The 55,540-nt window shown below is 69.5% G+C and carries 54 protein-coding genes (2 of these 54 running past the window's edge); 29 read left to right on the top strand and 25 right to left on the bottom strand.

The features are described 5' to 3' along the window. Together HWX14_RS34105 and HWX14_RS34100 are read right to left on the bottom strand one after the other, a co-directional pair. Window positions 1-768: the 5' portion of a 2-dehydropantoate 2-reductase gene (locus tag HWX14_RS34105; RefSeq protein WP_175886504.1), read on the bottom strand. The gene continues 288 nt to the left of window position 1, outside the view; only the first 768 of its 1,056 coding nucleotides appear in the window; it begins with the start codon at window positions 766-768; the stop codon falls past the left edge of the window. After that, window positions 761-1,285, bottom strand: coding sequence for an Mpo1-like protein (locus tag HWX14_RS34100; protein ID WP_175886503.1), 525 nt, complete (start codon window positions 1,283-1,285; stop codon window positions 761-763). The genes HWX14_RS34105 and HWX14_RS34100 overlap by 8 nt, the downstream gene beginning before the upstream one ends. Window positions 1,286-1,366: 81 nt before the next feature. Between HWX14_RS34100 and HWX14_RS34095 the strand changes: the two genes are divergently transcribed. Both HWX14_RS34095 and chrA read left to right on the top strand, forming a co-directional pair. Further along, entirely contained in the window at window positions 1,367-2,074 is a 708-nt protein-coding gene (locus HWX14_RS34095) for a Crp/Fnr family transcriptional regulator (RefSeq protein WP_175886502.1), read from the top strand. Between the two features lie 105 nt (window positions 2,075-2,179). Beyond that, on the top strand, window positions 2,180-3,391 hold the full coding sequence (gene chrA / locus HWX14_RS34090) for a chromate efflux transporter (protein ID WP_175886501.1): 1,212 nt from the start codon (window positions 2,180-2,182) through the stop codon (window positions 3,389-3,391). 102 nt (window positions 3,392-3,493) lie between these two features. Here the strand turns inward: chrA and sodB are convergent, their stop codons facing one another. Both sodB and xseA read right to left on the bottom strand, forming a co-directional pair. Next, window positions 3,494-4,072 (bottom strand): superoxide dismutase [Fe], encoded by a 579-nt coding sequence (sodB, locus tag HWX14_RS34085; RefSeq protein ID WP_011546040.1) that lies wholly within the window; start codon window positions 4,070-4,072, stop codon window positions 3,494-3,496. A 227-nt stretch (window positions 4,073-4,299) separates the two neighbouring features. Continuing rightward, on the bottom strand, window positions 4,300-5,682 hold the full coding sequence (gene xseA, locus HWX14_RS34080) for an exodeoxyribonuclease VII large subunit (RefSeq protein WP_175886500.1): 1,383 nt from the start codon (window positions 5,680-5,682) through the stop codon (window positions 4,300-4,302). 449 nt (window positions 5,683-6,131) lie between these two features. On the opposite strand from xseA, the gene lpxK reads away from it, so the two are divergent. The 4 genes from lpxK (at window position 6,132) to adk (ending at window position 9,121) form a co-directional block, all read left to right on the top strand. Then, a complete protein-coding gene (gene lpxK, locus HWX14_RS34075; protein ID WP_027812762.1) occupies window positions 6,132-7,160 on the top strand; it encodes a tetraacyldisaccharide 4'-kinase in 1,029 nt (342 codons plus the stop codon). Then, entirely contained in the window at window positions 7,141-7,335 is a 195-nt protein-coding gene (locus HWX14_RS34070) for a Trm112 family protein (RefSeq protein ID WP_006482216.1), read from the top strand. Before lpxK ends, HWX14_RS34070 begins: the two co-directional genes overlap by 20 nt. 124 nt (window positions 7,336-7,459) lie before the next feature. Next, window positions 7,460-8,251: a 3-deoxy-manno-octulosonate cytidylyltransferase gene (gene kdsB / locus HWX14_RS34065; RefSeq protein WP_006482208.1), complete on the top strand. Its 792-nt coding sequence runs from the start codon at window positions 7,460-7,462 to the stop codon at window positions 8,249-8,251. A 207-nt stretch (window positions 8,252-8,458) separates the two neighbouring features. Beyond that, window positions 8,459-9,121 carry an adenylate kinase gene (gene adk / locus HWX14_RS34060; RefSeq protein ID WP_050017061.1) on the top strand — a complete coding sequence of 221 codons (663 nt, stop codon included), beginning with the start codon at window positions 8,459-8,461 and terminating at the stop codon, window positions 9,119-9,121. Between the two features lie 146 nt (window positions 9,122-9,267). Here adk and HWX14_RS34055 read toward each other — a convergent pair whose 3' ends face one another. Both HWX14_RS34055 and murJ read right to left on the bottom strand, forming a co-directional pair. Beyond that, entirely contained in the window at window positions 9,268-10,110 is an 843-nt protein-coding gene (locus HWX14_RS34055; RefSeq protein WP_175886499.1) for a SirB1 family protein, read from the bottom strand. A gap of 8 nt (window positions 10,111-10,118) precedes the next feature. After that, entirely contained in the window at window positions 10,119-11,669 is a 1,551-nt protein-coding gene (gene murJ, locus HWX14_RS34050; protein WP_175886498.1) for a murein biosynthesis integral membrane protein MurJ, read from the bottom strand. A 305-nt stretch (window positions 11,670-11,974) separates the two neighbouring features. On the opposite strand from murJ, the gene rpsT reads away from it, so the two are divergent. Next, complete coding sequence (gene rpsT, locus HWX14_RS34045) at window positions 11,975-12,247, top strand: 30S ribosomal protein S20 (protein WP_006482211.1); 273 nt, start codon at window positions 11,975-11,977, stop codon at window positions 12,245-12,247. 155 nt (window positions 12,248-12,402) lie between these two features. Here rpsT and HWX14_RS34040 read toward each other — a convergent pair whose 3' ends face one another. Continuing rightward, window positions 12,403-12,723, bottom strand: coding sequence for a DUF3579 domain-containing protein (locus HWX14_RS34040; protein ID WP_011546046.1), 321 nt, complete (start codon window positions 12,721-12,723; stop codon window positions 12,403-12,405). A gap of 412 nt (window positions 12,724-13,135) precedes the next feature. On the opposite strand from HWX14_RS34040, the gene argF reads away from it, so the two are divergent. Beyond that, window positions 13,136-14,065, top strand: a complete 930-nt coding sequence (gene argF, locus HWX14_RS34035; RefSeq protein ID WP_175886497.1) for an ornithine carbamoyltransferase — start codon at window positions 13,136-13,138, stop codon at window positions 14,063-14,065. 88 nt (window positions 14,066-14,153) lie between these two features. Here the strand turns inward: argF and murB are convergent, their stop codons facing one another. Then, window positions 14,154-15,203: a UDP-N-acetylmuramate dehydrogenase gene (gene murB, locus HWX14_RS34030; protein ID WP_175886496.1), complete on the bottom strand. Its 1,050-nt coding sequence runs from the start codon at window positions 15,201-15,203 to the stop codon at window positions 14,154-14,156. A 136-nt stretch (window positions 15,204-15,339) separates the two neighbouring features. On the opposite strand from murB, the gene HWX14_RS34025 reads away from it, so the two are divergent. Further along, window positions 15,340-15,825, top strand: coding sequence for a YajQ family cyclic di-GMP-binding protein (locus tag HWX14_RS34025; RefSeq protein ID WP_021162564.1), 486 nt, complete (start codon window positions 15,340-15,342; stop codon window positions 15,823-15,825). A 79-nt stretch (window positions 15,826-15,904) separates the two neighbouring features. On the opposite strand, the gene plsY is transcribed toward HWX14_RS34025, so the two are convergent. Both plsY and ybaK read right to left on the bottom strand, forming a co-directional pair. Further along, window positions 15,905-16,546, bottom strand: a complete 642-nt coding sequence (plsY, locus tag HWX14_RS34020; RefSeq protein ID WP_126363029.1) for a glycerol-3-phosphate 1-O-acyltransferase PlsY — start codon at window positions 16,544-16,546, stop codon at window positions 15,905-15,907. Between the two features lie 116 nt (window positions 16,547-16,662). Then, window positions 16,663-17,154, bottom strand: coding sequence for a Cys-tRNA(Pro) deacylase (gene ybaK / locus HWX14_RS34015; RefSeq protein ID WP_047898865.1), 492 nt, complete (start codon window positions 17,152-17,154; stop codon window positions 16,663-16,665). Window positions 17,155-17,401: 247 nt separating this feature from the next. Here ybaK and HWX14_RS34010 point away from each other — a divergent pair, with 247 nt between their 5' ends. Beyond that, window positions 17,402-18,964 carry an AMP-binding protein gene (locus tag HWX14_RS34010; protein WP_175886495.1) on the top strand — a complete coding sequence of 521 codons (1,563 nt, stop codon included), beginning with the start codon at window positions 17,402-17,404 and terminating at the stop codon, window positions 18,962-18,964. A 70-nt stretch (window positions 18,965-19,034) separates the two neighbouring features. Here the strand turns inward: HWX14_RS34010 and xerD are convergent, their stop codons facing one another. The 3 genes from xerD to queG form a co-directional block, all read right to left on the bottom strand. Continuing rightward, window positions 19,035-19,991, bottom strand: a complete 957-nt coding sequence (gene xerD, locus HWX14_RS34005) for a site-specific tyrosine recombinase XerD (RefSeq protein ID WP_175886494.1) — start codon at window positions 19,989-19,991, stop codon at window positions 19,035-19,037. Beyond that, window positions 19,988-20,458: a methylated-DNA--[protein]-cysteine S-methyltransferase gene (locus HWX14_RS34000; RefSeq protein ID WP_175886493.1), complete on the bottom strand. Its 471-nt coding sequence runs from the start codon at window positions 20,456-20,458 to the stop codon at window positions 19,988-19,990. The genes xerD and HWX14_RS34000 overlap by 4 nt, the downstream gene beginning before the upstream one ends. A 63-nt stretch (window positions 20,459-20,521) precedes the next feature. Further along, window positions 20,522-21,757 (bottom strand): tRNA epoxyqueuosine(34) reductase QueG, encoded by a 1,236-nt coding sequence (queG, locus tag HWX14_RS33995; protein WP_175886492.1) that lies wholly within the window; start codon window positions 21,755-21,757, stop codon window positions 20,522-20,524. 17 nt (window positions 21,758-21,774) lie between these two features. On the opposite strand from queG, the gene tsaE reads away from it, so the two are divergent. Together tsaE and HWX14_RS33985 are read left to right on the top strand one after the other, a co-directional pair. Further along, window positions 21,775-22,326: a tRNA (adenosine(37)-N6)-threonylcarbamoyltransferase complex ATPase subunit type 1 TsaE gene (gene tsaE, locus HWX14_RS33990; protein ID WP_175886491.1), complete on the top strand. Its 552-nt coding sequence runs from the start codon at window positions 21,775-21,777 to the stop codon at window positions 22,324-22,326. Further along, window positions 22,308-23,846, top strand: a complete 1,539-nt coding sequence (locus HWX14_RS33985; RefSeq protein WP_175886490.1) for an N-acetylmuramoyl-L-alanine amidase — start codon at window positions 22,308-22,310, stop codon at window positions 23,844-23,846. Before tsaE ends, HWX14_RS33985 begins: the two co-directional genes overlap by 19 nt. 45 nt (window positions 23,847-23,891) lie before the next feature. Here the strand turns inward: HWX14_RS33985 and HWX14_RS33980 are convergent, their stop codons facing one another. Beyond that, entirely contained in the window at window positions 23,892-24,770 is an 879-nt protein-coding gene (locus HWX14_RS33980) for an EamA family transporter (RefSeq protein WP_175886515.1), read from the bottom strand. A 295-nt stretch (window positions 24,771-25,065) separates the two neighbouring features. Here HWX14_RS33980 and HWX14_RS33975 point away from each other — a divergent pair, with 295 nt between their 5' ends. Next, on the top strand, window positions 25,066-25,947 hold the full coding sequence (locus HWX14_RS33975; RefSeq protein ID WP_175886489.1) for a pirin family protein: 882 nt from the start codon (window positions 25,066-25,068) through the stop codon (window positions 25,945-25,947). A gap of 52 nt (window positions 25,948-25,999) precedes the next feature. Next, the gene (gene trxA, locus HWX14_RS33970) at window positions 26,000-26,848 is read left to right on the top strand and encodes a thioredoxin (protein ID WP_175886488.1); all 849 of its coding nucleotides are present in this window, start codon (window positions 26,000-26,002) and stop codon (window positions 26,846-26,848) included. Window positions 26,849-26,981: 133 nt separating this feature from the next. Here trxA and HWX14_RS33965 read toward each other — a convergent pair whose 3' ends face one another. Beyond that, window positions 26,982-27,839 carry a tRNA threonylcarbamoyladenosine dehydratase gene (locus HWX14_RS33965; protein WP_175886487.1) on the bottom strand — a complete coding sequence of 286 codons (858 nt, stop codon included), beginning with the start codon at window positions 27,837-27,839 and terminating at the stop codon, window positions 26,982-26,984. A gap of 129 nt (window positions 27,840-27,968) precedes the next feature. On the opposite strand from HWX14_RS33965, the gene pdxH reads away from it, so the two are divergent. From pdxH to HWX14_RS33950, 3 genes are all read left to right on the top strand, one after another. Continuing rightward, the gene (pdxH, locus tag HWX14_RS33960) at window positions 27,969-28,613 is read left to right on the top strand and encodes a pyridoxamine 5'-phosphate oxidase (RefSeq protein ID WP_175886486.1); all 645 of its coding nucleotides are present in this window, start codon (window positions 27,969-27,971) and stop codon (window positions 28,611-28,613) included. Between the two features lie 121 nt (window positions 28,614-28,734). Continuing rightward, window positions 28,735-29,955, top strand: a complete 1,221-nt coding sequence (locus HWX14_RS33955) for a cyclopropane-fatty-acyl-phospholipid synthase family protein (protein WP_175886485.1) — start codon at window positions 28,735-28,737, stop codon at window positions 29,953-29,955. 23 nt (window positions 29,956-29,978) lie between these two features. Further along, the gene (locus HWX14_RS33950; RefSeq protein WP_175886484.1) at window positions 29,979-31,280 is read left to right on the top strand and encodes a DUF72 domain-containing protein; all 1,302 of its coding nucleotides are present in this window, start codon (window positions 29,979-29,981) and stop codon (window positions 31,278-31,280) included. A 22-nt stretch (window positions 31,281-31,302) separates the two neighbouring features. On the opposite strand, the gene msrA is transcribed toward HWX14_RS33950, so the two are convergent. After that, window positions 31,303-31,863 (bottom strand): peptide-methionine (S)-S-oxide reductase MsrA, encoded by a 561-nt coding sequence (msrA, locus tag HWX14_RS33945; RefSeq protein ID WP_126363060.1) that lies wholly within the window; start codon window positions 31,861-31,863, stop codon window positions 31,303-31,305. 358 nt (window positions 31,864-32,221) lie between these two features. Between msrA and HWX14_RS36825 the strand changes: the two genes are divergently transcribed. The 4 genes from HWX14_RS36825 (at window position 32,222) to HWX14_RS33930 (ending at window position 35,314) form a co-directional block, all read left to right on the top strand. Next, window positions 32,222-32,353 (top strand): hypothetical protein, encoded by a 132-nt coding sequence (locus HWX14_RS36825; RefSeq protein WP_279611858.1) that lies wholly within the window; start codon window positions 32,222-32,224, stop codon window positions 32,351-32,353. An 85-nt stretch (window positions 32,354-32,438) separates the two neighbouring features. Continuing rightward, window positions 32,439-33,845 carry a selenium-binding family protein gene (locus tag HWX14_RS33940; RefSeq protein ID WP_175886483.1) on the top strand — a complete coding sequence of 469 codons (1,407 nt, stop codon included), beginning with the start codon at window positions 32,439-32,441 and terminating at the stop codon, window positions 33,843-33,845. After that, on the top strand, window positions 33,842-34,507 hold the full coding sequence (locus tag HWX14_RS33935) for a hypothetical protein (RefSeq protein WP_175886482.1): 666 nt from the start codon (window positions 33,842-33,844) through the stop codon (window positions 34,505-34,507). The genes HWX14_RS33940 and HWX14_RS33935 overlap by 4 nt, the downstream gene beginning before the upstream one ends. A gap of 297 nt (window positions 34,508-34,804) precedes the next feature. Then, window positions 34,805-35,314, top strand: a complete 510-nt coding sequence (locus HWX14_RS33930; protein ID WP_175886481.1) for a flavin reductase family protein — start codon at window positions 34,805-34,807, stop codon at window positions 35,312-35,314. Here the strand turns inward: HWX14_RS33930 and HWX14_RS33925 are convergent. After that, window positions 35,301-35,801, bottom strand: coding sequence for an Lrp/AsnC family transcriptional regulator (locus tag HWX14_RS33925; protein ID WP_006477992.1), 501 nt, complete (start codon window positions 35,799-35,801; stop codon window positions 35,301-35,303). The genes HWX14_RS33930 and HWX14_RS33925 overlap by 14 nt on opposite strands. Before the next feature lie 129 nt (window positions 35,802-35,930). Between HWX14_RS33925 and kynB the strand changes: the two genes are divergently transcribed. From kynB to kynA, 3 genes are all read left to right on the top strand, one after another. Continuing rightward, a complete protein-coding gene (gene kynB / locus HWX14_RS33920) occupies window positions 35,931-36,572 on the top strand; it encodes an arylformamidase (protein ID WP_175886480.1) in 642 nt (213 codons plus the stop codon). A gap of 31 nt (window positions 36,573-36,603) precedes the next feature. Then, window positions 36,604-37,854, top strand: a complete 1,251-nt coding sequence (gene kynU, locus HWX14_RS33915) for a kynureninase (protein WP_175886514.1) — start codon at window positions 36,604-36,606, stop codon at window positions 37,852-37,854. A gap of 88 nt (window positions 37,855-37,942) precedes the next feature. Continuing rightward, the gene (gene kynA / locus HWX14_RS33910) at window positions 37,943-38,887 is read left to right on the top strand and encodes a tryptophan 2,3-dioxygenase (RefSeq protein ID WP_175886513.1); all 945 of its coding nucleotides are present in this window, start codon (window positions 37,943-37,945) and stop codon (window positions 38,885-38,887) included. A gap of 20 nt (window positions 38,888-38,907) precedes the next feature. Here the strand turns inward: kynA and HWX14_RS33905 are convergent, their stop codons facing one another. From HWX14_RS33905 to mdlC, 4 genes are all read right to left on the bottom strand, one after another. Next, window positions 38,908-40,314 carry an MFS transporter gene (locus HWX14_RS33905; protein WP_175886479.1) on the bottom strand — a complete coding sequence of 469 codons (1,407 nt, stop codon included), beginning with the start codon at window positions 40,312-40,314 and terminating at the stop codon, window positions 38,908-38,910. A 263-nt stretch (window positions 40,315-40,577) separates the two neighbouring features. After that, window positions 40,578-41,522 (bottom strand): 2-dehydropantoate 2-reductase, encoded by a 945-nt coding sequence (locus tag HWX14_RS33900; RefSeq protein WP_175886478.1) that lies wholly within the window; start codon window positions 41,520-41,522, stop codon window positions 40,578-40,580. Between the two features lie 14 nt (window positions 41,523-41,536). Beyond that, window positions 41,537-42,988, bottom strand: coding sequence for an aldehyde dehydrogenase family protein (locus HWX14_RS33895; protein ID WP_175886477.1), 1,452 nt, complete (start codon window positions 42,986-42,988; stop codon window positions 41,537-41,539). A gap of 29 nt (window positions 42,989-43,017) precedes the next feature. Further along, window positions 43,018-44,625: a benzoylformate decarboxylase gene (mdlC, locus tag HWX14_RS33890; RefSeq protein ID WP_175886476.1), complete on the bottom strand. Its 1,608-nt coding sequence runs from the start codon at window positions 44,623-44,625 to the stop codon at window positions 43,018-43,020. A gap of 99 nt (window positions 44,626-44,724) precedes the next feature. Between mdlC and HWX14_RS33885 the strand changes: the two genes are divergently transcribed. Further along, window positions 44,725-45,636 carry a LysR family transcriptional regulator gene (locus HWX14_RS33885; RefSeq protein WP_175886475.1) on the top strand — a complete coding sequence of 304 codons (912 nt, stop codon included), beginning with the start codon at window positions 44,725-44,727 and terminating at the stop codon, window positions 45,634-45,636. Window positions 45,637-45,827: 191 nt separating this feature from the next. On the opposite strand, the gene HWX14_RS33880 is transcribed toward HWX14_RS33885, so the two are convergent. Beyond that, window positions 45,828-46,880 carry an RNA-guided endonuclease TnpB family protein gene (locus HWX14_RS33880; RefSeq protein ID WP_175886474.1) on the bottom strand — a complete coding sequence of 351 codons (1,053 nt, stop codon included), beginning with the start codon at window positions 46,878-46,880 and terminating at the stop codon, window positions 45,828-45,830. Window positions 46,881-46,999: 119 nt separating this feature from the next. Here HWX14_RS33880 and dalD point away from each other — a divergent pair, with 119 nt between their 5' ends. The 3 genes from dalD (at window position 47,000) to HWX14_RS33865 (ending at window position 51,059) form a co-directional block, all read left to right on the top strand. After that, entirely contained in the window at window positions 47,000-48,394 is a 1,395-nt protein-coding gene (gene dalD, locus HWX14_RS33875; RefSeq protein WP_175886473.1) for a D-arabinitol 4-dehydrogenase, read from the top strand. A 105-nt stretch (window positions 48,395-48,499) separates the two neighbouring features. Further along, the gene (gene xylB, locus HWX14_RS33870; protein ID WP_175886472.1) at window positions 48,500-49,981 is read left to right on the top strand and encodes a xylulokinase; all 1,482 of its coding nucleotides are present in this window, start codon (window positions 48,500-48,502) and stop codon (window positions 49,979-49,981) included. Between the two features lie 64 nt (window positions 49,982-50,045). Then, entirely contained in the window at window positions 50,046-51,059 is a 1,014-nt protein-coding gene (locus tag HWX14_RS33865; protein ID WP_011546075.1) for a sugar-binding transcriptional regulator, read from the top strand. 31 nt (window positions 51,060-51,090) lie between these two features. Here the strand turns inward: HWX14_RS33865 and HWX14_RS33860 are convergent, their stop codons facing one another. Then, the gene (locus tag HWX14_RS33860; protein ID WP_175886471.1) at window positions 51,091-52,350 is read right to left on the bottom strand and encodes an MFS transporter; all 1,260 of its coding nucleotides are present in this window, start codon (window positions 52,348-52,350) and stop codon (window positions 51,091-51,093) included. Continuing rightward, window positions 52,347-53,543 carry a serine hydrolase domain-containing protein gene (locus HWX14_RS33855; protein WP_175886470.1) on the bottom strand — a complete coding sequence of 399 codons (1,197 nt, stop codon included), beginning with the start codon at window positions 53,541-53,543 and terminating at the stop codon, window positions 52,347-52,349. The genes HWX14_RS33860 and HWX14_RS33855 overlap by 4 nt, the downstream gene beginning before the upstream one ends. Window positions 53,544-53,656: 113 nt before the next feature. On the opposite strand from HWX14_RS33855, the gene HWX14_RS33850 reads away from it, so the two are divergent. Beyond that, entirely contained in the window at window positions 53,657-54,541 is an 885-nt protein-coding gene (locus HWX14_RS33850; RefSeq protein ID WP_175886469.1) for a LysR family transcriptional regulator, read from the top strand. A gap of 25 nt (window positions 54,542-54,566) precedes the next feature. Here HWX14_RS33850 and ugpC read toward each other — a convergent pair whose 3' ends face one another. After that, window positions 54,567-55,540, bottom strand: the 3' portion of a protein-coding gene (ugpC, locus tag HWX14_RS33845) for a sn-glycerol-3-phosphate ABC transporter ATP-binding protein UgpC (RefSeq protein ID WP_175886468.1). The gene runs 136 nt beyond the window's last position; the window shows 974 of its 1,110 coding nt (coding positions 137-1,110); its start codon lies beyond the right edge, outside the window; the stop codon is at window positions 54,567-54,569.

Below are 55,540 nucleotides of genomic sequence, written 5' to 3'. Positions count from 1 at the left end.
ATCGGGCAGCTCGAGCACGGCCGGGATCCACGCGGCCGGCAGCGGCGTCAGCCGCGCCGGCCGGATCGCGGCGCGCGCGAGCCAGTGCAGCGCCTCGCGCTGGGCCAATGCGACGCAGCGCCGGTACGTGCGTTGGGCGAGTTCGTCGCGCAACGGCAGGTTCGCGAGCGCATTGACCGCGTTGTTCAGGTTGAGCAGCAACTTCGCCCACTGCACGGCGCGCATGTCGCGATGCAGCATGAGCGGCAATCCGGCACGGGCGAACAGGCCGATGAACGGCTGCAGCGCGGGCGACGCGTCGGCCGCGAGCGTGCCGGCCGACCCCTGGTGAAACGCACCGGGCCCGCGCTCGATCACGTTGAACGGCACCATGCCGGCCAGTACGGTCGCTTGCGGTAGCGCATCGCGCAGCGTGTCGGCGTTGTGCAGGCCGTTCTGGAAGCTGATCACGATCGTGCCGGGCCGCAGCACGCCGGCCAGTTGCGCGGCGGCCTCCCGCGTGGCGGCCGACTTCACCGCGACGAGCACGAGCCGCGCGTCGGCCGCGGCGGCCGGATCGGTTGCGAATCCGATGTCGGCCGGCGCCAGCGCCGCACGATAGCCGCGTTGATCGGTCAGCGTGAGCCCGTGCAGACGAATCGCGTCGCCGATGCGCGCGCGGCCGACGAGCATCACGTGCGCGCCGCCCGCCGCGAGGCGGCCGCCGAGATAGCAGCCCACCGCGCCCGCGCCGAACACGCAGACCGGCCCGGCCGGCCCATCAGACATGCGAATGCGCGCCGCCATGCACGGGGCCCGCGCGCCGCTCGACTTCGCGGCGCACGTCGCCGCGCAGCCCCGCGAAGAACGCGACCTCGGCGACGACGAACAGCGGCCCGACCATCAGGCCGACCAGATCGTCGACGAACGCGGGCTTGCGGCCTTCGAACCAGTGCCCGACGAACTGCACGATCCAGCCGACGACGAACGCGCCGCTGCCGATCGCGAGCCATTGCGCGGTCGGCAGCGGCGCCAGCGACTGCGCGGCCCACAGGCCGAGCGCGAACAGCGCGGTCATCACGATCCCGAACCGCAGGTCGAGACGCAGGTAGAACAGCGCGAACGCGACGGCGAGCAGCAGCGCCGGCGACAGCGCGACGCCGGCCAGCATCCCGAGCGCCGGCCGCGACAGCAGCACCTCGACCGCGAACACGATCATCGGGATGCCGATTAGATGCGTCGCGATGTTGCGCGCGTCGCGATGGTAGGCCGCATACTGGGAAAGATGGTCTTCGAGGGTTTTCATGGCGTCTCCTGATCGGTTATTGAGCGCTATGATGCGCGTCACGCCCGAGAACCTCTGTCAGCTACCCGACATCGCGTGCCCATGCCTGCCTCGCTCGCCCCGTACCTGCCGCAGATCGAAGCGAACCCGTGGTTCGCCGCGCTGCCGCCCGCGCTGCGCGTGGAGCTGATCGCCCGTGCGACGCTGCGCCGTCTGCCGGCCGGCCACGCGCTGTTCCGGCGCGGCGACCCGCCGTGCGGGCTGTACGCGGTGCTGGCCGGTTCACTCACGATAGGTGCGGTCGATCCGCAGGGCAAGGAAGCGCTGCTGACGGTGGCCGAGCCCGTCACCTGGTTCGGCGAGATCGCATTGTTCGACGGCCAGCCGCGCACGCACGACGCCATCGCGCTCGACGACACGCTGCTGCTGCACGTGCCGCAGGCCGCGCTGCTCGCGATCCTCGATACGACGCCGCAATACTGGCGGCAGTTCGCGCTGCTGATGGCGCAAAAGCTGCGGCTGAGTTTCCTGACGGTCGAATCGATGAGCGTGATGCCGGCCGCGCAGCGGCTCGCCGCGCGGCTGCTGATGATCGCCGAAGGCTACGGCGGCATCAGCGCCGGACGCACGCACATCCGGCTGTCGCAGGAAACGCTCGCGTCGATGCTGTCGCTGACGCGGCAGACCACCAACCAGTTGCTGAAGGCGCTGCAGGCCGACGGCGTCGTGCGGCTGCACGTCGGCGAGATCGAGCTCGTCGACATCGACGCATTGCGCCGCGCGAGCGGGCTCGGCGACGGCACGCACTGAACGCCGCGTAACGAACACTATCGGCCTCTGTCGACGCTACGCGCTGCCCGCGGCCGGCGAGTTGCGCTATCGTGGCGGCTCGCTCCTTCCGCCGCGCGCACCGCCTTGAACACGTCGACCGTTCCCGCCCCCGCCCGTCATCCATGGCCCGTCTTCATCGCGTTCCTGCGGCTCGGCCTCACGTCGTTCGGCGGGCCGGTCGCGCATCTCGGCTACTTTCGTGCGGAATTCGTCACGCGGCGCGGCTGGCTCACCGAGCGTACCTATGCCGATCTCGTCGGGCTGTGCCAGTTCCTGCCGGGGCCGGCGAGCAGCCAGGTCGGGATGGCGATCGGTCTCGCGCGCGCCGGCTATGCGGGCATGTTCGCCGCGTGGCTCGGTTTCACGCTGCCGTCGTCGCTGCTGATGATGCTGTTCGCGCTCGGCGTCCACGCAACGGGCGCACCGATCGAAGCCGGCGCGCTGCATGGGCTGCGCATCGTGTCGGTCGCGGTGATCGCGCAAGCGGTGTGGGGCATGGCGCGCACGCTGTGCCCGGATGCGCGGCGCGTCACGCTGATGGCCGCGGCCGCATGTGTCGCGCTGCTCGCGCCGGCCGCGTGGACGCAGGTCGCGGTGATCGTCCTGGCCGGCGCGGCCGGTCTCGTGCTGCTGCCGCAGCCGGCACGCGACGCACACGAACCGTTGCCGCTGCACGTATCGCGCCGCGCGGGCGTGCTGTGGCTCGCGCTGTTCGCTGCGCTGCTCGTCGCGCTGCCGTTCGCGGCCCGCGCGCTGCGCTCGGATACGCTGGCCGTCGTCGATGCGTTCTTCCGCACGGGTGCGCTCGTGTTCGGCGGCGGCCACGTGGTGCTGCCGCTGCTGCAGGCGGCCGTGGTCGCGCCCGGCTGGGTCGGCGATTCGGCGTTTCTCGCCGGGTATGGCGTCGCGCAGGCCGTGCCGGGGCCGCTGTTCACGTTCTCGGCATTCCTCGGTGCGTCGCTGCGCGATGCGCCGAACGGCTGGCTCGGCGGCACGCTCGCACTCGTGTCGATCTTCGCGCCGTCGTTCCTGCTCATCGCCGGCACCGCACCGTTCTGGGAACGCCTGCGCCGCAGCGCGCACATGCAGGCCGCGCTCGCCGGCGTGAACGCGGCCGTCGTCGGGCTGCTGCTCGCCGCGCTCTATCATCCGGTGTGGACCGACACGATCGTCGCGCCGCGCGACCTGGCCGCCGCGCTGGTCGCGTTCGTCGCGCTGGTGTTCTGGCGCGTGCCGCCGTGGGCCGTCGTAATCGCGAGCGCGGCGCTCGGCTGGCTGCTCGGCATGGCCGGCTGATCCGGCGAACGCCGCACGTTCGGGCCGCGCAAAAAACAAAAAGCCCTCGAAACGAGGGCTTTTTTCGATGCCGCGCGCCGTGGCGGCGCGCAGGCGCCGGACTTACGCGAAGTTCTTCGCGGCGAAGTCCCAGTTCACGATGTTCCAGTACGCTTCGACGAACTTCGGACGGGCGTTGCGGTAGTCGATGTAGTACGCGTGTTCCCACACGTCGATCGTCAGCAGCGCCTTGTCGGCGGTCGTCAGCGGCGTGGCGGCGTTGCTCGTCGACACGATGTCGAGCGAACCGTCGGCCTTCTTCACGAGCCATGCCCAACCCGAACCGAACGTGCCGACCGCGGCCTTCGTGAACGCTTCCTTGAATGCGTCGTACGAACCCCACTTCGCGTTGATCGCGTCGCCGAGCGCGCCCGTCGGTGCGCCGCCGCCGTTCGGCGACAGGCTGTTCCAGAAGAAAGTGTGGTTCCAGACTTGCGCGGCGTTGTTGAAGATGCCGCCCGACGACTTCTTCACGATCTCTTCCAGCGGCAGATTTTCGAATTCCGTGCCCGGGATCAGATTGTTCAGGTTCGTCACATAAGCCTGATGGTGCTTGCCGTAGTGGTACTGGATCGTCTCGAGCGAGATGGTCGGCGCGAGTGCGTCTTCAGCGTACGGGAGCGGCGGGAGCGTATGAGCCATGGCGATTCCTTCGTTGAGTATGTAGGGAGGCTGTGTTGGATGCTGCCGAGCGTCCGATTGTAGGCGAGGAAGAATAACCCCGCAAACTCACGGGCCATTTATCCGCGGTATGCGAAAAAGCGATGCTGGCGCGACGTCCGGCAGGACGAACCCGACGATGCGCAGCATTCGTTCCCGCCGCGAGGCGGGCGTTGCGACGACGCGCGTTTCGCTTGGCGCCCGTTACGTCAGATCGTATCGGTCAGCCGCGGCTGCACGTCGGCGAGCGACACGTCGGCCGAGCCTTCGGCGAGATGCACGGTCAGTCGCCGCTGCGGCTTCAGCGCGTTCGGCGCGCGCACCGCGCGGCCCGTCTGCGCATCGATCAGCGCCGCATAGCCGCGCTCGAGCGTGCGCTGCGGGCTCAGCACCTCGAGCCGTGCCGCACAGGCTGACACACGCGCCGTGTCGCGTTCGTGACGGCGCTGCAACGCGCTCGCGAGACGCTGCGACAGCCCGGCGAGCGCCTGGCGCGCCTGTGACGGATCGGGCCGTGCACGCTGCCAGCGCAGTTGCGCGAGCGCGAAACGCGCACGTGCGTCGCGCACCGGCCGCGAGGCGGCCGACGCCAGCCGCGCCGCGAGCTGCTCGACGTGCGTGCGCTGCCGCTGCAGCCGCTCGGCCGGGCTCACGAGCCGGCGCGCGAGCCAGTCGAGCTGCTGCGCACGCTGTTCGAGCCGGCGCGCCATGCCGCGCGCGAGCGCACGCTGGCGCTCGTCGACCTCGCGCAGCAGCAGCGCGCGCTGCGGGCTCGCGAGTTCGGCCGCGCCGGTCGGCGTCGGTGCGCGCAGGTCGGCCGCGAAGTCAGCGATCGTGAAATCGGTTTCGTGCCCGACGCCGCTGACGACCGGCAGCTCGCTCGCCGCGATCGCGCGCGCCAGCGCTTCGTCGTTGAATGACCACAGATCCTCGATCGAGCCGCCGCCGCGGCACACCAGCAGCACGTCGACCTCGCGCCGCGCGTTCGCGGTTACGACGGCCGCGACGAGCTTTTCGGCGGAACCGGCGCCCTGCACGGGGGCCGGATAGACGATCACCGGAATGTGCGGCGCGCGCCGCGCGAGCGTGGTCAGCACGTCGCGCAGCGCGGCGGCCTGCAGCGACGTGACGATGCCGATCGCGCGCGGATGGGCCGGCAACGGCCGCTTGCGCTCGGGAGCGAACAGCCCCTCGCCCTCGAGCTGCGCCTTCAGCCGCAGGAACGCCTCGTACAGGCGCCCCTGCCCGGTGCGCCGCACGGCTTCGACGTTGAGCTGCACCTCGCCGCGCGGCTCATACATCGTGACGACCGCGCGCACCTCGATGCGGTCGCCTTCGCGCGGCGTGAATTCCGCATATTGCGCGCGGCCGCGGAACATCACGCAGCGCATCTGCGCCTGCTGGTCCTTGATCGAGAAATACCAGTGGCCGCTCGCGGCGCGCGTGAAATTCGACACTTCGCCGGAAATCCACAGCAGCGGAAACGAACGCTCGAGCATCGTCGAAATCGCGCGATTGAGCGCCGAAACGGGAATCACTTCGTCGCCGCCGCGGGTGGCGCCGGGTGCGGAAAAAGGGGAATCGGAAAGCATGGGCGGTCGGATGAATGCTGGCGGCGTCACGATAGTCCGACATGCGATCGGCGTCCAGCGCCGCCGCATTCGCCGCCGCGCACGGAAGGTGTCCACACGCTGGCATTCGTCCGCGTAAAACGCCCGGAAACCGCTGGAAAAACCAGACGATTCTTCGTAACGCGTTGATTTTAATAATTTTTTAAACCTTTCGAAATGATTCTCATCCGATTCGATGCCCGCCGGACGGGCGTTTGAGGCAATCGACCGGCAAGTTTTTCACAGAGTTATCCACAGGCCGCCTCGATCCGGCCCCACGCGCTGCGGCGGCCGGTCGCGCTTGCCGCGCCGGCGTGCGGCGCGCTAGAGTGCCGCCTTCCACGGACCCTGCGGCATGCGCCGCCCAACGGAGAATCCGCCTTGACGAATCCGTCCCTCGCCGCGGCGCACGACGCGCCGCGCCCGGCCCGATGAGCGCGCCCGGCGGCCCGCTCGCGCGACTCGAAGCGCGCCTGACACGCGAATGGCAGCGGCGCGGCGCGCTCGCGTGGGCGCTCACGCCGTTCGCCTGCGTGTTCGGCCTGTGCGCGGCGCTGCGGCGCACCGCTTACGCGCAGGGCTGGAAGCAGCCGGTCGACGTCGGCGTGCCGGTCGTCGTGGTCGGCAACGTGACCGTCGGCGGCACCGGCAAGACGCCGACCGTGATCGCGCTCGTCGACGCGCTGCGCGCGGCCGGCTTCACGCCCGGCGTCGTGTCGCGCGGCTACGGCGCGAACGTGAAGGCGCCGACCGCCGTCACGCCGGCGTCGCGCGCGGGCGCGGCCGGCGACGAACCGCTGCTGATCGCGCGCCGCACCGGCGCGCCCGTGTGGGTGTGCCCGGACCGCGTCGCGGCCGCGCAGGCGCTGCGCGCCGCGCATCCGGACGTCGACGTGATCGTCAGCGACGACGGCCTGCAGCACTACCGCCTCGCGCGCACCGTCGAGCTGGTCGTATTCGACCACCGGCTCGGCGGCAACGGCTTCCTGCTGCCGGCCGGCCCGCTGCGCGAACCGCTGTCGCGGCACCGCGACGCGACGCTCGTCAACGATCCGTACAGCGGCGCGCTGCCGCCGTGGCCCGATACCTACGCGCTCGCGCTGACGCCGGGCGCCGCGTGGCACCTCGACCAGCCCGCGCTGCGCCGCCCGCTGTCGCAATTCGCGAACGAGCGCGTGCTCGCCGCGGCCGGCATCGGCGCGCCGGAACGCTTCTTCGCGACGCTGCGCGCGGCCGGTCTCGCGCCGGCGACCCGCGCGCTGCCCGACCATTACGCGTTCGCCGACAATCCGTTCGTCGACGATGCCGTCGATGCGATCCTGATCACCGAGAAGGATGCAGTAAAATTGGGCGCTTCCTGGCGCGACGCCCGACTGTGGGTGGTCCCCGTCGAAGCCGCGCTCGACCCTCGCCTCATTGCCCTCGTTGTGGAGAAACTCCGTGGACGCTCGCCTGCTTGAAATCATTGTGTGCCCTATCTGCAAAGGCCCGCTCCACTACGACCGTGCCGCGCAGGAGCTGATCTGCAACGCGGACAAGCTCGCGTACCCGATCCGCGACGGCATCCCCGTGATGCTCGTCGACGAAGCGCGCCAGACCGTCGAAGGCACGCCGGTCGACCCGGCCGGCCGCTGAACCGCCGCGCCGCTCGCCCGGCGCACCGATTCGTACCCGACGGCCCGGCCCCGGCCGGGCCGCCGCACTCCGCCGGGCGACCGGCTTCCGGCGTCGCCCGCCCCGTCCTTCTCAGCGCTTCCCGATGACTCACCCGCAACCCTTCATCGCCGTCATTCCCGCCCGGCTCGCGTCGACGCGGCTCCCGAACAAGCCGCTCGCCGATCTCGGCGGCAAGCCGATGGTCGTGCGCGTCGCCGAGCGCGCGCGCGAGGCGGGCGCGCAGCAGGTGCTCGTCGCATCCGATGCGCAGAGCGTGCTCGACGCGGCGCGCGATCACGGCTTCGAAGCGGTGCTCACGCGCGCCGACCATCCGTCCGGCACGGACCGGCTCGCGGAAGTCGCGGCGGCCTTCGGCTGGCGCGACGACACCGTCGTCGTCAACGTGCAGGGCGACGAGCCGCTGATCGACCCCGTGCTCGTCCGCGACGTAGCGTCGCACCTGGCCGCGCATCCGGCGTGCGCGATCGCGACCGCCGCTCACCCGATTCACGACGCGGCCGACGTATTCAACCCGAACGTCGTGAAGGTCGCGCTCGACGCGCAGAGCGTCGCGCTGTACTTCTCGCGCGCGCCGATTCCGTGGAGCCGCGACGCGTACCAGCCGCACTGGCCCGACGTCGCGGCCATGCCAGCACCGGCTTTCCCGGTCTACCGGCACATCGGCCTCTATGCGTATCGCGCGCGTTTCCTGCGCACCTATCCGTCGCTCGCGCAGGCGCCGATCGAACAGGCCGAGCAGCTCGAACAGCTGCGCGCGCTGTGGCACGGCGAGCGCATCGCAGTGCTGATCACCGAATCCGCGCCCGAAGCCGGCATCGACACGCCGGCCGATCTCGCGCGCGTGCAGGCCCTTTTTCAGCCGGGTTCAAAATAACCCATGGCATAATCAGGCGATTGTGCGAGCCGTCCGCGACCAGCGCGTCCTCGCTTGACCCCGCCCGTGGCCCTGCCGGCAGCCGCGCGTCGCTCGACCGACGCGCCGCATCGGACCGGTCCGCCACGCGCCGGGCAAGCCCCGCGCCCGCCGTCGCCGACGCCTTTGTGTCTCGCCACACGAATCTACATACTTGGAGATATCACCATGCGTTTGATCCTGTTGGGCGCGCCCGGCGCGGGAAAGGGCACCCAGGCAAACTTCATCAAGGAAAAATTCGGCATCCCGCAAATCTCGACGGGTGACATGCTGCGTGCGGCCGTGAAGGCCGGCACGCCGCTCGGCGTCGAGGCGAAGGGTTACATGGATGCCGGCAAGCTCGTGCCGGACGCGCTGATCATCGGCCTCGTGAAAGAGCGCCTGAAGGAATCCGACTGCGCGAACGGCTATCTGTTCGACGGCTTCCCGCGTACGATCGCGCAGGCTGACGCGATGAAGGACGCCGGCGTCGCGATCGACTACGTGCTCGAGATCGACGTGCCGTTCTCGGAAATCATCGAGCGCATGAGCGGCCGCCGCACGCACCCGGCATCGGGCCGCACGTACCACGTCAAGTTCAACCCGCCGAAGGTCGAAGGTCACGACGACGTGACGGGCGAACCGCTGATCCAGCGCGACGACGACAAGGAAGAAACTGTCAAAAAGCGTCTCGAAGTGTACGAAGCGCAGACCAAGCCGCTGATCACGTACTACGGCGACTGGGCGCAGCGCGGCGAGGAAAACGGTCTGAAGGCGCCGCAGTATCGCAAGATCTCGGGCCTCGGCACCGTCGACGAGATCCGCGAGCGCGCATTCGACGCACTGAAGTAAGCAGCGCGTCGCGCACCCGCAAGCCGCCCGTTCCGGGCGGCTTTTTTTTCGCCTGCCGCGAGTTGCACGAGCCTGCAGCACGCGCGCAATAAAAACGCCCGCGAAGCGGGCGTTCTTTCCGTGTGCGAGCCGTGGCGCGCCGCGGCTCAATCCTCGCCGTCGCGCTGCATCCGCTGCCGCAATTCGCTGACCTGCGACTCGACGACAGTCGCGTCTTCCGCCTCCGGCCGCTCGCCGAGATACTGCTCGAGATCCTCGAGCGCAGGGCGCAGGTAGTCGAGCCGCGCATACGCGAAGCCGCGGTCGCGCACCTCGTCGAGCTGCTCGGGCAACAGGATCACGAGCCGCTGCTGCACCGCGAGCAGCCGCTGCCAGCGTTCCGTCTGCAGATAGATCGTCTTCAGGTTGCGCAGCATCCGCGCGATGATCTCGCGGCTCGTCGCGGGCTGCAGCAGCGCGCGCAACGCGCTGTCGACGGCGCCCGCCGCCCGCGCGACGTACGGCTCGAGCATCTCGACCATCTCGGCTTCGGACAGCGAATGGCCGTTGGTCGGATCGATGATCAGGTCGCCGTCCGGCAGCGTCACGCGCAGCAGGAAATGGCCGGGAAACGACACGCCGCGCGCCGGTACGCCGATCTGCTCCGCGAGCTCCAGGTACAGCACCGACAGCGAGATCGGGATCCCTCGCCGCCGTTTCAGCACGGCGTTCAGGTGGCTGTTATCGGGGTCGTAGTAATCGTTGTGATTGCACGCGAAGCCGAGCTCGCGGAAGAAGAACTCGTTCAACGCCGCGACGCGGCCCTTCAGGTCCGTATCGTCGGCGAGCCGCCGGCGCAGCCGCGCCGCCAGCATGTCGAGTTCGGCCAGCGTGCCCTGCAGGTCGAGGTCGGGATACGCGTCCTGCGCCAGCGACAGCGCGGCTTCCGTGACGGGCAGACTGTCGTCGTCCGCCACGAGCGTGCTGAAGTAGTCGAGGACGCGGGTCATTGCGGTCGTCACTTGGCGCGCCTTCTGAAATAAGCGTATTTGAAGCCCATCACCCACAACATACCGAAATATAGTGCAGCAAACAGCACGAGGCACGCGGCCATCAGCGCAATGCGATCGAGCGGCTGCGCGCGCATGCCGGTCCAGTCGAAACTGATCGCGCACCAGTGCATCACGCCCGCGAGCACGAGCGCCGCGCCGACGAGCTGCACGAAGAAGCGCAGCCAGCCCGGCGACGGCTGGTAGATGCCGCGCTTGCGCAGCCCGAGGAACAGCAGCAGCGAATTCAGGCACGCGCCGACGCCGATGCTCAGCGTGAGGCCCGCGTGGCCGATCAACGGCACGAACACGTAGTTCGACAGCTGCGTGACGATCAGCACGCCGATCGCGATCTTCACGGGCGTCTTGATGTCCTGCTTCGCATAGAAGCCCGGCGCGAGGATCTTGATCAGGATGATGCCGACGAGGCCGATCCCGTAGGTCGCGAGCGCGCGCGCGACCATCGTGACGGTATGCGCGTCGAACTTGCCGTAGTTGAAGAGGGTCGCGGTGAGCGGCGTCGCGAAGAAGAACAGCGCGAGCGCGCTCGGCGCCGCGAGCAGGAACGTGACGCGCAGCCCCCAGTCGAGCAGCGCCGAATATTCGTGCGAATCGGCGTCGACGTGCGCCTTCGACAGGCTCGGCAGCAGGATCGTGCCGAGCGCGACGCCGAGCAGCGCGGTCGGGAATTCCATCAGGCGGTCGGCGTAATTGATCCACGACACGGCGCCCTGCCCGAGCCGCGACGCGATGTTGGTGTTGATGATCAGCGACAATTGCGCGACGGACACCGCGAACGTCGCCGGCACCATTTTCGCGAGCACGCGTTTCACGCCCGGATGACGCAGCGCGCGCAGCGGGTTGACGCCGATCAGCGGCACCATGTCGATCTTCTTCAGGCCCGGCAACTGCACGAGAAACTGCAGCACGCCGCCGACGATGACGGCCCACGCGAGCGCGTAGACCGGCACCTTCAGGTGCGGCGCGACGAACACGGCCGCGGCGATGAACGCGACGTTGAGCAGCACCGGCGCGAACGCGGGCAGCGAGAAGCTCTTGTACGTGTTCAGCACGCCCGACGCGAGCGTGGTCAGCGAAATGAACACGATGTACGGGAACATGATCCGCGTCATCGTGACCGCGAGCGGAAACGCCTGGCCGTCGCTGTGCAGGCCGGACGCGACCGCGAACACGACCCACGACGCGCCGGCGATCCCGACGACCGACAGCACGGCCAGCGCCCACGCGAGCACGGTGGACATCGCGTCGACGAGCGCCTTCGTCGCGTCGTGCCCCTGCTGGTTCTTGAACTCGGCGAGGATCGGCACGAACGCCTGCGAGAACGCGCCTTCGGCGGACAGGCGGCGCAGCAGGTTCGGGATACGGAAGGCGACGTAGAACGCGTCGGTGTATTGACTGGCGCCGAACGCACGGGCGATCAGCGTTTCGCGGGCCAGTCCGGTCACGCGCGACAGCAGCGTGAAGCCGCTGACCGTCAGCAGGGCTCGGAATAGATTCATGGGGCGCTTATTATACGGACGTTGCGCGACCCGGCCACCGGCCGATGCCGAAAAGCGCACCGGCCGCCGACGGCCCCATCCGGCCGACATCACGTTGAACTTGCCACTCGCTTGATTTTGTTGCTATAATCGCCGGTTTCTGGGCTCGTACATGCACGGCAACTGCCGTTTTCATGTCCCGGCCTCGGTTAAAATCACCGTTTTTTTATGCGCCCCTGGGCAATCGTTCTCAGGGGACGGATCGAAAAGCAGCGCTTGGCCGTCAGGCTCCAAGCTCTGGAAACAGGACAGGATAAGGAACCGTCATGGCTAACTCCGCACAAGCACGCAAGCGCGCCCGTCAGGCCGCGAAGGCAAACTCGCACAACTCGGCGCTGCGCTCGAAATTCCGTACCGCGATCAAGTCGGTTCGCAAGGCTGTTGAAGCCGGCGACCAGGCAAAGGCTGCCGAGCTGTTCAAGGCTGCCGTGAAGACGATCGACACGATCGCCGACAAGAAGATCGTTCACAAGAACAAGGCCGCTCGCAGCAAGAGCCGCCTGGCCGCAGCCGTCAAGGGCCTGCAGGCAGCAGCGTAACTCCGGTGCGCCCGCTCACGCGGGCGTTCCTGTTTCCTGCGATCGCGAAAAAGCCCGCCTAGGCGGGCTTTTTCGTTGCCTGTCGCCCGCGCATCGTGCGCGGTGGCAGTTGCCTGACGGCGGGCGCGGCACGCGCCCTCGCCCGTCGGCATCGCTCACTTCTTCGTGTTGTAGTCCGGCAGTTCGCACGCCTCGGTCACGACGAGGTTGTTGTCCTTCGCGAAATTCAGCACGAAATCGAACGCCATCGGCTCGATGTCGCGCAACCGCGAATCGAGGATCACGCATTTGAGGTCGCCGAGCATCGTCGGGCGCACGTACAGCGAATACTTGAGACGCGCGTTCGGCCCACTCGCCCCCGGCCCGAAGCAGGCCATCACACCGGCCAGACGTTCCGACCAGTCGCTCGGGCGAAACTTTTTCCCGTCTTTCGTGATGCCCTGGATGAAAAATTCGGTCGGAGGGGTTTCAGCCATGTGGTTACCCAAGTGACGGCCCGGCGATGTCCAGGCAACGGCGCCTGGATACGCGAACACAAAGCTGGAGGGTCGGCGGCGCGCGGCCATCGATATCCCGAAAACGGAGCGTCGATGCGCGCCGCCGGTGGACTGCACCGGATGTGTGCAGCGCACGGCTTGTGTCCGGCAGAGCGCGAAAAGCCTTGCCTGCCGGGCTGGAGAAAACTTTCGAATTATACCGCAGCGCGCCATCGCGCGGCGTCCCGACGCCCCTCTTCCCGCACCGCCGGTCGCGCGCGGCGATCCTGCTCCGCGTCGCGCCACGGCTCGTCAAAGCACAGAAAATCCTTTATGCTGCTTTGAGTTATCCACACCCGACGGCGGCGCCGTCCGGCCTCGCTGCCGGGTGAGACCCGCCGTATTTCGTTTCATGACCGCCAAAACCATTCGTCACTACCTGCAGTTCAAGGATTTCTCGCTGGAAGACTACGAGTACGTGCTCGAACGCACGGGTATCCTGAAGCGCAAGTTCAAGAACTACGAGACCTATCACCCGCTGCACGACCGCACGCTCGCGATGATCTTCGAGAAGAGCTCGACGCGCACGCGCCTGTCGTTCGAGGCCGGGATCTTCCAGCTCGGCGGCCACGCCGTGTTCATGAGCACGCGCGACACACAGCTCGGCCGCGGCGAACCCGTCGAGGATTCCGCGCAAGTCATCTCGCGGATGGTCGACATCATCATGATCCGGACGTTCGAGCAGGACGTGATCACGCGCTTCGCGCAGAATTCCCGCGTGCCGGTGATCAACGGGCTGACGAACGACTACCACCCGTGCCAGGTGCTCGCCGACATCTTCACGTACTACGAGCACCGCGGCCCGATCGCCGGCAAGACCGTCGCATGGGTCGGCGACGCGAACAACATGCTCTACACGTGGATCGAAGCCGCGCAGATCCTCGGCTTCAAGCTGCGCCTGTCCACCCCGCCCGGCTATGCGCTCGACATGAAGCTCGTGTCGCCCGACAGCGCGCCGTTCTACGAGGTGTTCGACGATCCGAACGAAGCGTGCAAGGGCGCCGATCTCGTCACCACCGACGTGTGGACGAGCATGGGCTTCGAGGCCGAGAACGACGCGCGCAAGCAGGCATTCGCCGACTGGTGCGTCGACGAGGAAATGATGGGCCACGCGAATCCGCATGCCCTCTTCATGCACTGCCTGCCCGCGCACCGCGGCGAGGAAGTGACGGCCGGCGTGATCGATGGCCCGCAGAGCGTCGTGTGGGACGAAGCGGAAAACCGCCTGCACGTGCAGAAGGCGCTGATGGAATTCCTGCTGCTCGGTCGCCTCAAGCACTGACGCGCCGCCCAACGCACACGCGTAAAAAAAGCGCCGGTCGACGATCGGCGCTTTTCGTTTGGGCGCGCCAAAACCGGCGCGCACTGCGTTACAGGCAAACCGGCTCCGCCTCCAGCTCGACGCCGAACCGCGCGCGCACGTCGGCCTGGATCGCCCGCGCCAGCGCCAGTACGTCGGCGCCCGTCGCGCCGCCGCGATTGACGAGCACGAGCGCCTGGCGGTCGTGCACGGCCGCCGCCCCGAGTGCGCGCCCCTTCCAGCCGCAACGGTCGATCAGCCAGCCGGCCGCGAGCTTCACCTGCCCGTCCGGCTGCGGATACGACACGACATCCGGCGCGCGAGCGCGCAGCGCATCGAACTGCGCGGCGTCGATCACCGGATTCTTGAAGAAACTGCCTGCATTGCCGAGCACCAGCGGATCGGGCAGCTTCGCGCGGCGGATCGCGACGACCGCATCGAACACGTCGCGCGGCGTCGCCGCATCCGGCGCGATGCCGCGCGCGTCGAGCTCGCGCGTGACGTCCGCGTAACCGAGCCGCGGCGTCCACTGCTTCGGCAGCCGGAACGTCACCGCGACGATCGCGAACCGGCCGCGCCCTTCCCGCTTGAAGAAGCTGTCGCGATAGCCGAACGCGCAGCGCGCGGCGTCGAAGCGCTCGCTGCGCCCCGTCGCCAGCTCGACCGCGACCAGCGAATCGAAATACGCCTTCATCTCAAGGCCGTACGCGCCGATGTTCTGGATCGGCGCGGCGCCGACGGTGCCCGGGATCAGCGCGAGATTCTCGAGGCCCGGCATCCCGTGCTCGAGCGTCCACGCGACGAACGCGTGCCAGTGCTCGCCGCCGCCGGCCTCGACGTACCACGCGTCGTCGTCCTCGCGCACGACGCGGCGGCCCGCGATCTCGTCGAGCAGCACGACGCCGTCGAAATCGCGCGTGAACACGACATTGCTGCCGCCGCCGAGCACGAGCTGCGGCAGGCTCACGACCCGCGGGTCGCGATGCAGCGCCTCGAACTGCGCGACCTGCGTGATGCGCGCGGCGAAGCGCGCGCGCGCGGCGATGCCGAACGTGTTGTGCGCGGCGAGCGGATGGTCGGGAAGCAGCGACAGGGCGGAATCGTCAGGGGGCATCGGCATTCGCGGTCACGTCGGCCCGGGCGGCGCATGGCCGGCCTTGGGCAAACGGAGGGGCATCGGTAAAATGGCAAACAGTCCGCAATTATAGCGAGTGCCCGCGCGCGAGCCGGGCGCCCGCATCTCAAGGGAGAATGCCATGCCATCGTTCGACGTCGTTTCCGAAGCGAACATGATCGAAGTGAAGAACGCCATCGAGCAGTCGAACAAGGAAATTTCGACGCGCTTCGACTTCAAGGGCTCCGACGCACGCGTCGAGCAGAAGGAACGCGAGCTGACGCTGTTCGCCGACGACGATTTCAAGCTCGGCCAGGTCAAGGACGTGCTGATCGGCAAGCTGGCCAAGCGCAACGTCGACGTGCGCTTTCTCGACTACGGCAAGGTCGAGAAGATCGGCGGCGACAAGGTCAAGCAGATCGTCACCGTGAAGAAGGGCGTGACGGGCGACCTCGCGAAGAAGATCGTGCGCCTCGTGAAGGACAGCAAGATCAAGGTGCAGGCGAGCATCCAGGGCGACGCGGTGCGCGTCTCGGGCACGAAGCGCGACGACCTGCAAAGCACGATCGCGATGCTGCGCAAGGACGTGACCGACACGCCGCTCGACTTCAACAACTTCCGCGACTGACCGCCAACCGCTGCGTCGCGTCATCCGGCCGGGCCACGCCTACGTGGCGCGCCCGGCGCGCGGCCCGCGCCGCGCGTTCTCAGGCTTTCCCGCCGTCCTGCGCGCCGCCGTCCGCGGCCGCCTTCTTCTTGTCGCCGATCCGGCTCTCCTGCCCCGCGAGCAGCTTCGAAATGTTGCCGCGGTGACGCCACACGAGCAGCACGCTCATCGCGAGCACGGCCCAGGCGACCGGGTTGTGGCCCGGCATGCCGAACAGGAACACGTCGAACACCGGCGCGAACACGGCCGCGACCAGCGCGGCGAGCGACGAATAGCGGAAGAAGAACGCGACGATCAGCCAGGTCAGCGCGGTCGCGAGCCCGAGCACCGGGTGCACGGCGAGCAGCACGCCGGCCGCGGTCGCGACGCCCTTGCCGCCCTGGAAGCGGAAGAACACCGGGTACAGGTGGCCGAGGAACACGGCGATCGCGACCCACGCGACCGCGACGTCGGGCAGGCCGAAGTGCCGGGCGAGCCACACGGCGATCCAGCCCTTGAACGCATCGCCGACGAGCGTCAGGATCGCGGCCTTCTTGTTGCCGCTGCGCAGCACGTTGGTCGCGCCGGGATTCTTCGACCCGTACGAACGCGGGTCGGCCAGGCCCATCACGGAACTGACGACGACGGCGAACGACACCGAACCGATCAGGTAGGCAACGAGGGCGGCGAGCAGGATCTGCATGCGGAGGACTCTTCTTTCAACGTATCGGGAAAGGGACGGCCGGGCGCGGCAAGCCGGCAGGCCGAAACGGCGCCCATTCTACCGAACGGGCGCGGGGTGCCACGAAGGTGAAACCCTCAGTCGACGCTCGCGCACTGCACGGGCTGCGCGCCGAGCAGCGACGTGAGCACCGCCGGCGCGAGGCTGACCAGGTAGCCGCGCCGGCCGCCGTTCAGGTAGATCGTCGGCAGTTCGAGGATGGTCGCCTCGACGTAGACGGGCATCGTCTTGCGCGTGCCGAACGGCGACGTGCCGCCGACCAGATAGCCCGAATGGCGGTTCGCGACGTCGGGCTTGCACGGTTCGACACGCTTCGCGCCAATCTGCCGCGCGAGGTTCTTGGTCGACACGGTGCGGTCGCCGTGCATCAGCACGATCAGCGGCTTCGCGTGCTCGTCTTCCATCACGAGCGTCTTCACGACGCTGTGCTCGTCGACGCCGAGCTGGCGCGCCGATTCGCCGGTGCCGCCGTGCTCGACGTATTCGTACGGATGCTCGCCGAATGCGACGCCATGACGGCGCAGCAACTGGGTCGCGGGGGTTTCGGACACGTGTCTGGATTTGCTCATGGCGGCATTTTAATGGCGAACGATCGGCGGGCGCGCGACGCCGTGCCCACGTCAACGGCCGCGCCGACGGTATACTCGCGGCCCGTTTTCCACCGGCCCGCCGCAGCGCCGTCACGATTGCACCCATCATCGTTGCGAACATCGTGAAGCGCTATTGCCCGATTGGCTGATTGTGGCGCGCGCGCCGTCATGGCACGATCGTTCGCAAATATCGTCGGCCGCCGCCGGCCCCTCATCTGGAGACGCCATGTCCTCGCCCGTCCGTTCATCCGAAGCGCTCGACGTCGATGCGCTGCTCGCCGCGCTGCCGCGCCGCATCGCCGACGTGCCCGCGCACCGGGCCGCGCAGTCGCCCGCGCATCCGGCGCTGATCGAGGATGCGCGCCGGCTGTCGTACGGCGAGCTGGCGCAGGCCGTCGACGCGGCGGCCGCGCGGCTGACGAGCCTCGGCGTGCAAGGCGGCGACCGCGTGATGATCGTCGCGGAAAACTGCGTCGCGCAGATCGTGCTGCTGTTCGCGGCCGCCCGCGTCGACGCGTGGGCGCTCGTGTCGAACGCGCGGCTGTCGGCCGCCGAGCTCGACGCGATCGCCGCGCACGCGCGGCCGAAGCTGATCGCGTTCACGACCGACGCGTCGGCCGACGCGCGCGCCCACGCCGAGCGGCTCGGCGCGACGCCCGCCGGCGCGCTGGCGGTCGACATCGGCGCGTGGTCGTATCGCGTCGATGCGGGCGCCCCTGCCGAACCGGTGGCCGCCGACGGCGCCGGGCAATGCGCGGCGCTGATCTACACGACCGGCACGACCGGTACGCCAAAAGGCGTGATGCTGTCGCACCGCAACCTGCTGTTCATCGCGGCGATATCGAGCACGCTGCGCCGCGTGTCGCCCGACGACGTCGTCTATACGGTGCTGCCCGTGTCGCACGTGTACGGGCTCGCGTCGGTGTGCCTCGGCAGCCTGTATGCGGGCGCGACGCTGCGGCTCGCGCCGCGCTTCTCGCCGGAAGCCGTGCGCGTCGCGCTCGCCGACGAAGGCGTGACGATCTTCCAGGGCGTGCCGGCGATGCACGCGAAGCTGCTCGAACACCTGCACACGCACGGCCACGCGTGGCGCGCGCCGCGGCTGCGCTTCGCGTATTCGGGCGGCTCGCCGCTCGACGCGAACCTGAAGGCCCGCGTCGAGCGCCTGTACGGCGTGCCGCTGCACAACGGCTACGGGATGACCGAGAGCAGCCCGACGATCACGCAGACGCCGCTCGACGCGCCGCGCGCGGACAGTTCGGTCGGCGTGCCGATCCCGGGCGTCGACATGCGGATCGTCGCGCCGGACGGCACCGACGTGCCGCAAGGCGAAGTCGGCGAGATCCGCGTGCGCGGCCCGAACGTGATGCTCGGCTACTACCGCAACGTGGACGCGACGCGCGCGGCCGTGTCGCCGGACGGCTGGCTGAGCACCAGTGATCTCGCGCGGCAGGACGCGGACGGCGCGATGACGATCGCGGGCCGCAGCAAGGAGCTGATCATCCGCTCGGGCTTCAACGTGTATCCGGTCGAGGTCGAACAGGTGCTGAACGCGCATCCGGACGTCGTGCAGGCAGCCGTGATCGGCCGCGCGATCGAGGGCAACGAGGAAGTGCTCGCGTTCGTCGAGCGGGTGCCGGGCGCGGCGGTGGACGAGGCAGCATTGCACGCATGGTGCGCGGATCGGCTCATCGCTTACAAACGCCCCGCGCACATCCGCGTGCTCGATGCGCTGCCGGCCGCGTCGACCGGCAAGGTGCTCAAGCACCGGCTGCGCGAGCTGGTCTGACGCGGCCGCCGCGGGCCGCGCAGCCCGCATCGGCGCGCGCGCCGCAGCGCGCCGCATGGACGGTCGCGCGTCAGCCGCGCGGGTGATGCTGCGCGTGCAGCGTCTTGAGCCGCTCGCGCGCGACGTGCGTATAGATCTGCGTGGTCGAGATGTCGCTGTGGCCGAGCAGCAGCTGCACAACGCGCAGGTCGGCGCCGTGGTTCAGCAGGTGCGTCGCGAACGCGTGCCGCAGCGTGTGCGGCGACAGGTGCGCGCGCACGTCGGCCTGCTGCGCGTGGCGCTTGATGATGTTCCAGAACTGCTGGCGCGTCATCCCGTCGCCGCGCGCGGTCACGAACAGCGCGTCGGCCGCGCGTGCACCGAGGAGCGCGGGCCGCGCGTCGCGCAGGTAGCGTTCGATCCAGCCGTGCGCGACTTCGCCGAACGGCACGAGCCGCTCCTTCGACCCCTTGCCCATCACGCGCACGACGCCTTCGTTGAGCCCGACCTCGACCGTCTTCAGCGTCACGAGCTCGCTCACGCGCAGCCCGCTCGCGTACATCAGCTCGAGCATCGTGCGATCGCGCAGGCCGAGCGGCGTGTCGATGTCGGGCGCGCCGAGCAGCGCCTCGACCTGCGCCTCGGACAGCGTCGACGGGAATCGGGCCGCCTGTTTCGCGGACGTGATGCGCAGCGTCGGGTCGGCGCTCGCGCGATGCTCGCGCACGGCCCAGCCGTAATAGCGGCGGAATACGGACAGCCGCCGGTTCGACGACGTCGCCTTGCCGTCGCTGCGCGCGGCGATGTAGCCGGTCACCATCGCCTCGTTGGCGGCATCGAGCGGCGCGTCGTGCGTCGCGGCCAGCCAGTGGGAAAACAGCGCCAGGTCGCGCCGGTACGCATCGAGCGTGTTGCGCGCGAGCCCGTGCTCGAGCCACAGCGCATCGCAGAACACGTCGATCGACGCGCGGCTCGCGAGCAGCGCGGGCGATGCCGCGGCGGTGTCGGTGTCGGCGGCGGCGTCGGGGGAAATCATCGGTTCGCTCATTGGTACGGCACGCCCTCGTGCGCCAGCAGCCAGCGCTTCACTTTCTGGTAATAACCGTTGTCGTCGTGGTTCGCGAACCCGCCGAGCCCGCCCGCCGCGACCACGCGATGGCACGGGATCACGAGCGGGAAGTAGTTCGCGCCGCATGCCTGGCCGACCGCGCGCGGCGCGCTGCCGATCCGCTTCGCGACCTGGCCGTAGGTCAGCACGGTACCGGGTGGGATATCGCTGATCACGTCCCACACGCGGTGCTGGAATGCGCTGCCGACGTCGGCGAGCGGCAGGTCGAAGCGCGCGGACGCACGCTCGAAATAACGTTCGATCTGCTCGACCGCGCGCTTCGCGAGCGCCGAATCCGGATCGACCGACTGCATCGATTCGGGCAGATAGACGATCTCGCGCACCACCGCGGCATCGGTGCGGATGCCGACCTTGCCGAACGGCGCGTCGATGACTGCGTTGAACATTGCCTTCTCCTACCGGGGATGCGCGCGGTCCTGCCCGCGCGCCGACGACACTTTACGCCGCCTTCACGCGGCTCGCAGCGCCCATTCGACATGCTCGCGCACGACCGGCGACGGATCGTCGGCGCGGGCGCGCAGCGCGGCGACGATCGCGTCGCGCGCGGGCGGCGCGAGCCGGTCCGCGCCGGCGCGCAACGCATTGCCGAGCCCGACCGCGAGATTGCGCAGCCAGCTTTCGTAGCCGATGCGCCGGATCGCGCTGCCCTGCATCCGCGTATCGAATGCTTCCGCGTCCCACGCGAACAGCTCGACGAGCGTCGCGCGGTCGAGGCCGTGCCGCACGTCGAAATCGGCGACGGGCGCGGCCTGCGCGAACTTGTTCCACGGGCACACGAGCTGGCAGTCGTCGCAGCCGTACACGCGATTGCCGATCATCGGCCGCAGCGGCTCGGGGATGCTGCCTTTCAATTCGATCGTCAGGTACGAGATGCAGCGGCGCGCATCGACGCGGTACGGCTCGACGATCGCGCCGGTCGGGCACGCGTCGATGCAGCGCGTGCAGCTGCCGCAGTGCGCGCCGGGCGTCTCGGGCGCGGTGTCGGGCGACGTGTGCGCGTCGGTCGGCAGCGGCAGGTCGACGTAGATCTCGCCGAGAAAGAACAGCGAGCCGGCATCGCGCTGCAGCAGCAGCGTGTGCTTGCCGCGCCAGCCGACCCCGGCCTTCTGCGCGAGTTCGACCTCGAGCACGGGCGCCGAATCGGTGAACACACGGTAGCCGAAGCCGCCGATCTCGCGCTCGATGCGCTCCGCGAGCGTCTGCAGCCGGTTGCGCAGCACCTTGTGATAGTCGCGGCCGCGCGCATAGATCGACACGACGGCCGCCTGCGGATCGTCGAGCCGCGCCCGTTCGCGCGCGCGCCAGTCGTGCGGCACGAGCGCGCCGGGCTCGCCGCCGGGCGCGTCGGCCGCGAGCGTTTCGGCCGGCAGGTAGGCGAGCCGCACGGAGATCACGCGTCGCGTACCGGCCACAAGTTCGGCCGGCCGCGCGCGTTTCATCCCATGTTTCGCCATATAATCCATCTCGCCGTGGTAGCCGGCTTCCAGCCAGGCGGCGAGGCCTGCTTCGGCATCCGAGAGATCGGTATCGCTGATGCCGATCGCGCCGAAACCCAATTCGCGCCCCCACGCCCTGATGCGCGCGGCGAGCGCAGTCAACGCCGCATCGTCGAGCGCGCACGGCGCCGCGCCTTCGCCCTGAGTCGAAAGCCTGTCGGATGCGGCGCGTTCCGGTAGTCGGTTCATCGCACTATTTTACGAGAATGCCAGCCACGTCCAGCCAACCGCCTCAAGCCACGTTGCCCGCCCCGCTCGCGGAGCGCGTGATCGCGCTCGCCGACGAAGCGGCGACCGAGGCTTTCGGCACCCGCTTCGCGCACGCGCTCGACGCGGCGCGCATCGAGCTCGGCCGCGCCCATGCGTTCGACGGGCTGCAGATCCAGCTGGTCGGCGATCTCGGCGCGGGCAAGACGACGCTTGTGCGCGCGATCCTGCGCGGCCTCGGCCACCCGGGGCGCGTGCGCAGCCCGACCTATACGCTCGTCGAGCCGTACGCGCTCGAACGCAGCGACGGGGAACTCGAGGTCTATCACTTCGATCTGTATCGATTCAACGATCCGGCCGAATGGTCCGATGCGGGCTTTCGCGAATATTTCAATTCCAGCGCGATCTGCCTCGTCGAATGGCCGCAACAGGCGGGCGCGCTGCTCGGCGTGCCCGATCTGGTTTTCTCGCTCGACGTGGAGGGCGACGGCCGTGCCCTCACCGTCCGGGCGTACAGCGCTTCAGGAAAGGCATGTCTCGAAAGATGTTGATCAAACCGTTCCGCTCGATCGAATCGGCGGCCACCGCGACGCACAACTGGCGGCGCCGTCAGATCCTGCGCGCGGGGGCGTCGACGCTGGTGCTCGGTCTCGTCGCGCCGCGGCTCGCGCACGCGTCGTCGGTGCTCGGCGTGCGCGTGTGGCCCGCACGCGATTACACGCGCGTCACGATCGAATCCGACCAGCCGCTGCAGAATAGCCAACAGCTGCTGCAGGGTCCCGATCGTCTGGTCGTCGACCTCAGCGGCCTCGATCTCGACCAGGCGCTGCGCGACCTCGTATCGAAGATCGCGCCGAACGATCCGCAGATCCAGTCGGTGCGCGTCGGCCAGTATCAGCCGCACGTCGTGCGGATGGTGTTCGACCTGAAAGGCTCGGTGAAGCCGCAGGTGTTCACGCTGCCGCCCGTCGGCACCTACAAGTACCGGCTCGTGTTCGACCTGTATCCGGCCGTCGCGCCCGATCCGCTGTCCGACCTGATCGCGCAGACGGAGCGCAAGGAACAGGCGCTCAACGACAACGCACGCGCGCAGCAGATGCAGCCGCCGTCCACGCTGGCCGGCCCGGGCACCCCGCCGCCCGGCGCGGGCGACAACAGCGATGCGTTCTTCCAGCGTTTCGCGCAGAACACGCCGGCCACGCCGCATGCGCCGCCGGCCGCCGGCGCGCCGTCGACGCCCGCGAAACCGGCCGTCAAGCCGCCGCCCGTCATCGCGCGCCGCGACGACAGCGACGACGACGGCGACACCTACAAGTTCACCGCGCCCAATGCTGGCAAAGGCGCCGGCAAGGGCGGCACGGTACGCCTGCTGACGGTCGCGATCGACCCCGGCCACGGCGGCGAGGACCCCGGCGCGATCGGCGGCGGCGGCACGTACGAGAAGCACATCGCGCTCGACATCGCGAAGAAGCTGCGCGCGAAGATCGACGCCGCACCGAACATGCGCGCGATGATGACGCGCGACGCCGATTTCTTCGTGCCGCTGAACGTGCGCGTGCAGAAGGCGCGCCGCGTCGGCGCGGATCTGTTCGTGTCGATCCACGCGGACGCGTTCACGACGCCGTCCGCACGCGGCTCGTCGGTGTTCGCGCTGTCCGACCACGGCGCGACGAGCGCCGCGGCGCGCTGGATGGCGAACAAGGAAAATTCGTCGGACCTGATCGGCGGCATCAACATCAAGACGGCGGACGCGGCGGTCAACCGCGCGCTGTTCGACATGTCGACGACCGCGCAGATCCGCGACTCGCTGCGCTACGGCAACTACGTGCTGAAGGAAGTGGGCGGGATCAACAAGCTGCACAAGGGCTCGGTCGAGCAGGCCGGGTTCGCGGTGCTGAAGGCGCCCGACATTCCGTCGATCCTCGTCGAGACCGCGTTCATCAGCAACCCGGACGAAGAGCGCCGGCTCAACGACGACAGCTATCGCGACGAGATGGCCGACGCGATCTTCCGCGGCATCAAGCGTTATTTCGCCGCGAATCCGCCGCTCGCGAAGAACCGGATGGCCTGAGCGCCATCCCTTCCCTGCCGCCGGCACGCGCTGCGTGCCGGCGCGTCACGACGCCGCGAAGCGGCTCAGCAGTTTCCCGCCGAACACGTTCACCGCGAGTCCGCCCATCACGAGCGCGGCGCCGATCAGTTGCGATTGCGTCAGATGCTCGTCGAGCAGCAGCGCCGACGACGCGAGCCCGACGATCGGCACCAGCAGCGAGAACTGCGCGACCTGAGCGGCCGGGTAGCGCGACAGCAGGCGGCTCCACAGCCCGTAGCCGAGCAGCGTCGCGACGAACGCCAGATAGACGACCGCGAAGATCGACGCGCCGTTCAGCCCGGCGAGCGCGGTCGCGATCCGCTGCGGCCCCTCGAACCACAGCGACAGCAGGAAGAACGGCACGGGCGGCACGAGGCTCGCCCACACCACGAGCGACACGAGGTTCGCCTTCCCGACCTTCTTCGTGACGATATTGCCGATCGCCCACATCGCGGCCGAGCAGATCGTCAGCAGGAAGCCCGCGAGCGTCATCGCGCGGCCGCCCTGCGCGGCGATCACGACGAGCCCGCCCGCGGCGATCGCGAGCCCGACCAGGTTCTGCACGCGCAGCCGCTCGCCGAGGAACAGCATCGCGAACACCAGCGTGAAGAACGCCTGCGACTGCAGCACGAGCGACGCGAGGCCGGCCGGCATGCCGACGTACATGCCGGTGAACAGGAACACGAACTGGCCGAGCTGGATCGTCGCGCCGTACAGCACCAGCAGCCGCCACGAAATCTGCGGCCGGCGCACGAAGAACACCGCGGGCACGGCCGCGAGCGTGAAGCGCAGCGCGCCGAGCAGCATCGGCGGCATGCCGTGCAAGCCGACCTTGATCACGACGAAGTTCACGCCCCACGCCAGGATCACGACCAGCGCGAGCAGCAAGTCCTTCGGGGCCATCATCGGCGTCTCCTCGATTGTCGAATTGTCGTTGTGAAGCCGGTCAGTCTACCGGGTTTCGCTGCCCGGCCCGATACCCGCGCGGCGGGCATGGAATCGGCGGAATCGGCGGTGCGCGGCGCTTGTGCAACGCAGCGGCTTGCGCGACGCGATGAATGCCGCACGACGCGTGCCTGCCGGGGCCGCCTCGCGCCGCGCGCCTTTCGCGTTCCCCGTCACGCGCGCCACCGTGCCACCGTGCCACCGTGCCGCCAGTACAATGACCGGCAATCCAGCCGTTCCCCACGAGGCCCCCATGACCGACTCGATCAAAGCCCTGCTGAAGCCGCACATCCGCGACATCGGCAACCTGCAGGTGCGCCGCACGCTGCCCGCGCTCGCCGCACGCCTCGTCGGCCCGTTCATCTTCTTCGACCACATGGGGCCCGCCGCGCTGCCGGCCGGCACGGGGCTCGACGTGCGGCCGCATCCGCACATCGGGCTCGCGACGGTCACCTACCTGTTCGACGGCGCGATCCTGCACCGCGACAGCCTCGGCTCGCTGCAGGAAATCGTGCCGGGCGACGTGAACTGGATGACGGCCGGCCGCGGAATCGTCCACTCCGAGCGCACGCCCGACGCGCAGCGCGCGAGCGGCCATACCGTGCACGGGATCCAGACCTGGGTCGCGCTGCCGCAGGCGCACGAGACGACCGAGCCGTCGTTCGAGCACCACGCGGCCGACACGCTGCCCAAGCGCGACGAAGACGGCGTCGCGCTGACCGTGATCGCTGGCGACGCGTTCGGCCTGCATTCGCCCGTGACGACGTTCTCGCGCACGCTGTACGTCGCGGCCGAATTCGCGGCCGGCGGCCGGCTCGAGCTCGATGCGTCGCACGAGGAGCGCGCGGTCTACGTGGTCGATGGCGAGCTCGCGATCGACGGCACGCCGGTGCCGGCCGAGCAGATGGCCGTGCTCGCGCCGGGCGCGACCGTCACGCTCGCGAGCGGCCGCGGCGCGCGCGCGATGCTGCTCGGCGGCGACAAGATCGACGGCGAACGCTTCATCGAATGGAATTTCGTCGCGAGCAGCCGCGACGCAATCGAGCGCGCGAAAGCGGCGTGGACGCGCCAGGAAATGGGCAAGGTGCCGGGCGAGACCGAGTGGATTCCGCTGCCCGAATCGAAGCCGCGTTGAAAAAGCGGCGCGCCGCCCCCATCCTGACGCTATTCGAACGGAAGAGAACGCCATGGACACCACGCTAGCCACATTCGAGAAAGACGTCATCGAGGCGTCGCTGGACACGCCCGTGCTGGTCGACTTCTGGGCCCCGTGGTGCGGCCCGTGCAAGACGCTCGGCCCGCTGCTGGAAAAGCTCGAAGCCGACTACGCAGGCCGCTGGAAGCTCGTGAAGGTCAACGTCGACGAGAACCAGGAACTCGCCGCGCACTTCCAGACGCGCAGCATCCCGCACGTGATCGCGTTCGCCGACGGGCGCCCGGTCGACCAGTTCGTCGGCGTGCTGCCCGAAGGCCAGTTGCGCGCGTTCCTCGACCGGCTGCTGCCGGCGGCCGAGGAAGCCGAGCGCCGCGCCGCGCAGTACGCGATGGCCGAGCAGCGCTTCGACGATGCGCTCGCGCACCTCGAAGCGGCGCTCGCGCTGAGCCCCGGCTACGACGACGCGCGCCTCGACCTGATCGAGCTGCTGCTCGCGCGCAACGAAGTCGACGCGGCGCGCGCGGAGACCGAGCGCCTGTCGCCGCAAACCGTGCAGAGCGGCGACCCGCGCTACCAGGCGATCAAGACCCGTTTCGACGCGCTCGAAGCCACGGCCGACCTGCCGCCGACCGACGCGCTCGAAGCGCGCATCGCGGCGAACCCGGCCGATCTCGACGCGCGCTTCGACCTCGCGCAGAGCCTGATCGCGCGGCGCGCGTACGAAGGGGCGCTGGAACAGTTGCTGGAAATCGTGACGCGCGATCGCGCATACGGCGACGATCTCGGCCGCCGCACGATGATCTCGGTGTTCGAGCTGGCCGGCGATCGCCCCGACCTCGTCGCCGCGTGGCGACGCAAGCTGAGCATGGCGCTCAACTGATGCACGAGCGGCCGGGCCACGAGAGGCCGGGCCGCGACGGCCCGGCTGACTCGCCGTAATCGCCGTAACTTTGCCGTATCGCGCGCGGCGCATCCGCCGCGCCGCCGTCATTCGCTGCCCGCGCGCCGCGGGCTCAGCCTGCCGCCTGGGCCGCGATCGCCCGCAGCGCATGCGCGGCGGCCGCGAAACCGAAGCTCGCGGTCACGCACACGCTCGAACCGAAGCCCGCACAGTTGAGCCCCGCGACATGCGCGGCCGCGGACGGCTCGGCGCCGTCCTCGATGTCGCAGGCCGCCGCTTCCGGATAAATCAGCGGCTCGTCCGAATACACGGCGCTGACCTTGAAGCGCGCCTTCGGCCCGCGCGGAAAACCGTGCTGCTTGCGCAACTGCGCGCGCACCTTCGACAGCAGCGGATCCTGGATCGTCAGCGCGAGATCGTCGATGCGGATGCGCGTCGGATCGAGCTGCCCGCCCGCGCCGCCGACCACCATCAGCGGCTGCCGTTTCGCGACGCACCACGCGATCAGCGCGACCTTCGTGCGCACGTTGTCGATCGCATCGATCACGTAGTCGAAGCCGCCGCCGAGCAGCGCGTCGAAGTTGTCGGGCTCAACGAAATCCTCGATCCGGTTCACGCAGCACGCGGGATCGATCAGCGCGATCCGCTCGGCCATCGCGTCGACCTTCGGCTTGCCGTAATTGCCGTCGAGCGCGTGGATCTGCCGGTTCGTGTTGCTCTCCGCGACGTTGTCGAGATCGATCAGCGTCAGCGTGCCGACCGCGTTGCGCGCGAGCGCCTCGGCCACCCACGACCCGACGCCGCCGATCCCGATCACCGCGACGTGCGCGCGCTCGAACGCGGCGGCCGCCGGCGCGCCGTACAGGCGCGCGACGCCGCCGAAACGCCGCGCGCGATCCACGTCAAGCTGGATTTCCGGGGTCGGGGTAAGATCAGAAGAACGGGGCGAGGCAGCGTCGGCGGAGGACATGGCAGCAAGGAAAACGTAAGTCGCGCAGCCCTCTATTCTGCCTGAACTCCCCGCCCGCACGCGCCACTGTGCACGCACGATTTTTGCGCGTTCGCTATACTGGCCCCCAGATTGAAGCGTTTGCATAACATGACGACTCTCGCCGATCTCCGCATCAACTATTCGCGTGCTTCGCTCGACGAAGCCGATGCCGCCCCCGACCCCTTCGCCCAGTTCGATCGCTGGTTCAAGGAGGCGCTCGCCGCCAAGCTGCCCGAGCCGAACACGATGACGCTCGCAACCGTCGGCGCCGACGGCCGGCCGTCGGCCCGAATCGTGCTCATCAAGGGCGTCGACGAACGCGGGTTCGTCTTCTTCACCAATTACGACAGCCGCAAGGGCCACGATCTCGCCGTGCATCCGCAAGCCGCGCTGCTGTTCTACTGGATCGAGCTCGAGCGCCAGGTGCGCATCGAAGGCCGGATCGAGAAAACCAGCGCGGAAGAAAGCGATCGCTATTTTGCGTCGCGCCCGCTCGGCTCGCGCATCGGCGCATGGGCGTCGGACCAGAGCGCCGTGATCGACAGCCGCGCGACGCTCGAAGCGCGCGAACAGGCGGTCAGCGAACGCTATGGCGACAACCCGCCGCGCCCGCCGCACTGGGGCGGCTACCGCCTCGTGCCCGACGCGATCGAGTTCTGGCAAGGGCGCCCGTCGCGGCTGCACGACCGTCTGCTCTATACGCGCGACGCCGCGGCGGCGCCGGGCTGGACGATCTCGCGCCTGTCGCCGTAAGCGCGGCGCCGGCGCGCGCCGGTCGTGTCTCGTGTTGCATCCGGGCGCCCGCGCCGCAAGCGGCGGGCGCCGGTCAAGATACTTGGCTGTATTCGATTCAACGAACAAACGGAGAATCCAAATGTTCTGGGAAAAGAAGCTGGCACAGTGGGCGGATGAAGTACGGGCAAAAGCGAACATACCGGCGCGACTGGTGCTGTGGAACGGCGATCAACTCGATTTCGGCACCTTCAGCGCGCCGCAGGTCACGCTGAAGGTGAACAGTGCGTCGGCGCTGCCGCTGTTGCTCGAACCGAGCCTCGACAATCTCGGCGAGGCGTACGTGAAGGGCAAGATCGACATCGAGGGCAAGCTGTCGGACATCATCAACATCGGCTATTCGCTCGCGCGCAGCACCGTGACGAGCGCGAGCAAGCTCGCACGCGTGAAGCGCTACTTCAATCACACGAAGAGCACCGACAAGAAGGCGATCCAGTACCACTACGACGTGTCGAACGCGTTCTACCAGCTGTGGCTCGACGAGAACATGGTGTACTCGTGTGCGTACTTCGAGAACGGCGACGAGGATCTCGCCACCGCGCAGATCAAGAAGATCGACCACATCCTGACGAAGATCCAGCTGGAGCCCGGCCAGCGCCTGCTCGACATCGGCTGCGGCTGGGGCGCGCTCGTGCTGCGCGCCGCGCAGAAGTTCGGCGCGACGTGTCTGGGCGTCACGCTGTCGCAGAACCAGTTCGACCTCGCGACCGCGCGCGTGAAGGCCGCGGGGCTCGAGGACAAGATCGAGATTCGTCTGCAGGATTACCGCGAGATCGAAGGCCAGTTCGACCGGATCACGAGCGTCGGGATGTTCGAGCACGTCGGCCGCAAGAACCTGCCGCTCTACTTCTCGCGCGTGCATGACCTGCTCGCCGACGACGGCATCGCGATGAACCACGGGATCACGTCGACCGACGCGGAAAGCGGCGAAACGGCGCTCGGCGGCGGCGAATTCATCGATCGCTACGTGTTCCCGGACGGCGAGCTGCCGCACATCAGCCTCGCGCTCGAAGCGGCGCAGCGCGGCGGACTCGAGGCGGTTGACGTCGAAAGCCTGCGCCGGCACTATGCGCGCACGCTCGATATCTGGACGGAAAACTTCGAGGCGAAAGCCGAAGAAGCGAGAAAGCTCGTCGACGACGAAAAATTCCGCATCTGGCGCGTGTATCTCGCCGGCTGCGCGTATGCGTTCGAGCACGACGACGTGTCGATCTTCCAGATCGTGTGCCGCAAGGCCGGACGCAGCGCGAAAACGCTGCCGTGGTCGCGGCGCTACATGTACGAACACGCGCTGCCGCGCTAGGCGGCGCTTCACGCTGGGCATGCATGGGTGACGGCAGGACGCGGCGCAAGGCGCCGCCGCAACGACAGCAGCGCGACGACGCCAACGAGTCGCACGCCGACGGACAATTCGACCTGTTCGGCGTGCCGACGGACGCCGCACGCGCGTCGCCCGCGGACGACGACCGCCCCGCCCGCCCCGACGAGCACGTGACGCCGGACGCGCAAGAAGACGCGCGACCGCCGCGGCCCGCCCGTACGACCTCCCGCCCCGCCGCCGATGACGACGAGCCCGCCCCGTCGTCCGGCCTGCTGTGGGACGAACCGTCCGCGCCGACCGCCGCGCCGAAGAAAGGCCGCCGCAAACGCGGCGTGCTGCCCGCGCCAATCCCGGCGGACGTGGCCGACGCCGCGGCCGGCCTGCCGCCGAACGTGCGGCTCGGCACGTCGTCGTGGTATTTCCCCGGCTGGAACGGCATCGTCTACGACGGCGATTTCGCGCAGACGAAGCTGTCGCGCGAAGGGCTCGAAGCGTACGGCGCGCATCCGCTGCTGAGGAGCGTCAGCCTCGACCGGTCGTTCTACGGCCCGCTGTCGGTGGCCGACTACCTGCGCTACGCGCAGCAGGTGCCCGACGATTTCCGCTTCGTCGTGAAGGCGCCGGCCGCGGTGACCGACGCGGTGATTCGCGGCCGGCGCGGCGAGCCGTCCGGGCCGAACCCGACCTTCCTCGATGCCCCGCTCGCGACCCGCGAATTCGTCCAGCCGTGCCTCGACGGGCTCGGCCGCAAAGCCGGCGTGCTCGTGTTCCAGTTCTCGCCGCTGCCCGATCAACTGCTCGCGGAGCCGGCCGCATTGATCGACCGGCTCGCCGCGTTCTTCGCGGCGCTGCCGCCGCTGCCGCCGGACGCCGACGGCCCGCGCTACGCGATCGAGATCCGCGACGCGAGCCTGCTCACGCCACGCTTCATCCGCGCGCTGGCCGCGCTCGGCGTGCGCTACTGCGTCGGCCTGCACGCGCGGATGCCCGACCCGCTGCGCCAGGCCGCCGCGCTCGCGTTGCTCGACGGCGACGCGCCGGGCCCGCTGATCGTGCGCTGGAGCCTGCACGGCGGCTTCAAGTACGAGCAGGCGAAAGCGAAATACGAGCCGTTCGACAAGCTCGTCGACGAGGATCCGGCCACGCGCTCGGCGCTCGCCGAACTGGCCGCGCGCTACGCGCTGGCCGGACAGCCGGTGATCATCACGATCAACAACAAGGCGGAAGGCTCCGCGCCGCTGTCGTGCATCGCGCTCGCGCGCGAAATCGCCGCCGCGTGCGCGCAGTGGCGCAACGAGGCGGCGTGACGCAGGCGTTCGCGGCCGATGCTTACGCGCCGCGCAGCGACTTCAGCCGGTGCGAGAACTTCTGCCGGAATTTCGCGAGCTTCGGCCCGATCACGACCGAGCAATAGCCCTGCCCCGGGTTACGCGCGTAATAGTTCTGATGATAGTCCTCGGCCGGCCAGTAGTTGCCGTCGAGCGGCACGACCTGCGTGACGATCGGCTGTCCGAACACCTGTTCGCGTTCGAGCTCGGCAATCACGTCGAGCGCCGTGTCGCGCTGCGCATCCGAATGCGTGAACACGACCGACCGGTACTGCGTGCCGACGTCGTTGCCTTGCCGGTTCAATTGGGTCGGATCGTGCGTCGCGAAGAAGATCTCGAGGATCTCGCGATAGCCGATGCGCGCCGGATCGAACGTCACGTTCACGACTTCCGCGTGGCCCGTGTCGCCTTCGCAGATGTCGCGATAGCCCGGGTTGCGCGTATGGCCGCCGGCGTAGCCCGACTGCACGGCCGTCACGCCGTCGACGTCGAGAAACACGGCCTCCGTGCACCAGAAACACCCGCCTCCCAGCGTCGCGGTTTCAAGCATCTCGTTCCCCATGGAATCAATCCCTCGTGGATGACGGCAACCGGCACGCAGGTGCCGGCGCCATCGTTTCGCATCGCCGCTGCGCGCCCGCGGTGCGGGACGCAGCGGCACTCCGGCAAGTATCTCACTCGCGCGCGAACCTGGCAGACCGGACAGGCGCCGTACGCGCCCCGACGCGTATTTCTCGTCTACACTTAGGCACGCGCAAGCGACGGCCAACCCGTCGCCCGCGCAGCGTCCGATGCATGCCCGCCCCCGATGCCAACATCATCTGCCGGAACATCGATATGCACGCCTTAACAGACATCGCCTGCGTCGCGGGCCCGGTCGCCGACATCTCGCGCGCCGACACGTCCATCGCACCATCGCGATGGCGCACGCCCGTTTCACCGCTGACGCCATGCGGCAGCCCCTCGCCTTTTCCCGCTTTCACGACCTGATGCACGGCATCGCGCGCGTCGCCGACGCGTGCCTGCGCCTGCCGATCGCGCCGCCGGCATGATGCGCGCCGCGCGGCAACCGCAGTCCGCACGCCCGCAACGAACGGCCGTGCGTCCACGATTCGACACCATCCGGAGGACATCACCATGAGCATGCGGCCCGACCCGACGTTTCACGCTTCGCCCGAGCTTGCGATGCAGGCGCCGGCGGAGGAGTTTGCCTATACGTTGTTGCTGAGCCCCGATTTTTCCAGACCCGACGCGCTCGCCGTGATCGACGTGAAGCCCGGTTCGTCGACGTACGGCAAGATCGTGCATACGGTGACGATGCCGAACACCGGCGACGAGTTTCACCACTTCGGCTGGAATGCGTGTTCGTCGTCGCTGTCGCCGCTGACCGGCCATGCGTTCCTCGAGCGCCGCTTCCTGATCATCCCCGGCCTGCGCTCGTCGCGCATCTACGTGATCGACACGAAGCCGCATCCGACGCAGGCACGCATCCACAAGATCATCGAGCCCGACGAGATCTTCGCGAAGACCGGCTATTCGCGGCCGCACACCGTGCATTGCGGGCCGGAGGGCATCTACGTGAGCACGCTCGGCGGCGCGGGCAAGGACGGCACCGACGGCGCGCCCGGCATCTTCATCATGGATTGCGAGACCTTCGACGTGCTCGGCCGCTGGGAGATCGATCGCGGCCCGCAGGACAAGCATTACGACTTCTGGTGGAACCTGCCGCGCGACTACATGGTGTCGAGCGAATGGGCGTTGCCGCCGCAATTCGAGAACGGGATCGTCCCCGAGGATCTGCTCGCGAACAAGTACGGGCACCGGCTGCATTTCTGGGACCTGCGCGCGCGGCGCAACGTGCAGACGATCGATCTCGGCGCGCAGCACCAGATGGCGCTCGAGGTGCGGCCCGCGCACGACCCGGTGCGCGAATACGGATTCGTCGGCGTCGTGGTCGACACGACCAATCTCGAAGGATCGATCTGGACCTGGTGGCGCGAAGACGGCAAGTTCCATGTGAAGAAGACCGCGACGATCCCGGCCGAGCCGGCCGCGGCCGACGAGCTGCCGCCGCTGCTGCAAGGATTCGGCGCGGTGCCGCCGCTCGTGACCGACATCGACCTGTCGCTCGACGACCGCTTCCTGTACGTGTCGTGCTGGGGCACCGGCGAGATGCGCCAGTACGACGTGTCGGACCCGCATAACCCGGTGCTCGCCGGGTCGGTGCGCATCGGCGGCATTGCGCGCCGTGCGCCGCACTCGAACGGCCGCGCGTTCGCGGGCGGCCCGCAGATGGTCGAGATCAGCCGCGACGGCCGGCGCGTGTACTGGACCAACTCGCTCTATTCGACGTGGGACGACCAGTTCTATCCGGACGGCGTGCCGGCCGCGCAGGTGCTCGCGCATGCGGGGCCGGACGGCGGGCTGACGCTCGCCGACGACTACTGGGTCGAATTCCCCGACGGCTATCGCGCGCACCAGATCCGGCTCGAAGGCGGCGACTGCTCGACCGACTCGTTCTGCTATCCGTCGGTCAAGCGTTGAGCACCGGTCTTCCCGCGCCGTTCGCATTGTGGGCGGCCGTGCTCGCGAGCGGCGTCTATCACGGGCTCAACCCGGCGATGGGCTGGCCGCTCGCGGTGTCGAACGCGCTGATGACGCGCCGCGGCGGCGCGCTCGTCGCGGCGCTCGGCTATCTCGCGCTCGGTCATGCGCTGGCCGTCTTCGCGGTGATGCTGCCGTTCGGGCTGCTCGCGGCGCTGCTCGCATGGCAGTCGGCGATCCGGATCGGCGCGAGCGCGCTCGTGATCGGCTTCGGCGCGGTGCTGCTGATCCGCCGCCGGCATCCGCGGGCGCTCGCGCGGATTCCGCCGGCGCGGCTCGGCCTGTGGTCGTTCGCGGTCGCGCTCGCGCACGGCGCGGGGCTGATGCTCGTGCCGATCTACCTCGGCCTGTGCGGGCTCGATCGCGATGCCGGCCACCGCGCGGCGGCGATGCTCGTCGATGCGCATCTCGGGATGGCGCTCGTCGTCGCGGCCGTCCATGCGGCCGCGATGATCGCCGCCGGCGGCGGCCTCGCGTGGCTCGTGTATCGCTATCTCGGGCTGAAGTTCGTGTCGCGAAGCTGGTTCAATCTCGATGCGGTGTGGGCGTCGAGCCTGATCGTGACGGGGGCGTTGTCGCTAGGATTGGCGGCGGCGCGATAGCGCGGGTAGCTCGGGTAACGCCGGTCGCGATGCCGGGCGGGTCAACATGGTGCCGCACGGAACGGTCGCAGCGTTGAAAAACGCGACAGAACGGCGCTGCGGGCCGCGCGACGCAGTGTTCGCTACGTCACCCTGCCGCCGCGATGCGCCGTCCGACCGGGCCCGGCGGCCCCGATTCCGCTAAAATCGGGCCATGCGCACCCGTTCCCCATCGACCGCCTCGTCGTCTTTCGTCCGCCGCGCCCGTCACGCCCGTGTCGTGTCGCGCCCGCCCGTTCCGTTCCGGATGGCTGCCCGATGAGCCTCGCCAATCCGCCGGATTTCGATGCGGGCGCCTTCCGGCAGGCGCTCGGCCAGTTCGCGACGGGCGTGACCGTGATCACGACGCGCGCGCCGTCCGGTCAGCTGATCGGCATCACCGCCAGTTCGTTCAATTCGGTGTCGCTCGATCCGCCGCTCGTGCTGTGGAGCCTCGCGCACAAATCGGCGTCGACGCCCGTGTTCCGCGGCAACAGCCACTACGTGGTGAACGTGCTCGCGGCGTCGCAGCTCGACCTGTGCAAGCGCTTTTCGACCTACAAGGGCGACCGCTTCGAAGGGATCGCGCATGCGGCCGGCAACTCGGGGATGCCCGTGCTCGACGGCGCGCTCGCGTGGTTCGAATGCCACAACCGCAGCCGCTACGACGAAGGCGACCACGTGATCTTCGTCGGCGAAGTGGAACGCTGCGGCGTGCGCGCGGTATCGGAAGCCGCGCCGCCGCTCGTGTTCCACGGCGGCGGCTTCCACGGCCTCACACCGCTTTGATCGCGCCCGTGCGCGCCAGCCCGACCGGCGCGCCGGCTTCGTCCTTCAGCGTCTGCAGCACGATGTTCGACCGGATGTCCATCACGCCCGGCGCCTTGTACAGGCGGTTCAGCACGAAATCCGAATAGTGCTTGAGGTTGTGCGCGAGCACGCGCAGCAGATAGTGGCTCTCGCCCGTCACGACGAACGCGCCGACCACCTCCGGCCATTCGCGCAGCGCTTCCGCGAAGCGCTCGTGCCATTGATTCTCTTCGTTGCGCATCGACACCTGCACGAACGCCTCGAGCTCGAAGCCGAGCTTCTCGCGGCTCAGGCACGCGCGATAGTGCTCGATCACGCCCTGCTCCTCGAGCAGGCGCATGCGGCGCAGGCAGGCGGATGGCGAAAGCGAGATGCGTTCGGCCAGGTCGAGATTGCTGATTCTGCCCTCCTCCTGCAGTACCGCCAGAATCCGGCAGTCGGTGGCATCGAGCGTGATCGCGTGCATTTTTGGTCCCCGTTTTCCCTCTGAGTCGAATTATCTGCCAATCCGGCGGATTGTCCATGTTTATTTCGCAAGCACTTTCTGCGAGCGTCCACCTATCATTCGAAGCATCGATTCACGCTTCGTCATGCCATGGACACACTCTGGGACATCTCGCCGCCGGTCAGCCCCGCCACCCCCGTGTGGCCGGGCGATACGCCGGTTTCCGTCGAACGCGTGTGGCGGATGGAGGCCGGTTCGCCGGTCAACGTCGCGCGCCTGACGCTGTCGCCGCACACGGGCGCGCACTGCGACGCGCCGCTGCACTACGACGCGGACGGCGCGCCGATCGGCGCGGTGCCGCTCGACACCTATCTCGGCCCGTGCCGCGTGATCCATTGCATCGGCGCATCGCCCGTCGTGCGCCCGGCCGATGTGGAAGCTGCGCTCGACGGCGTGCCGCCGCGCGTGCTGCTGCGCACGTATGCGCGCGCCGCGGTCGAGCAATGGGACAGCGATTTCTGCGCGGTCGCGCCCGACACCGTCGACCTGCTCGCCGCGCACGGCGTGAAGCTGATCGGCATCGATACGCCGTCGCTCGACCCGCAGGAATCGAAGACGATGGATGCGCATCACCGCGTGCGCGCGCACCGGATGGCGATCCTCGAAGGGATCGTGCTCGACGACGTGCCGCCCGGCGACTACGAACTGATCGCGCTGCCGCTGAAATTCGCGACGCTCGACGCGAGCCCCGTGCGCGCGGTGCTGCGCGCGCTGCCTGCACGTGCCGCCTGATTACCCCGACCTACGACCTCACACAATGATGATCAAGACCCGTGAAGATGCGCTCGCGCTCGACCGCGACGACCCGCTGGCCCCGCTGCGCGACCAGTTCTCGCTGCCCGACGGCGTGATCTACCTCGACGGCAACTCGCTCGGCGCGCAGCCGCGCGCGTCGGCCGCCCGCGCGCAGCAGGTGATCGGCGCCGAATGGGGCGAAGGCCTGATCCGCAGCTGGAACACGGCCGGCTGGTTCGCGCTGCCGCGCCGCCTCGGCGACAAGCTCGCGACGCTGATCGGCGGCGCGCCCGGCGAGACGGTCGTGACCGACACCATCTCGATCAACCTGTTCAAGCTGCTGTCAGCGATGCTGCGCCACCAGGCGGAGCGCGCGCCCGAGCGCCGCGTGATCGTGTCGGAACGCTCGAACTTCCCGACCGACCTGTACATCGCGCAGGGGCTGATCGAGCAGCTCGGCGGCGACTACGAGCTGCGCCTGATCGACGATCCGTCGGACTTGCCTGACGCACTCGGCGCGGACACGGCCGTCGCGATGATCACGCACGTGAACTACCGCACCGGCTACATGCACGACATGCCGGCCGTCACGCAGCTCGTGCACGACGCGGGCGCGCTGATGCTGTGGGATCTCGCGCACTCGGCCGGCGCGGTGCCGGTCGACCTGAACGGCGCACGCGCGGACGGCGCGGTCGGCTGCACGTACAAGTACCTGAACGGCGGCCCCGGCTCGCCCGCGTTCGTGTGGGTGCCGCAACGCCATCTCGCGCATTTCTCGCAGCCGCTGTCCGGCTGGTGGGGCCATCGCGCGCCGTTCGCGATGCAGCCGGCCTTCGCGCCCGATCCGGGCATCGCGCGCTTCCTGTGCGGCACGCAGCCGATCGTGTCGATGTCGATGGTCGAGTGCGGGCTCGACGTGTTCCTGCAAACCGACATGCAGACGATCCGCCGCAAGTCGCTCGCGCTGACCGACGCGTTCATCGCGCTCGTCGAGGCGCGCTGCGCGGGCCTGTCGCTGAAGCTCGTCACGCCGCGTGCGCATCACCAGCGCGGCTCGCAGGCGAGCTTCGAGCATCCGCACGGCTACGAAGTGATGCAGGCGCTGATCGCGCGCGGCGTGATCGGCGACTACCGCGAGCCGTACGTGCTGCGCTTCGGCTTCACGCCGCTCTATACGCGCTTCGTCGACGTGTGGGATGCGGTCGAGACGCTGCGCGACATTCTCGCCACCGACGCGTGGAAGGCGCCCGAGTTCGCCGAACGCGGCGCGGTGACCTGACCGGTTTTGCGTGGCGCGCCGCAGTTGCATGCGCAGCGCGCCGCGCGTTCGTCATTCAAATCTGGAGAAAGTCGTGAATTCTGGTCATATGCAGCCCCCCGGCGGCGACGCGCCGGCAGGCTGCCCGTTCTCGGGCGCACGCGCCGCCCAACCGGCGCAAGCCGTGCACGAAACACACGAAGCGCCGCACGTGCCGGGCGAGGCCGACGCTCAAGCCGGCTGGCACAACGCGCAGCTCGATTTCTCGAAGTCGATGAGCTACGGCGACTACCTGTCGCTGAATTCGATCCTCGACGCGCAGCATCCGCTGTCGCCCGATCACAACGAGATGCTGTTCATCATCCAGCATCAGACGAGCGAGCTGTGGATGAAGCTCGCGCTGTTCGAGCTGCGCGGCGCGCTCGACGCGGTGCGCACCGACGCGCTGCCGCCCGCGTTCAAGATGCTCGCGCGCGTATCGCGCATCCTCGAGCAACTGGTGCAGGCGTGGAGCGTGCTGTCGACGATGACGCCGTCCGAGTATTCGGCGATGCGGCCGTATCTCGGCCAGTCGTCGGGCTTCCAGTCGTACCAGTATCGCCAGCTCGAATTCCTGCTCGGCAACAAGAACGCGCAGATGCTGCAGCCGCATGCGCACCGGCCCGACATCCTCGAACAGGTGCGCGCGACGCTCGAGGCGCCGTCGTTCTACGACGAGGTCGTGCGCCTGCTCGCGCGGCGCGGGTTCCCGATCGCGCCGGAGCGGCTCGAGCGCGACTGGACGCAGCCGACGCGGCACGACGAGACGGTCGAGGCCGCATGGCTCGAGGTCTATCGTCATCCGCAGCAGCACTGGGAACTGTACGAGATGGCCGAGGAACTCGTCGATCTCGAGGATGCGTTCCGCCAGTGGCGTTTCCGTCACGTGACGACGGTCGAACGCATCATCGGCTTCAAGCAGGGGACCGGCGGCACGAGCGGCGCGCCGTACCTGCGCAAGATGCTCGACGTCGTGCTGTTCCCCGAGCTCTGGCACGTGCGCACCACGCTGTAACGCCCGTCACGCGCCCGCCGTCACGACGACGTGCGGGCGAGTTCCTCCCCTTCGCGCGGCTGCGCGGGCGCGCGCGACAGCCGCGGAATGTGCCGCCGCACCGCGATCAGCGCGACGCACACCACGCCCATTGCAACGGCCAGCATCGTCAGGTACGCGCCCGCGCCGCCCGCCGTGATCACGAGCGCGCCCGCGAACGCACTGAGGATCGCACCGAGCCGGCCGAACGCGAGCGCACTCGCGGTACCCGTCGCGCGCACGGCCGTCGGGTAGATGTACGCGCAGAGCGCATACATCGTCGACTGCACCGCATTGACGAACAGCCCGTGCAGGCCGAGCCCGACGATCAGCCAGTTCGTATGGCGGCTCGCATCGACACCCATCAGCCACACCGCGCTCGCCGCGCCGCCGATGCTGCACAGCGCGAGCGGCCAGCGCGACCCCGCATGCGCGATCGCCCACGCGCATAGCAACGCGCCGATCACGCCGCCGAGGTTGTACGCGGTGAGTCCCGAGCCCGCGACCGACACGCTCAACCCGCTCGCCGCGAGCATCGTCGGCAGCCAGCTGAACGCCGCATACACGGCGAGCAGGCACATGAAGAACGCGCACCACAGCGCGATCGTGTCGCGCGCCTGCCCGCTCGCGAACAGCGCGCCGAAGCCGCCGCGGCCGCCCGGCGCGCGCGCGTCCTTCGTATCGGTGAACACGGTGCCCGGCGCGACCGGCCGCTGCATCCGCGCGAGTAGCGCGCCGAGTTCCGGCCAGCGTGCGGGGCGCCGCGCCAGATAGCGCGGCGATTCAGGCAACGCGCGCACGAGCACGAAGCCGAGCACGAGCGGCAATGCGCCACCCGCGAAGAACAGCCCGCGCCAGCCGTAGCGCGGCAGCACCTCGTGCGCGAACAGGCCGGCCAGCATTCCGCCGAGCGGCACGCAGACGATCGTCGCGGTCACCATCATCGTGCGACGCCGCGCGGGCGTGTATTCGGCCGTCATCGTCGTGGCCGTCGGCAGTGCGCCGCCGATCCCGAGCCCCGCACAAAAGCGCAGCATCGCGATCGTCGCGACGTCGGGCGCGAACCCGATCGCGCAGGTCGCGATGCCGAACAGGAACACGCTGCCGATCACGGCCTGGCGGCGACCGAAGCGGTCCGCGACGATCCCCGCGCATGCGCTGCCGATCCCCATCCCGACCAGCCCCGCCGCGACGGCCGGCGCGAACGCGCCGCGCGTGATGCCCCATTCGCGGATCAGCACGGGAATCGCGAAACCGATCAACTGGCCGTCGAAGCCGTCGAGCACGATCGCGAGCGCGGCGAGCAGCACCACGCCGCGCTGCATCGGCGTGAACGGGCCGTCGTCGAGCGTCGTGCCGATGTCGACCGACGGCGGCCGCCGTCCATTCAGTGCGTCGGGCGTGCTCATGCGGCCTCCGATGCACCGCGCGACGGCGGCAGGATGCGCGAACGGCGCGCGGCAAGACAACGGCATTCGATGGTTTTCATGGCGTCTCCTGTTGTCCGGGCTGGCGCGCGCACGCGCGCCCGGATCTCGTGCTGTGCAGCAGTCGACCGGCGCCCATCGATCGGCGCCGGTGTCTCGTCCCACCCTTCCCGATCCGGCGCCGTCGCTTCGCGCGCGCGGCATCCGTATCGTCATGCGGCGCCAGCCGGCCGCCGGCCTGTTGCTCAGTGCGTCCGTGCGTCGATCAACCGGACCAGCGCGAGCAGCGTCTCGGTATGCGGCACCGCGACGCCCGTTTCGCGCGCGGCCGCGACGACCTTGCCGCTGATCGCGTCGATTTCGGTGCGGCGGCCCGCGAGCACGTCCTGCAGCATCGACGGGCGATGGCCGCGATGGTCGCGGATCGCATGCTCGACATTGCGCGCGATGCGCGCGCCGTCGACCGCAATGCCCTTCGCGCGCGCGACGGCGGCGGTCTCGGCCGCGATCGCGAGCGCGAGCCGCGGCCCGTCGTGATGATGGCCGAGCTGATCGACGGTGCAGCCCGTCGCCGCGCACACCGTGTTGAGCGCCGCGTTGAACGCGACCTTCTCCCAGATCGCGGCCCACACGTCGGCGTCGAGCGTGCACGCGAGCCCCGCGTGCGACAGCGCGTCGGCCACGGCCGCCGCGAACGGGCGCGCCGCGCCGTCGGCCGTCATCATGCGGATCGTGCCGGCGCCGTGCGAGCGCACGTGCGCGGGCCCGGCCGCATCGGCCGGCCACGTCGTCACGCCGACCAGGATGCGCTCGAGCGGCACGAACGCATTCAGCGTCTCGACGTTGCCGAGCCCGTTCTGCAGCGTCAGCACGAACGTGTCCGAGCTCAGCAGCGCGCGCACGCCATCGAGCGCCGCGCGCGTGTGCAGCGATTTCGTGAAAACGATCAGCAGGTCGAACGGTGTGTCGGGCGCGGCGGCCGCGGCCGCATTCGCGGCTTCGGGCCGCACGGCGTGCAGCGTGCGTATGCGCCGTTCGCCGCGATCGTCGTCGATGCGCAGCCCGTCGCGGCGGATCGCGTCGAGATGCGCATCGTTCACGTCGATCAGCGTGACGGCGTCGCCGCTTTCGGCGAGCCGCCCGCCGAACAGCGAGCCCATTGCGCCCGCGCCCAGAATCGCGATTCTCATCGTCGGCGGCCTCGTCAGAACGGATAGTGGCGCGGCGCCGTCTGCACGGTGAGCCAGCGCAGGTCGGTGAACGCGGCGATGCCGGCCCGGCCGCCGAAGTGGCCGAAGCCGCTGTCCTTCACGCCGCCGAACGGCATCTGCGCCTCGTCGTGCACGGTCGGGCCGTTCACGTGACAGATGCCCGATTCGATGCGCGCGGCGACGCGCAACGCCCGCGCGACGTCGCGACTGAACACGGCCGACGCCAGCCCGAACGCGTTGTCGTTCGCGCAGCGGATCGCGGCCTCCTCGCCGTCGACGCGCACGATCCCCTTCACCGGGCCGAACGATTCTTCCGCGTAGAGGCGCATCGCCGGCGTCACGTGGTCGAGCAGCGTCGCCGGAAACAGCGTGCTGTCGGCCTGCCCGCCGCACCGCAGCGTCGCGCCGTGCGCGAGCGCATCGTCGATCAGCGCGTTGCAGCGCTCGACGGCCTTCGTGTCGATCAGCGAACCAAGAACGACCGGCCCGTGGCGCGGATCGCCGAGCGGCAGCGACGCGGCCTTGGCGGCGAGCTTCGCGACGAACGCATCGGCGATCGACGCGTCGACGACGATGCGCTCGGTCGACATGCAGATCTGCCCGGAATTCGCGAATGCGCCGAAGGCGGCCGCGGCGACCGCCGCGTCGAGATCGGCATCGTCGAGCACGACGAACGGCGCCTTGCCGCCGAGTTCCAGCACCGACGGCTTCAGGTGACGCGCGCACGCTTCGGCGACGATCCGCCCGACCCGCGTCGAGCCGGTGAAATTCACGCGGCGCACGGCCGGATGCGCGATCAGTGCGTCGACGACGGCGCCCGCATCGTCGGGGGCGTTCGTCACGAAGTTCACGACGCCCGGCGGCAGCCCGGCCTCCTGCAGCGCCTCGACGACCAGCCCGTGCGTGACGGGACACAGCTCCGAGCCCTTCAGCACGATCGTGTTGCCGCATGCGAGCGGCAGCGCGAGCGCGCGCGTCGCGAGAATCACCGGCGCATTCCACGGCGCGATGCCGAGCACGACGCCGGCCGGCTGCCGCACGCCCATCGCGAGCGAGCCCGGCACGTCGGACGGAATCAGCTCGCCGCCGACCTGCGTGGTCAGCGACGCGGCCTCGACGAGCCCGCTCGCGGCAAGCTGCACGTTGAAGCCGGCCCACAGCGCGGACGCACCCGTCTCGGCCGCCATCGCGGCGACGAACTGCTCGTGCTTCGCTTCGAGCGCGGCGGCCGCCTTCAGCAGCAAGGCACGCCGCGCGCCGGGGCCGAGCGCGGCCCAGCCGGGCAACGCGCGGGCGGCCGCATCGGCCGCCGCGCGCGCGTCGTCGACGGTGCCCGCCGGCGCGGCCGACGCGATTTCGCCGTCGAGCGGGTTGCGGCGCACGAAAGTCGCGCCGCTGGACGAGTGGCGGCGTTCGCCGCCGATCAGCATCGCTACGGTTTGCATGGAATCTCCGGAAAGACGCGCGCGGCGCGTCAGGCAATCTCGACTTCGACGACGACCGGCGTCGCGGCACGCAGCGCGTCGGTCAGCGTGTCGCGCAGGCGTGCGGCATCGGCGACGCGCACGCCGCGGCAGCCCATCCCTTGCGCGAGCGCGACGAAATCCAGGTCGGGCAGATCGGTGCCCTGCACCGGGTCGCCGGGGCCGAAGCCGAACACGGGCGCGAAATCCTGCAGCGCCGCATAACGCCGGTTGTTCAGGATCACGAACGTGATCGGCAGTTTCAGTTGGGCAGCGCTCCACAGCGCCTGGATCGAATACAGGCTCGAACCGTCGCCGATCAGCCCGATCACGCGCCGGCCCGGCTGCGCGAGCGCGACGCCGACGGCGGCCGGCATCCCGTAGCCGAGCCCGCCGCTGTCCATCGTGTAGAACGTGCCGCTGCGCGTGAACGGCAGATGTTCCTGCATCACCGGCCGCGCGCTCGGCGCCTCCTCGACGACGATGTCCTGTGCGTCGCGCACGTCGGCGAGCGTCTGCAGCGCGAACGCGACCGACATGCGCTCGCCGGCGGCGGGCGCGTCGACACGGACACGCGGCGCGCGCGGCGCGGGCATCGGCCGCTCGGGCGGCGCGGGCCGCGCCAGCAGATCGCGCGCGGCGAGCCGCAGGTTGCCGACGACCGCATCGCCCGACGGCGTCCACGCGGCGACGCCCGGATCGTCGACGAGCTGCACGAGCGTCGCGCCCGGCGGCACGTGCGGACCGAAGCCTTCGATGTGATAGGTGAACGCGGGTGCGCCGAACGCGAACACGAGATCGTGCCCGTCGAGCCGCGCGACGATCTTCTCGCGGATCGCGGGCAGGAAGCCGGCGAACAGCGGATGGTCTTCGGGGAAGCTGCAGCGCCCGGACATCGGCGCGACGTACACGCGCGCACGGTGCCGCTCGGCCAGGCGCACGACGTCGTCCCACGCGCCCGCGCGATCGACGGCCGCGCCGACCACGAACGCCGGGCGCCGCGCGGCGTCGAGCGCGTCGCCGAGCCGCGCGAGCGCGTCGGAGTCGGGCCGCACGACGCTGCTGACGTCACGGCGCGGCAGCAACTCGGCCGGCTGGTCCCAGTCGTCGACGGGGATCGACACGAACACGGGGCCGCGCGGCTCCTGCATCGCGATACGGTACGCACGCGCGATCGCGGCCGGCACGTCCTGCGCGCGCGCCGGCTCGATGCTCCATTTGACGTACGGCTTCGGCAGCTCGGCGGCCTGCGTCGCACCGAGGAACGGATCGAACGGCAGGATCGCGCGCGCCTGCTGGCCCGCGGTGACGATCAGCGGCGTGCGGTTCTTGAACGCGGTGAAGAGATTGCCCATCGCGTTGCCGACGCCCGCCGCCGAATGCAGGTTCACGACGGCTGCATTGCCGGTGGCCTGCGCATGGCCGTCAGCCATCCCGACCACGACGGCCTCCTGCAAGCCGAGCACGTAGCGGAAATCGTCGGGGAAATCGCGGAACATCGGCAGCTCGGTCGAGCCGGGGTTGCCGAACACGCGGTCGATGCCGAACTGGCGAAACAGGTCGATGACGGCGTCGCGGACGGTAATCGGTGCGGCGGAATGGGACGGGGTGCCGGACATGCTCGGGTGTCTCCTCGATGGCTTGGCGGTTTCCACAGTATCGAAGCGCAAGCCATTCGCGGATACTGTATTTTTTGCGAAAAGCCATTACGTCCCGGCATGAGTTTCGATCTCCGACAATTGCGCGCGTTCACGACCATCGTCGCGTGCGGCAGCCTCGGCCGCGCGGCCGACGCGCTGCATGTCACGCAGCCGGCGCTGAGCCGGATCCTGAAGCGGCTCGAGGAGCAGGTCGGCGCGCCGCTGTTCGAGCGCCATTCGAAGGGCGTGCAGCTCACCGCGTTCGGCGAAGCGTTGCTGCCGCATGCGACGCTGCTGCAGCACGAGGCCGAGCATGCGCGCGAGGAACTCGACGCGATGCGCGGGTTCGCGAAAGGCACGATCAAGGTCGGCACGGTGGGCAGCATCGCGAGCCTCGTGCTGCCGGTCGCGGTCGGCCGCGTGCTCGACCGCTGGCCGAACCTGCGCGTCGAAATCATCGAGGGTGTGTGGGACCGGCTCGCGGAAGGGCTGAACACGCACGAGATCGACCTCGCGCTGTCCGCGCACGGGCCCGATACCGACGAGATCGTCGCGATCCCCGAGTGCCGCTGGGAAGATCGCAGCCATATCGTTGCGGCGCCGCACCATCCGCTGCGCGCGCTCGGCCGGCCGCCGACGCTCGCCGATACGCTGCACGCGCGCTGGGCGGTTCCGCCGCGCGGCACCGCGCCGTTCGATCACATGCGCGCGACCTTCGATGCGCACGGGCTGCCGTTACCCGACATCGCGGTCGAGACGCGTTCGGTGATCACGCTGAAAAGCCTGGTCGCGCATGCGGGCTTCCTCTGCTGGATGGCCGAGCCGATGTACGGCGCCGAACGGCGCGCCGGCACGATCGACACGCTGCCGGTGCACGAAGTCGTCGCGGTGCGCACGCTCACCGCGTTCCGGCGCCGCCACGGGATCCTGCCGGGGCCGGCCGGCAAGCTGCTCGACGAACTCGTCGCGCTCACGCGCGAAGGACGCTGACGCCTTTTTCCCCCGGCGCCGCCGCGCCCGCCCTGCCTCGCACGCCGCCGCAGCGCACCATCGAAATGCCGTGCCCGCGCCTTGACTTTCGCTCGCCCGAATACGATCATTCGCTCACACAAAGAGCAAATGATCGTATTCGACAGGATAGAAGGCACGAAAAGGAGACACCGGTTGACGCCCTCCCCCGCCTAAAGGCGGAGGATTCCCACACCTGGCGATGCACGTCCGCATCGGAGAATGTTCAACGCAGCGTTGATATCACGATCATGCACGACACCACAGTCACTGCAGGCCCATTCTCTTATTCGCAGTCCCGCGATACCTTTCGGCCGCGTCGTGCTGTCTTTCGACCCGCACGACGAACAGGACTGGGTAGAACCGCTTTCGTCGACTTCCTCGAACGTGGCCCCGTGCGCGATCGCTTTGTAGCGGAGCTTGTTCCGGAAGGACGACCAGGATGCGTCGTAGACGCTCTTCGCCATCCTGGTTCTGGCGAGCTTCACGGCCGACACGTTGCCGACCGCGATGTAATCAAAACGCCGCACCAGATCGAGCGCGAGCTTATGCTGGAAATCGGCACGGGCATTCGCGACCTTGGCGTGCAGCTTCGCGATATGTCGCTTGTGCTTTCGCGCTCGCTGCGCTTTCGCCAGCTTTTCCGCCGCTCGTCGACCGAACTGGTCATTGGGCAGTTTCTCGCCGGTCGAAAGTGTGGCGAAGTCTTTCAGGCCGAGATCGATGCCCACACCGGAACGGATAGGTCGGGCCGGAACATCCGGCATCTCGATCACGATGTTGAGAAACCAGTTGCCACGCGCATCTTGCGCAAAGTTGCTGCCATCCTTGATCTTGCCTTCGGGAAGCGGTCGGCTGTTGAACACGCGGAAGGTGTTGCCGGCGAAACGGAACGCGTCACCCTCGCGCTTCAGGTCACGGCCCTTCAGCGGCACCCAGCCCAGCGACTTCCTGCCGCGATAGCGCAGGTAGGGCCGACGGCGCTGACTGCGCGACTTCGCGTATTGCTCGCACGTCGCGTTGACCGTGCCGGAGTGAATACCGAGTTCCTTGCTGCTGCCGGTCGTCAGCACGTTCAGGTCGAATCCTGTAGGCCACTTCTTGCCCCACTTGAGCGCGTGCTTCTGCGTGTCATTGCAGAAGTTCCAGACGTAGTTCACCGCGCGGCTCTGCTTGTTAAGCAGTCCGTTGAGCGATTTCACACGGTAGCGATAGACAAGGATCATGCAGGTGATCCTAACCCGTGGAAGAAGCTGCCTGTCAACAGCACGCCTTTCCTTCCCGCTATCCGCCCCGAAGGAAGTCCCCTTCGGCGAAATGGCAGGGTTTCACGGAGAAAATTCTGATGAGCGAATCGCCCTCCGCCCACGCGCCCGTGCTGCTGCACATCGGCGCGGGCTCGTTTCACCGCGCGCACCAGGCGTGGTATCTGCATCGCGTGAACGCGGCCGTGCCGGCCGACGAACGCTGGTCGCTGACCGTCGGCAACATCCGCGACGACATGCGCGAGACGATGGACGCGCTCGCCGCGCAGCACGGCGCGTACACGCTCGAAACCGTCACGCCGCAAGGCGAGCGCGCGTACGAGACGATCCGTGCGATCACGCGCGTGCTGCCGTGGTCGATCGATCTCGCCGCGCTGATCGACGCGGGCGCCGATCCGGCCTGCCGGATCGTGTCGTTCACCGTCACCGAAGGCGGCTACTACCTCGACGAACACAACCGGCTCGACGTCGCGAACGCCGATCTCGCGGCCGACCTGCAGGGCGCGCGCACGACGCTGTACGGTGCGCTCGCCGCGCTGCTCGCCGAACGCGTGAAGCGCGGCGCCGGCCCGCTCACGCTGCAAAGCTGCGACAACCTGCGCAACAACGGCGCACGCTTTCGCGCGGGGATGCGCGAATTCCTCGAACGGCGCGGCGAAGGCGGCCTGCTCGCGTGGTTCGACGCGCACGTCGCGACGCCCAGCGCGATGGTCGACCGCATCACGCCGCGCCCGACCGCCGACGTGCGCGAACGCGTGCGCGCGGCCACCGGCGTCGACGATGCGTGCCCGGTGATGGGCGAATCGTTCATCCAGTGGGTGATCGAGGACCGCTTCGCGGCCGGCCGGCCGCGCTGGGAACTGGCCGGCGCGGAACTCGTCGACGACGTGCATCCGTACGAGGAAGCGAAGATCCGCATCCTCAACGCGACGCACAGCTGCATCGCATGGGCCGGCACGCTCGCGGGCCATACCTACATCCACGAAGGCACGCACGACGCGGCGATCCGCCGCTTCGCGCACGACTACGTGACGCAGGACGTGATCCCGTGCCTGACGCCGAGCCCGCTCGATCTCGCGCGCTACCGCGACGTCGTGCTGGAGCGCTTCGGCAATCCGTACGTGCTCGACACGAACCAGCGCGTCGCGGCCGACGGCTTCTCGAAGATCCCCGGCTTCATCGCGCCGACGCTCGTCGAATCGTTCGCGCGCGGCGCCGCGCCGGTCGCCACCGCCGTGCTGCCCGCGCTGTTCCTGCGCTTTCTCGAACGCTGGGCGCGCGGCACGCTGCCGTATGCGTATCAGGACGGCGTGATGGACGACAGCAGCGCACGCGCGATCGTCGACGCCGACGACCCGGTCGTCGCGCTGTGCGCCAACCGCGCGCTGTGGGGCTCGCTCGCCGGCAACGCGGCGCTGTTCGAGGCATTGCGCGCCGGGCTCGCGCGCGTCGACGCGTGGCTCGCGGCGCGCTGACGCCCCGCGCGCCGGTGCCCGGTCGCGCCGCCGGGCGAACCCGCTTGGCACAGCCCGTGCGGCACGGCTAAAGTAGCGGCTCCTCACCGACCGAACGGATCGCTCATGTATCTCGGCATCGACCTCGGCACCTCGGAAGTGAAGGTGCTGCTGCTGGCCCCGGACGGCACGGTGGTCGGCACCGCGGGCTCGCCGTTCACCGTGTCGCGCCCGCACCCGCGCTGGGCGGAACAGCATCCGGACGACTGGTGGCAAGGCACGCTCGCCGCGCTCGCGGCGCTGCGCGAACGGCACCGCGAAGCGTTCGCGCAGGTGCGCGGCATCGGCCTGTCGGGCCAGATGCACGGCGCGGTGCTGCTCGGTCGCGACGACCGCGTGCTGCGCCCCGCGATCCTGTGGAACGACATGCGCAGCGCCGACGAATGCGCGCTGCTCACCGAACGCGCGCCCGACCTCCACGCGCTGGCCGGCAACCTCGCGATGCCCGGCTTCACCGCGCCGAAGCTGCTGTGGGTCGCGAAGCACGAGCCCGACGTGTTCGCGGCGACCGCGTGCGTGCTGATGCCGAAGGACTACCTGCGGTTCCGGCTGACCGGCGCGAAAGTGTCCGATCCGTCGGACGCGGCCGGCACGCTGTGGCTCGACGTCGCGCGCCGCGACTGGTCCGATGCGCTGCTCGCCGCGTGCGGGATGACGCGCGAGCAGATGCCGCGCATCGTCGAAGGCAACGCGCCGTCCGGCACGCTGCGCGCGGACGTCGCGCGCGAACTGGGGCTGTCGGAGGCCGTGCCGGTCGCGGGCGGCGGCGGCGACAACGCGACGAGCGCGCTCGGCATCGGCGCGATCCACGCGGGCGACGGCTTCGTGTCGCTCGGCACGTCGGGCGTGCTGAGCGTGGTCGGCGACCGCTTCATGCCGAATCCCGCGTCGGCCGTGCATGCGTTCTGCCATGCGATTCCCGATCGCTGGCAACTGATGAGCGTCGTGCTGTCGGCCGCGAGCTGCCTGCGCTGGGTCTGCAAGCTGACCGGCACCGACGAGCCCGCGCTGCTCGCCGAAGTCGAGGCGCTCGACCCCGACGCGCTCGCGGCGGCTCCGCTGTTCCTGCCCTACCTGTCCGGCGAACGCACGCCGCACAACGATCCGTACGCGCAAGGCGTGTTCTTCGGGATGACGCACGCGACCGAGCGCGCGCACCTCGGCTACGCGGTGCTCGAAGGCGTGACGCTCGGCCTCGCCGACGGCCTCGACGCGCTGCACGCGGCCGGCGTCGAAACCGACCAGTTGTCGCTGATCGGCGGCGGCGCGCGCAGCGCGTTCTGGGCGCAACTGATCGCGGACGCGCTGAACGTGCGCACGCAGCAGATCGGCGGCGGAGAAACGGGCGCGGCGCTCGGCGCGGCACGGCTCGGCTGGCTCGCCGTCGGCGGCGATCCGCATACGGTGCTGACCAAGCCGCCGGTGCGCGCCGAATACGCGCCGGACGCCGCCCGCCATGCGCGGCTGCGCGAACGCCTCGATGCGTTCCGTACGCTGTACCGTCACGTGCGGCCGCTGTACGAACCGTCGCGCGCACGGCTCGCGTAGGCGCGCTCCGTCGCGCGGCCGGCCGCCGGCCAGTCGCGCGACATGCGTTACAGTGGATGCCGTCATGCGGCCCGCCGGCCGGCCCGCGGGGCGGCCCCCCGATCCGAACCGAATCGCTATCGTGTCCAAGTCCTCAGAAAAACTCGATCTCGCCACGCGCGCCGCGTGGCTCTATTACGTCGCGGGCGACACGCAGAACGAAATCGCCGAAAAGCTGCAGGTGTCGCGCCCCGTCGCGCAGCGCCTCGTCGCGTTCGCGGTCGAGAAGAACCTGATCCGCGTGCGCGTCGACCATCGGCTCGCCGACTGTCTCGACCTCGGCGCGCAGCTGTCGAAACGCTACGGCCTCGCGATGTGCGAAGTCGTGCCGGTCGACGCCGATGCGCCCGACGCGATCGACCGCAAGCTCGCGGTCGCCGGCGCGCAGGTGATGGAGCGCTACCTGAACGAAACGCGGCCGATGGTGATCGCGGTCAGCAGCGGCCGGACGCTGAAGGCCGCGGTCGCGCAGATCGCGCAGATCGACCGCCCGCAGCACCGGCTCGTGTCGATGGTCGGCGCGATCGCGGCCGACGGTTCGTCGAACCGCTACGACGTCGCGCAGTACATCTCCGAGAAAACCGGCAGCAAGCATTTCCTCCTGCCCGCGCCGCTGTTCGCCGACAGCGACGCCGAGCGCGCGCAGTGGTGCAACCACCGGCTGTACCGGATCGTCGAGGCGCTGTCGGGCGAGGCCGACGTCGCGTTCGTCGGGATCGGCAACATCGGCCCGCACTGCCCGCTCTACGAAGACGGCTTCATCACCGAACAGGAGCGCGACGAGATGACCGCGCTCGGCGCGGTGGCCGAACTGCTCGGCGTGCCGATCGACGCGCAGGGCACGCAGATCACCGTGTCGACGAGCGCACGCGTGACGAGCGTCGCGCTCGCCACGCCGCCGAAGCTGCCGACGATCGCGTTCGCCGGCGGCCCGAAGAAACACGACGCGGTGATTGCCGCGCTGCGCGGCGGCTGGCTGTCGGGGCTCGTCACCGACGAAGCGTGCGCGCGCGCCGCGCTCGCGGCGAAGGCGGCCTGACGCCACCGTCGTCGCCGTCGCATACGCCGGCTCAAGCCGCGCGCGGCGCCGGAAACGCATGCCGGCGTGCGCGCCACGCGCCGACCCACGCTGCCGCCAGCAGCGCGACGAGCACCCACGGAATCGCACCGGCGCCGGTCGCGCCGAGCAGCATCCCGCCCGCGATGCCGCCGCCGGCGATCGCGAGATTCCACACCGTCACGAGCATCGACTGCGCGACGTCGGCCGATTCCCCCGCCGCGTTCGCGGTGGCCGTCTGGAACAGCGTCGGCGCGCCGCCGAACGCGAGTCCCCACAGCACGACGCCCGCATAGACGATCGCGATTCCCGAACCGGCGCCGAGCATCCCCGCCGCCAGTGCGAACAGCGCGATGCTCGCGAGCGTCAGCCGCCGCTGCGCGGCGCCGATCCATGCGCCCGTCAGCGCGATGCCGACCAGCGACGCGACGCCGAACACGAACAGCACCACATCGACCTGCGCGCTCATCCGCATGCCCGCCAGGAACGGCGCGACGTACGTGTACAGCATGTTGTGCGCGAGCACGTACGCGAACATCACCGTCAGCACCGGCCGTACGCCGGGCAGCGCCATCACGCCGAGCACCGGCTCGCGCGCGCCGGCCTGCTGGCCCGGATAGTCGGGCACGCGCAGGCGAATCCAGCCGATCAGCGCGAGCGCCGCGACGGTGATGCCCGCGAACGCGACGCGCCAGCCGAACATCGCGCCGAGCGCGGTGCCGGCCGGAATCCCGATCGACATCGCGGCCGGGATGCCGAGCATCGCGACCGCGATCGCGCGGCCGCGCAGCGATGGGTCCACCAGCCGGCTCGCATAGCCCGCCAGCAGTGCCCACAGCAGCCCGGCCGACATCCCAGCGACGAACCGTGCGGCCAGCGTGAGCGCGTAGTACGGCGACGCGGCCGTCACCGCATTCGACACGACGAAGCCGGCCAGCGCCGCGAGCAGCAGCCGGCGCCGGCGCATCGCGCGGGTCGCCGCGACGAGCGGAATCGCCGCGACGATCGAGCCGAGCGCATAGACGGTCACCAGCTGGCCGATCAGCGCCTCGGTCACGCGCAGGTCGGCGCTCATCAGCGGCAGCAGGCCGGCCGGCAGGGCCTCGGTGAGCACCGTGATGAAGCCGGCCGTGGCGAGCGCCAGCAGGTTCGCGACGGGCAGGCGCGCACGGCCCGGTGCAGACGAGACGGCCGCGGAATCGGCAGCCCGGTCGGCGGCGGACGCGGAAACGGACGGAGAAGCGGACGGGGAAGCGGATACGCACTCGGTCATGCCGCGCTCCGGTCGTCGACGCCATACACCGCATCGCGCACGTCGGTGACGATGCGCCCGTGCATCCCTTCGTATAACGTATTGGTCAGCGCGACGACCGTCAGCCCGGCCGCACGGTCGACGAACCACGCATGCCCGTATGCGCCGCCCCAGCGCCACGTGCCGACCGACTCCGGCGACTGCGCGGCTACCGGATCGTGCAGCACCGAAAAGCCGAGCCCGAAACCGAACCCCGGCGCATCCGGCAAGTCGTGCGCGCCCGGCTGCACCCGCGCCATCTCGTCGATCCAGCGCGGCGCGAGCCAGCCGTCGAGGCCCGTGCGCAGCGTGTCGAGCAGCGTCAGGCAATCGTGCGCGGTGCCGACCATGCCCGCGCCGCCCGACGGCCACGCGGTCGCATCGAACGCGCGCGCCGGCTCGAAGCGAATGCCGACCGTGCCGTCGAACACCGGCACGAGATCGTCGTCGGCCATCCGGCGCGGCGCGCCCGGCGTGCTCACGTACGGCGTCGCGACGCGCGCGGCGTCGTGCGCGACGAATCCGGTATCGGCCATCCCGAGCGGCGTCGTGACGAGCGCGGCCACCGCCTGCGCGAGCGGGCGGCCGTCGACCGCCTCGATCAGCGCGCCCACCACGTCGTTCGCGAGCGAGTAGCCCCACGACGTGCCGGGCGCGAACTGCAGCGGCACGCCGGCGATGCGCCGCACGTTCTCGGCAAGCGACAGGCTCGCGCGATCCATCCCGTCGGATACGCCTGCCCGCGCATACGGGCCGTCGCCGTCCGCTTCGAAGAAGCGATAGCCGAGGCCGGCCGTATGCGACAGCAGATGCCGCAGCGTGATGGTCGCCGGCGTGCCGTCCGCGAGCGTCGGCGTGAACGCGGGGAGCCAGCGCGCGACCGGCTCGTCGAGCCCGATGCGGCCGGCCGCGACCAGCCGCATCGCGGCGGCCGTCACGATCGGCTTCGACACCGACGCGAGCCGGAACACCGTGTCCTCGCGCATCGGCGTGCCGGCTTCGCGATCGGCCAGCCCGGCCGCGCGCGCATAGCGCAATTCGCCGTCGCGGGCGACCAGCACGACCGTGCCGACCACGCGCGCGTCGGCCAGCGCACGATCGAGCACGGCGTCGAGCCGCGCGCGCAGCGCGGCGTCCGGTTCTACGCGGTGGGCGGTGACAGGCAGGGATGACATGACGTGACCTCGAACGATGAAGGAACGCCCATCGTAGGGAGCCGGCGCGGGAAGAAAAACCGGGGTAGAGTTCCGGACACTCCGGACATCGATGTCCGCAATCGGGAACCTGAATGGAAAATCTTGGCGGCTTCGTCGTATTCGTCCAGGTCGCGGAAACGCGCAGCTTCGTCGCGGCCGGCCGCGCGCTCGGGCTGTCGGCGTCGGCGATCGGCAAGCGCATCGCGCGCCTGGAAGCGCGCCTGAACGTGCGGCTGTTTCACCGCAGCACGCGCAGCATCACGCTGACGGCCGAAGGCGCGCGCTTTCTCGAACGGTGCCGGCGCGTGATCGCGGAAATCGACGCGGCCGAGCAGGAACTGACGCACAGCGCCGAAGCGCCGCGCGGGCGGCTGCGCGTGAGCCTGCCGACGATCGGCACGCTGCTGCTGCCGGTGCTCGCCGATTTCATGGCCGCGTATCCGGAGATCGAGCTCGACATCGATTTCAGCGACCGGCTCGTCGACGTGGTCGACGAAGGGTTCGATGCGGTGCTGCGTACCGGCCGGCCGACCGATTCACGGCTGTCGTCGCGGCTGCTCGGCCATTTCCGCCAGCATCTCGTCGCGTCGCCCGGCTACCTCGATCAGCACGGCACGCCGCGCACGCCGGCCGATCTCGCGCAGCACCGCTGTCTGCATTACCGCTTCCCGAGCAGCGGCCGGCTCGAGATCTGGCCATTGCGCGCGCCGCGCGCCGGCACGCCGCCGGAGGTGCCGGTCTCGATGGTCAGCAACAACGCGGAAACACGGCTGTGCTTCGCGCTGCGCGGGCTCGGCATCGCGTGCCTGCCCGAGTTCTTCGTACACCACGCGCTGGCCGACGGCACGCTTCACACGGTGCTCGACGAACACGTCGTGAGCCGCACGCCGTTCTACGTGCTGTGGCCGTCAGGCCGGCACCCGACGCCGAAGCTGCGCGCGTTCGTCGACTACATGGCCGAGCACCTGCGGCTCTGAGCGCCGCAGGCGCACGTGCCGTGCGTCACGCCGCCTTCGCGTGCACGCTGAGCCGCCGGAACGCCTGCCCGTTTTCGTCGAACAGGTGACAATGCTCGGCCTGCGCATGCACGCGCAGCGCGTCGCCGGTGCGGTACGTGTCGAGCGGCGGAATCCGCGCGATCAGTCCGTCCGGCGCGACGGCCGACTCCGCATACAGATACGCAGCGTCACCGAGCGACTCGACGGCCATCGTCCGCGCGGCGACGCCCGCCGCCGCCGCATCGACCAGCAGATGCTCGGGCCGCACGCCGACGGTCACCGCGGCGCCGCGCTGCAACCCAGCCGCATCGACCGCGACCCGCTGCGTCTCGCCGCTGTCGAAGCGCACGAGCACGCCGCCCGCATCGGCCGATTCGACCGTGCCCTTCAGGAAGTTCATCTTCGGCGAGCCGATGAAGCCCGCGACGAACTGGTTCGACGGCGCGTGATACAGCTCGTTCGGCGTGCCGACCTGCTGCACCGCGCCGCCCGACAGCACGACGATCTTGTCGGCGAGCGTCATCGCCTCGACCTGGTCGTGCGTCACGTAGATCATCGTCGTCTTCAGTTCGTCGTGCAGCCGCGCGAACTCCAGCCGCATCTTCACGCGCAGCGCGGCGTCGAGGTTCGACAGCGGTTCGTCGAACAGGAACACCTTCGGCTTGCGCGTGATCGCGCGGCCGATCGCGACGCGCTGCCGCTGGCCGCCCGACAGCTGCTTCGGCTTGCGGTCGAGCAGGTGATCGATGTGCAGGATCTTCGCGGCCTGCTTCACCGCCTGGTCGATCTCGGGCTTCTTCGCGCCGGCGAGCTTCAGGCCGAACGCCATGTTGTCGTACAGCGTCATGTGCGGGTACAGCGCATACGACTGGAACACCATCGCGATGCCGCGCTTCGCGCTCGGCACGTCGTTGACCTTCGCGCCGTCGATCAGCAGGTCGCCGTTCGAGATGTCTTCCAGGCCGGCGATCATCCGCA

This window comes from Burkholderia sp. BCC0044 (assembly GCF_902832955.1).
Classification (GTDB): domain Bacteria; phylum Pseudomonadota; class Gammaproteobacteria; order Burkholderiales; family Burkholderiaceae; genus Burkholderia.
This window is presented reverse-complemented; position numbering and strand designations above follow the sequence as displayed.

Coding starts and splice junctions, on each gene's coding strand:
- HWX14_RS34100 (WP_175886503.1), bottom strand. CDS start 1,285: ATGAAAACCCTCGAAGACCATCTTTCCCAGTATGCGGCCTACCATCGC.
- HWX14_RS34095 (WP_175886502.1), top strand. CDS start 1,367: ATGCCTGCCTCGCTCGCCCCGTACCTGCCGCAGATCGAAGCGAACCCG.
- sodB (WP_011546040.1), bottom strand. CDS start 4,072: ATGGCTCATACGCTCCCGCCGCTCCCGTACGCTGAAGACGCACTCGCG.
- xseA (WP_175886500.1), bottom strand. CDS start 5,682: ATGCTTTCCGATTCCCCTTTTTCCGCACCCGGCGCCACCCGCGGCGGC.
- lpxK (WP_027812762.1), top strand. CDS start 6,132: ATGAGCGCGCCCGGCGGCCCGCTCGCGCGACTCGAAGCGCGCCTGACA.
- kdsB (WP_006482208.1), top strand. CDS start 7,460: ATGACTCACCCGCAACCCTTCATCGCCGTCATTCCCGCCCGGCTCGCG.
- adk (WP_050017061.1), top strand. CDS start 8,459: ATGCGTTTGATCCTGTTGGGCGCGCCCGGCGCGGGAAAGGGCACCCAG.
- HWX14_RS34055 (WP_175886499.1), bottom strand. CDS start 10,110: ATGACCCGCGTCCTCGACTACTTCAGCACGCTCGTGGCGGACGACGAC.
- murJ (WP_175886498.1), bottom strand. CDS start 11,669: ATGAATCTATTCCGAGCCCTGCTGACGGTCAGCGGCTTCACGCTGCTG.
- rpsT (WP_006482211.1), top strand. CDS start 11,975: ATGGCTAACTCCGCACAAGCACGCAAGCGCGCCCGTCAGGCCGCGAAG.
- HWX14_RS34040 (WP_011546046.1), bottom strand. CDS start 12,723: ATGGCTGAAACCCCTCCGACCGAATTTTTCATCCAGGGCATCACGAAA.
- argF (WP_175886497.1), top strand. CDS start 13,136: ATGACCGCCAAAACCATTCGTCACTACCTGCAGTTCAAGGATTTCTCG.
- murB (WP_175886496.1), bottom strand. CDS start 15,203: ATGCCGATGCCCCCTGACGATTCCGCCCTGTCGCTGCTTCCCGACCAT.
- HWX14_RS34025 (WP_021162564.1), top strand. CDS start 15,340: ATGCCATCGTTCGACGTCGTTTCCGAAGCGAACATGATCGAAGTGAAG.
- plsY (WP_126363029.1), bottom strand. CDS start 16,546: ATGCAGATCCTGCTCGCCGCCCTCGTTGCCTACCTGATCGGTTCGGTG.
- ybaK (WP_047898865.1), bottom strand. CDS start 17,154: ATGAGCAAATCCAGACACGTGTCCGAAACCCCCGCGACCCAGTTGCTG.
- HWX14_RS34010 (WP_175886495.1), top strand. CDS start 17,402: ATGTCCTCGCCCGTCCGTTCATCCGAAGCGCTCGACGTCGATGCGCTG.
- xerD (WP_175886494.1), bottom strand. CDS start 19,991: ATGAGCGAACCGATGATTTCCCCCGACGCCGCCGCCGACACCGACACC.
- HWX14_RS34000 (WP_175886493.1), bottom strand. CDS start 20,458: ATGTTCAACGCAGTCATCGACGCGCCGTTCGGCAAGGTCGGCATCCGC.
- queG (WP_175886492.1), bottom strand. CDS start 21,757: ATGAACCGACTACCGGAACGCGCCGCATCCGACAGGCTTTCGACTCAG.
- tsaE (WP_175886491.1), top strand. CDS start 21,775: ATGCCAGCCACGTCCAGCCAACCGCCTCAAGCCACGTTGCCCGCCCCG.
- HWX14_RS33985 (WP_175886490.1), top strand. CDS start 22,308: ATGTCTCGAAAGATGTTGATCAAACCGTTCCGCTCGATCGAATCGGCG.
- HWX14_RS33980 (WP_175886515.1), bottom strand. CDS start 24,770: ATGGCCCCGAAGGACTTGCTGCTCGCGCTGGTCGTGATCCTGGCGTGG.
- HWX14_RS33975 (WP_175886489.1), top strand. CDS start 25,066: ATGACCGACTCGATCAAAGCCCTGCTGAAGCCGCACATCCGCGACATC.
- trxA (WP_175886488.1), top strand. CDS start 26,000: ATGGACACCACGCTAGCCACATTCGAGAAAGACGTCATCGAGGCGTCG.
- HWX14_RS33965 (WP_175886487.1), bottom strand. CDS start 27,839: ATGTCCTCCGCCGACGCTGCCTCGCCCCGTTCTTCTGATCTTACCCCG.
- pdxH (WP_175886486.1), top strand. CDS start 27,969: ATGACGACTCTCGCCGATCTCCGCATCAACTATTCGCGTGCTTCGCTC.
- HWX14_RS33955 (WP_175886485.1), top strand. CDS start 28,735: ATGTTCTGGGAAAAGAAGCTGGCACAGTGGGCGGATGAAGTACGGGCA.
- HWX14_RS33950 (WP_175886484.1), top strand. CDS start 29,979: ATGGGTGACGGCAGGACGCGGCGCAAGGCGCCGCCGCAACGACAGCAG.
- msrA (WP_126363060.1), bottom strand. CDS start 31,863: ATGGGGAACGAGATGCTTGAAACCGCGACGCTGGGAGGCGGGTGTTTC.
- HWX14_RS36825 (WP_279611858.1), top strand. CDS start 32,222: ATGGCGCACGCCCGTTTCACCGCTGACGCCATGCGGCAGCCCCTCGCC.
- HWX14_RS33940 (WP_175886483.1), top strand. CDS start 32,439: ATGAGCATGCGGCCCGACCCGACGTTTCACGCTTCGCCCGAGCTTGCG.
- HWX14_RS33930 (WP_175886481.1), top strand. CDS start 34,805: ATGAGCCTCGCCAATCCGCCGGATTTCGATGCGGGCGCCTTCCGGCAG.
- HWX14_RS33925 (WP_006477992.1), bottom strand. CDS start 35,801: ATGCACGCGATCACGCTCGATGCCACCGACTGCCGGATTCTGGCGGTA.
- kynB (WP_175886480.1), top strand. CDS start 35,931: ATGGACACACTCTGGGACATCTCGCCGCCGGTCAGCCCCGCCACCCCC.
- kynA (WP_175886513.1), top strand. CDS start 37,943: ATGCAGCCCCCCGGCGGCGACGCGCCGGCAGGCTGCCCGTTCTCGGGC.
- HWX14_RS33905 (WP_175886479.1), bottom strand. CDS start 40,314: ATGAGCACGCCCGACGCACTGAATGGACGGCGGCCGCCGTCGGTCGAC.
- HWX14_RS33900 (WP_175886478.1), bottom strand. CDS start 41,522: ATGAGAATCGCGATTCTGGGCGCGGGCGCAATGGGCTCGCTGTTCGGC.
- HWX14_RS33895 (WP_175886477.1), bottom strand. CDS start 42,988: ATGCAAACCGTAGCGATGCTGATCGGCGGCGAACGCCGCCACTCGTCC.
- mdlC (WP_175886476.1), bottom strand. CDS start 44,625: ATGTCCGGCACCCCGTCCCATTCCGCCGCACCGATTACCGTCCGCGAC.
- HWX14_RS33885 (WP_175886475.1), top strand. CDS start 44,725: ATGAGTTTCGATCTCCGACAATTGCGCGCGTTCACGACCATCGTCGCG.
- HWX14_RS33880 (WP_175886474.1), bottom strand. CDS start 46,880: ATGATCCTTGTCTATCGCTACCGTGTGAAATCGCTCAACGGACTGCTT.
- dalD (WP_175886473.1), top strand. CDS start 47,000: ATGAGCGAATCGCCCTCCGCCCACGCGCCCGTGCTGCTGCACATCGGC.
- xylB (WP_175886472.1), top strand. CDS start 48,500: ATGTATCTCGGCATCGACCTCGGCACCTCGGAAGTGAAGGTGCTGCTG.
- HWX14_RS33865 (WP_011546075.1), top strand. CDS start 50,046: ATGCGGCCCGCCGGCCGGCCCGCGGGGCGGCCCCCCGATCCGAACCGA.
- HWX14_RS33860 (WP_175886471.1), bottom strand. CDS start 52,350: ATGACCGAGTGCGTATCCGCTTCCCCGTCCGCTTCTCCGTCCGTTTCC.
- HWX14_RS33855 (WP_175886470.1), bottom strand. CDS start 53,543: ATGTCATCCCTGCCTGTCACCGCCCACCGCGTAGAACCGGACGCCGCG.
- HWX14_RS33850 (WP_175886469.1), top strand. CDS start 53,657: ATGGAAAATCTTGGCGGCTTCGTCGTATTCGTCCAGGTCGCGGAAACG.